Genomic DNA, 57671 nt, shown 5'->3' with positions numbered 1-57671 from the left:
GGCGCGGCCGGTCTTGCCCCGGGCCTGGGCCAGCACCTGGTCGGTGACCTTGTCGAAGCCGGTGGTCACGCGCAGGCGGAAGTCCGGATTGGCCGGCAGCTCCTGCGCGCGGTCGCCGGCGACGAAGCCGTGCTGGATCAGGTCGCGCTGCGGGTTGCTGTTGTACTGGATGACGCCGAAGGCCACGTGGTGGTTGGTCAGCACCAGGCCGTCGCCGCTGACGAAGGCGCCGGTGGCGCCGCCCACCTTGACCACCGCGCTGAGCGGCGGCCTGGTCAGGTCCGCCAGGTCGGCCGGGTTGCCCTGGAAGCCGGCGGCGCGCAGCTGCTTGCCGATCGAGGGCAGCTGCGAGGGCATCCACATGCCCTCGTCCGCCTGCGCGCCCGGGGCCAGGCCCATCGCCATGGCCGCGGCCAGGCCCATCGTCTTCTTACGCATCCGCTGTCCCTTCTGGGTGATCGCACAAACTTGCGACCTTAGACCGAAGCGGCCGGGCCGGCAACGCTGCACTGCACGAAGACGGCCCGCCGTGCCCGCACTTTATAATCGCCGCTTTCCCCGCCCGCCTTGCGGGCCAGCCGATGGATTCCCCATGCAGCAGACGATGAAAGCCCTGGTCAAGCGCTTGCCCGAGCAGGGCATCTGGATGGAAGAAGTGCCCGTGCCGGAGGTCGGCCCCAACGAGGTGCTGATCAAGATGGAAAAAACCGCCATCTGCGGCACCGACCTGCATATCTACAAGTGGGACGAGTGGAGCCAGCGCACCATCAAGCCGGGCCTGACCATCGGCCATGAATTCGTCGGCCGCATCGTCGAGATCGGCCCTGGCGTCACCGGCTACAAGATCGGCGACCGCGTCTCGGCCGAGGGCCATATCGTATGCGGCCACTGCCGCAACTGCCGCGCCGGCCGCCAGCACCTGTGCCCGAACACGGTGGGCATCGGCGTGAACCGCAACGGCGCCTTCGCCGAATACATGGCCATGCCGGCCTCCAACCTGTGGCCGATCCCGGACCAGATCCCCTCGGAGCTGGCCGCCTTCTTCGACCCCTACGGCAACGCCGCGCACTGCGCGCTGGAGTTCGACCTGATCGGCGAGGACGTGCTGATCACCGGCGCCGGCCCGATCGGCATCATCGCCGCCGGCATCGCCAAGCACGTGGGCGCGCGCAACGTGGTGGTCACCGACGTCAACGACTACCGCCTGAAGCTGGCCGCCGACATGGGCGCCACCCGCGTGGTGAACGTGGCCAACCAGTCGCTGCGCGACGTGGTGAAGGACCTGCACATCGAAGGCTTCGACGTGGGCCTGGAGATGAGCGGCAACCCGCGCGCCTTCAACGACATGCTCGACTGCATGTATCACGGCGGCAAGATCGCCATGCTCGGCATCATGCCGCGCGGCGCCGGCATCGACTGGGACAAGGTGATCTTCAAGGGCCTCACCCTGCAGGGCATCTACGGCCGCCGCATGTACGAGACCTGGTACAAGATGACCCAGATGGTGCTCACCGGCTTCCCGCTGCAGAAGGTGCTCACCCACCAGATCCATATCGACGACTTCCAGAAGGGCTTCGACCTGATGGATGCCGGCCATTGCGGCAAGGTCGTGTGTTCCTGGCTTTGATGCGGAGCCGGCTCTGATCGTGGCCTGAAGGCTCCCGCGCCGGGCGTGCGCGGGAGCCCACCGAAACGTCTCACGCACGGGTAAACTCCCCCCGCGACCGGCGCTTATGGGACTGGGTTAGGCAGTGCGCGGCCGGGGTAGGACCGCACGCCGTCGGGTCGCTTAACTGACGGAGCATCGCCCGCATGGCAGATCAGATTTCTTCCGGCAGTTCCCGGCTGGCGGCGGCGCGCACACGTGCGCTCACCGTCTACCGCTCGCGGCGCACGCGCAAGACCGCGCTGATCGCCGCCATCGTGCTGGTGCTGTTCGGCCTGTTCGGCTTTCTCGCCGCGCCGTCGATCATCCGCGGCCAGATCGAAAAGCACGCCAGCGCCGCGCTGGACCGGCCAGTGACGCTGGGCAAGGTGCACCTCAACCCCTACACCTTGCGGCTGCAGCTGGACCAGCTGCATATCGGCGAACGCGACGGCAAGGCCAGCTTCGTCGACGTCGACCAGATCGTCGCCAACACCTCGTGGACCTCGCTGTTCCGCCTGGCGCCGGTGCTGGACGAACTCTCGCTGCAGCGCCCGCGCATCCACATCGCGCGCACGGCCGACCAGCGCTTCAATTTCTCCGACATCATCGAGCGCTACGCATCGCAACCGGCCGCGCCCGACGCCAAGCCGGCGCGCTTCGCGCTGTCCAATATCAGCGTGCACGGCGGCGACATCGTGTTCGACGACCAGGCGGCGAAAGCCAGTCACCATGTCGAGCAACTGGAACTTGGCATTCCCTTCCTCGCCAACCTGCCCAGCAGCACCGACGTGTTCGTCAAACCGCTGCTGGCGCTGAAGGTGGACGGCAGCCCGCTGCGCATCGAAGGCCAGACCAAGCCGTTCGCCAGCAACCGCGAATCGGCGATCGGCTTCCAGCTCGACCGCCTCGACCTGCCCCGCTACCTCGGCTATGTGCCCAAGCCGCTGCCGATCGCGATTCCGAAGGGCCTGCTCAGCGGCAAGCTGGAACTCAATTTCGTGCAGACACCGGATGCGCCGCAGGTGCGCCTCACCGGCAACCTGCAGCTGGACGATTTCGCGCTGGACAGCAGCAAGGGCGAGCCGATCGCGCGCCTCGGCCATGGCACGGCGGAGTTGGCGGACGTGCAGCCGCTGGTGTCGCGCTACCGGCTTGGCGCGCTGAAGCTGGAGCAGGCCCAGGTCTACTACACGGCAAGCGAAGGCGGACACAGCAACTACGACACGTTGACGGCGCCGTCGGTGCCAGCCGATCCGGCGAAGAAAGCCGCGCCCACCGACCTGCGCATCGCCTCGATCGCGCTCACCGGCAGCGCCATCCACTACACCGACGCCACGCAGAACAAGCTCGATCTCGCCAACCTGCACGGCAGCCTGCTCGGCCTGAGCATGCTTGCCGCGCCGCCGGCGAAGCTCGATCTGGCCGGCCAGCTGTTCGGCGGCGACATCGGCGCCAAGGGCACGCTCGACCTGGCCGCGGCCACGCTGAAGGCGGCGCTGTCGCTCAAGCAAGTGGACATGGTGCCGCTGCAGGCGATGGCCGGCTCCGCCATGGCCGCGCGCGCCGCCAAGGGCAAGCTCGATGCCAATGGCCAGTTGCAGCTGGACTGGGGCAAGGCCGTCAATGTTCACCTGGCGCCGGCGCAGGCGACGGTGAGCGATTTCGCGCTGGAAGCCGGCGGCAAGGGCCAGGCCGCACCGGTGGCCTGGGGCAAGCTGCAGGCGGACATCGAACAGATCGACCTGGCGTCGCGCCAGGCGCGCCTGAAAAGCCTGGTCGGCACCGGCCTTAGCCTGGACGTGCAGCGCGCGGCCAACGGCACTATTTCGCTCACCGAATTGTTCGCGCCGCCCAAGACCGCCGCCAAGGCAGCGGCGCCACGCGGCAAGGCCAGGCCGGCCGACGCCGGACCGGCGTGGCAATGGAGCATCGCCCACCTCGGCGTGGACAACGGCGCCGTGCGCTTCGCCGACCACGCGGTGGGCAACGGCAAGCCCGCGGTGGTGGAAGTGACGGCGCTGAAGGGCGGCATCGACGAGCTCAGCGACACGTTCAACCAGCAGCGCGCGATGAAGCTGGACGGCTCCATCGGCAAGGGCACGTTCTCGCTCGCCGGCAAGGTGCAGCCCTCCCCTGCCCTGGCCGAACTGGACGTCACCACCCGCGGCCTGGACATCGCCACCTTCGCGCCGTACATCAGCGTGCCGCTGAACGTGACCATCTCCAGCGCGCGCCTGAGCGGCAAGGGCAAGCTGCATTACGACGGACGCAGCGCGGAACCGAAGTTCGGCTTCAAGGGCAATGCCGCGCTGGAACGCGTGCGCGTGCAGGACAAGGTCACCGGCGACGACTTCCTGCGCTGGAGCGCGCTCAACGCCGGCAACCTCGACGTGGCCTACGGCAGCGGCACGCCGCGCATGCACGTGGGCAGCCTGGTGCTGAGCGCGTTCTATGCGCGCATGATCGTCAATGCGAATGGACGGCTGAATCTGGCTGACGTGGTGGCGAAGCCGGAGCAGGAAGCGCCGGTCTCGGTGACGCGCGCCGAAACCAATGCGCCGGCGGCACCCAAGGTGTCGAAGACGACGACGGAAACCGAGAAGCCCACCGAATCGATCGCTCCGGCGGCGGATATCCAGCTCGGCCAGATCACCCTGCTCAACGGCCAGCTCAACTACACCGACAACTTCATCAAGCCCAACTACACCGCCAACCTCACCAAGGTCACCGGCAAGATCGGCGCGTTCGGCACCGCGGGCGGCCCGCCGGCCGAGGTGGCCGTGCAGGCGCAGCTGGACGACAACTCGCCGGTGGACATCAGCGGCAGCATGAATCCGCTGGCGCCGGTGGCCTTCCTGGATATCCAGGGCAAGGCCAACGAAGTGGAGCTGACGCGCCTCAGCGCCTACTCCAGCAAGTACACCGGCTATCCGATCACCGCGGGCAAGCTCACCGTCGACGTGAAGTACAACCTCGACCAGCGCAAGCTCAAGGCCGACAACCACATCTACATCACCCAGCTCACCTTCGGCGACCGCATCGAAGCGCCCGGCATTTCGCACCTGCCGGTGAAGCTGGCGGTGGCGCTGCTGAAGGACACGCAGGGCAATATCGACGTCAACGTGCCGGTGTCCGGCTCGCTGGACGATCCGCAGTTCAGCATGGGCGGCCTGATCTGGCGCGCCATCGGCAACCTGATCGTCAAGGCGGTGACCTCGCCGTTCCGCCTGCTCGGCTCGGCCTTCGGCGGCGGCGACCACGAAGACCTCGGCTACGTGGAATTCGAACCCGGCTCGGCCGTGCTCAACGGCGCCGCGCAGGAGCGCCTGGGCAAGGTGGTGGCGATGCTCAACCAGAAGACCTCGCTGACCCTGGATATCGTCGGCCGCGCCGATCCGGCGCAGGACCAGAACGGGCTGCGCAAGGTGACCGTGCAGGACATGATCCGCAAGGAGAAGCTGCTGGACGACGGCGGCAAGAACGCCGACACCTCGCCCGCCGCGCTCGCCGCGGTGGCGATCACGCCGGACCAGGAAGAGCGCTATCTGGCGCGTGCGTACAAGCACGCCGACGACATCGACAAGCCGCGCAATGCGCTGGGACTGAAGAAGTCGCTGGAGCCCGACGAAATGCGGGCCTTGCTGGAGACCAACGTCAAGACCGACGATGCGGCGATGCGCGACCTGGCCGAGCGCCGCGCCAACGCGGTGCGCGACTGGCTGAAGGGCAAGCTGCCGGACAACCGGTATGGGCTGAAGGATCCCAAGCTGACGCCGGAGGGGATCGACGACAAGGGCAAGACGACACGGGTGGATTTCGGCTTGCATTGACGCTTGCCGGCCTGCGCAGCCTGCGTAGGTTGGGGTGAGCCGCAGGCGAACCCCAACCGCGCCACGTCCAGACGCACCGCATCGTTGGGGTTCGCCTGCGGCTCACCCCAACCTGCGCGGGCTTTTCGATCAGGCTCGGGTTTTCCGGCGGGCCGCAAAGGCTCACAATCGGCATCTTTCCCCCCAAGGGCCGATCCCGATGAGCTACTCCGACACCACCCGCGCGCGCTACGCCGCCGAACTGGATTCCATCCGCGAGCAGGGCCTGTTCAAGGGCGAGCGCGTGATCGTCTCGCCGCAGTCGGCGCAGATCGAGCTGGAGGGCGGGCGCAAGGTGCTGAACTTCTGCGCCAACAACTACCTGGGCCTGGCCGATCATCCCGACGTGATCCAGGCCGCCAAGGAGGCGCTGGACAGCCACGGCTTCGGCATGGCCTCGGTGCGCTTCATCTGCGGCACGCAGGACCTGCACAAGCAGCTGGAAAAGAAGATCGCCGAGTTCTTCGGCACCGAGGACACCATCCTCTACGCCGCCTGCTTCGACGCCAACGGCGGCCTGTACGAGCCGCTGCTGGGCGAAGAGGACGCGATCATTTCCGATGCGCTCAACCACGCCTCGATCATCGACGGCATCCGCCTGTGCAAGGCCAAGCGCTTCCGCTACGCCAATTGCGACATGGCCGACCTGGAAAAGCAGCTGCAGGCGGCCGACGCCGCGGGCGCGCGCACCAAGCTGATCACCACCGACGGTGCGTTCTCGATGGACGGCTTTATCGCGCCGCTGGACAAGATCGCCGCGCTCGCCGCCAAGTACGACGCGATGGTGCATATCGACGAATGCCACTGCACCGGCTTCCTCGGCGACAGCGGCCGCGGCTCGGCTGAAGTCAACGGCGTGATGGACAAGATCGACATCTTCACCGGCACCCTGGGCAAGGCGCTCGGCGGCGCGCTGGGCGGCTTCACCACCGGCAGCGCCGAAGTGATCGAACTGCTGCGCCAGCGCTCGCGTCCTTATCTGTTTTCCAACTCGCTGCCGCCGCACGTGGTGGCCGCGGCGCTGAAGGTGTTCGACATGCTGTCCAGCGCGGGCGAGCTGCGCCAGCGCGTGCAGGAGAACACCCGCTACTTCCGCGAGCAGATGAGCCAGGCCGGCTTCGACATCAAGCCGGGCGTGCACCCGATCGTGCCGGTGATGATCTACGACGCCAAGAAGGCGCAGGCCATGGCGGCGAAGCTGCTGGAGGAAGGCATCTACGTCACCGGCTTCTTCTATCCGGTGGTGCCGCAGGGCCAGGCGCGCATCCGCACGCAGATGAGCGCGGCGCATACGCGCGAGCACCTGGACCGCGCGATCGCGGCGTTCACCAAGGTGGGCCGCGAGCTTGGGGTGATCGGCTGAGCATCGACGGGGGAGCGGTTGCGCTCCCCCGCTTCCGCTATTGCAGCGCGCTGAGTTCGGCGCGGTAGCGCCAGGTTTCGGTAGTGGCCGATTGCACGGCATCGCCGATGTCGCGCTGTGCAGCTTCGTCGTTCGCCAGCAGCGAACCGAGGCTGCGTTCGAAACCGTCATAGCTGGCCCAGCGATCGCGGGCCACCAGCAGCATGTATTGCGCCGAGTCGCCGCCGGTGACCAGGCGATACCAGGTATGGGCCGGGGCGCCGGGTTCCTTCTGCAAGGCCTGGCGTGCGACGGCCAGCGCGCGCTCGAAACGCGCCTCCATGCCAAGCCGCACGTGCACGTGCGTCACCTGCATGGTGGCGCTGGGCTTGCGGTTCTCCAGCGGCGTACCGGTGCTGGCTTCGCGCAGCAGCACATAGGTGGGCTGTCCCATCGGGATGGCATACGCAGACACGTTGGCGCGGAAATCGGCGCCGTCGCCCGCTACGTCCACCCGATGATCGAAGGCGGCGAACGGCTCGCCCACGCTGGCGTCGACGAACCAGCCGCTGCGCTCGCCGTCCTCGATGGTCCAGCCGTACCAGGACAGCGGATCGCGGTGGGCGCGATGCCATGCGAGGTGCTGGCGGTAGCCCTGCTCGAACTTATCGGCGGCGCCGGTTTGCATGCGGTAGAGGTAGAAATGTGCGGCATGGCCCGGGGCGGCCTGGCTTGGGGCAGCATGGGCGGGCAAGGCCAGGCACAGGGCTAGCAGAAACGGGTGGCAGCGGCTCATGGGGATTCCTGGCGGGTGGGCGGCTGCGATTCTCGGCTTGCCGCTGCCTTCGCGGCCATGCGAATCTTTTTGGGCTTGCGGCGAAAATTTTTCGCCCCTCATCCCCTCCTCGCCCAGGGTTCCGCGCATGAATGTGGAGTTGCGTTATCTGCACGCGTTCCGCGCCGTCTGCGAAGGCGGCAGCCTGCGCGCTGCCGCCGCGTCGCTGCACCGCACCGAGCAGGCGGTGAGCTACCAGCTGCGCAAGCTGGAGGAAGCGCTGGGCATGCCGCTGTTCCGCCGCGGACAGGGTCCGCTGGTGCCCAATGCCGCCGGCGAGCGGCTGCTGGCGTTCTGCCGCGATATGGGGCGCGACCTGGCCAAGGTGCACGAGGCGATGCGCGACGAGCCGGCGCAACCGCTGCGCATCGCGGCGGTGAGCGGCTTCGGGCGCTATGAACTGCTGCCGCTGTTCCGCGAAGGGCCGCTGGCGGATGTGCCGATCCGCATGAGCTTTCCCACCGCGGAAGAAGTGGTGCGGCAGGTGGAAACCGGCGCCAGCGATCTGGGCTTCGTGCATCTGATGCTGCCGCATGGCGCCTTGCGCCTGGTTGCGGTCGGCATGGAACAGGCGGCCTTGATCGCATCCGCACGGCAGAGTTTGCCAACGCTGGATATCGCCGCGCTGGCCCAGGCCGATTACGTGACCTATGACGAGAGCGACTACGTGTTCGCCACCTGGTTCACCCAGGTGCTGGGCGAGAAGCCCGCACGGCTGCGCAGCGTGGCGCATTTCGAGGAACTGGAAGAAGTGCTGGACTGGGTGGCGGCCGGCCGGGGGCTGTCGGTCGTGCCGTATGCGTGCGTGCGGGAGGCCGAGGCGCGCGGCGACGTCGTCACCGTGGGGCGCGAGAGCAAGCCTTGCCTCAATACGATCTATGCGGTGATGGATCCGGCGCGCACGCATCCGCTGCAGGAGCGCACGCTAGACGTGGTGCGGGAGCAGTTGCGCGGCTGATCAGCGCGATAGCGCGGCGACTTCCTCGGGGCGCAGGTGGCGCCACCGGCCCTTGGCGAGTTCGCCCAAAGGCAGCGTGCCGATGGCCACGCGGATCAGCCGCAGCACGCCGATGCCATGCGCTTCGAGCAGGCGGCGGATATGGCGGTTGCGGCCTTCGTCGAGGACGATCTCCAGCCAGGCGTTCTTTTCGCCCGCGCGCAGCAGCGTGGCCTGCTTCGCGGCAAGGCGTTCGCCTTCGTCCACTACGCCTTCGGCGAGGCGCTCCAGCAGCGCGGCGTCCGGCACGGCGTCGATCTGCACGTGGTAGGTCTTGTCGACGTGGTGGCGCGGCTCGGTGAGGCGAGCGGCCCAGGCGCTGTCGTTGCTCAGCAGCAGCAGGCCTTCGCTGGCCTTGTCCAGGCGGCCGACCGGGCCGAGCCAGGGCAGGCCGGCGTCCTTCAGCAGGTCGTAGACGGTGTCGCGGCCGCGCTCGTCGGCGGCGCTGACCACGATGCCGCGGGGTTTGTTGAGGACGATGTAGACGCGCTGCGCCTCGCTGACCGGGGCGCCGTCGAGCAGGATGCGTTGGCGGGCTGCGTCGGCGGGGCGTTCCGGGTCGAGCACCACGCGGCCGTCCACGCTGACGCGGCCTTCGCGTATGGCCTTCTCCGCCTGGCTGCGCGAGCACACGCCAAGCTTGCTGAGCACGCGGGCCAGGCCGTGCTTCGGCGCGGCTGCGGCACCGCGGCCCGGCGTGATTCGCCTGCCCTGCCCTTGCTTTCGGTCCATGCCGGTCATCGTGCCCCAGTCCGCCCAAAAGAAAAGCCCGGCTTGCGCCGGGCTTTTCCACGCGACCTTGCGGTCGTGATTACTGCTGGACCTGCAGCTCGGTGCGACGGTTACGGGCGCGGCCCGAATCCGTGTCGTTGCTGTCGATCGGGTCGTTCTTGCCGTGACCGATCGGGCCCTGCAGGCGGCTGGCGTCGACGCCGTGGCCGGTCAGGTAGTCGAACACGATCTGCGCGCGACGCTCCGACAGGCTCTGGTTGTAGGCGTCCTTACCGACCGAGTCGGTGTAGCCGGCAACCGTCACCTTCACCTGCGGGTAGCGCTGCAGGGTGTCGATGGCCTGGTCGAGGATGGCGATCGAGTCGGCGCTGGGCTCAGCCAGGGCCTTCTTGATGTCCTTCTCGCCCTTCTTCGGACGGTCGAACTTGAAGTTCACGCCGCGCAGGTCGATGACGACCTGCTTCGGGCAGCCGTCCGGACCGACGATGGTACCGGCGGGCGTACCCGGGCACTTGTCGTCGCAGTCGTTCACGCCGTCACCGTCGCTGTCCAGCTTGGAGCAGTCCGGAGCCGGCGGCGGCGGCGGGGTGGCGGCCACCGGGGCAGCCGGCGGAGCGCCGAAGCGCGACACCACGCTGAAGCCCAGGAACCAGTCGCCGTAGCCGTTCTTCTCCGGCTGGGTCTTGTCGTCCCAGTCGTAGCGGTAGCCGGCTTCCGCACGGATGTCGCTGCTGTCGGTGATCGACTTGGAGATACCGACGCCCAGCTCGGCGGCCGGCGACCAGGCCTTGTCGAAACGGCTGTGGTGGTAGCTGCCCATCACGCCGGCAAGCAGGTACGGACGCCATGCGTCGGCCGCGCCGAAGTAGTAGCGGGCGGTCACGCCGTAGTTGTTGTTGGACCAGTTGCCGCCACCGACCTTGGAGTCGATGTCGCGCTTGGTGCGATCGATGAACAGGTCGATCGAGGTGTTCGGCGCGATGAACTTGCCGACGCCCAGGCCGTAGTAAACCTGACGGCTGTTGGTGTTGCGGTCGGTGTCGTTGTAGTAGCCGCCGACGGTCGGGGCAATGTACCAACGGTCATCGAAACCGGCGGGTGCGCTGGAGCTGCTGTCCTGCGCGTGAACGGCACCCACGCCGCCCAGGGCCAGGGCAATCAGAAAATACAAGCCCTTACGATTCATCAGGTGTCTCCTCGTTTATTGGTTTTCGCGTCCGTTCCACCCCAGACGGAAATCGCGCGTCAGAACTTCAGGGTTCGACATTCGGGGGCCTCATGGCTCCCTGCTTGGCGTTCCTAACAGCAAGCGGCGCAGAGTGTAGCAAAACCGTTAAGAGATACACACGTCCCTTAACAGGTAAACGTGACAGCTTAAGCTTTTGGTGGGTTCTCGTTCAGGCAAATTCGCGTGAAAACGCGCCTCACCGAAAGTTCTTCGCACATGGCTGCGAGGCAAAAGAAAAGCCCGGCTCGCGCCGGGCTTTTCTGACGACCATGCGGTCGATTACTGCTGGACCTGCAGCTCGGTACGACGGTTGCGGGCGCGGCCGGCATCCGTGTCGTTGCTGTCGATCGGGTCGTTCTTGCCGTGACCGATCGGACCCTGCAGGCGGCTGGCGTCGATGCCGTGCGAGGTCAGGTAGTCGAACACGATCTGCGCGCGACGCTCCGACAGGCTCTGGTTGTAGTCGTCCTTGCCGACCGAGTCGGTATAGCCGGCGACCGTGACCTTCACGTTCGGATAGCGGCCCAGGGTGTCCACGGCCTGGTCCAGGATCGCGATCGAGTCGGCGGTCGGGGTGGCCAGGGCCTTGCCGATCTCGCCAGCCTTCACGTGGCCCTTCTTCGGATAGTCGAACTTGAAGTTCACGCCGCGCAGGTCGATCACGACCTTCTGCGGGCAACCATCCGGACCGACGATGGTGCCGGCCGGCGTACCCGGGCACTTGTCGTCGCAATCGTTCACGCCATCGCCGTCGCTGTCGAGCTTGGAGCAATCCGGCGGCGGCGGCGGGGGCGGCGTGGTGGTCGGGGCAGCCGGCGGAGCGCCGAAGCGCGACACCACGCTGAAGCCCAGGAACCAGTCGCCGTAGCCGTTCTTCTCCGGCTGGGTCTTGTCGTCCCAGTCGTAGCGGTAGCCGGCTTCCGCGCGGATGTCGCTGCTGTCGGTGATGGTCTTGGAGATACCGACGCCCAGCTCGGCGGCGGGCGACCACGCGTTGTCGAAGCGGCTGTGGTGGTAGCTGCCCATCACGCCGGCCAGCAGGTACGGACGCCATGCGTCCCACGCGCCGAAGTAGAAGCGCGCCGCGGCGCCGAAGTTGTTGTTGGACCAGTTGCCGCCACCGATCTTGGAATCGATGTCGCGCTTGGTGCGGTCGATGAACAGGTCGATCGAGGTGTTCGGCGCGATGAACTTGCCGACGCCCAGGCCGTAATAGACCTGGCGGCTGTTGGTATTGCGGTCGGTATCGTTGTAGTAGCCGCCCACGGTGGGGGCGATGTACCAGCGGCCGTCGTAAGTGGGCGTGGCGCTGGCAGTGTCCTGCGCGTGAGCGGCACCTACGCCGCCCAGGGCAAGCGCGATCACGAAGTACAAGCCCTTACGTTTCATCAGGTGTCTCCTCGTTTATTGGTTTTCGCGTCCGTTCCACCCCCAGGCGAACGACCCTGCGGGCCGTGCCGCCATGAGTCCCGGCCGATGCCGGCCTTGAAGCCAAACCACCCGAAACGGGCGCAGAGAGCTTAGCAAAAAACAAACAATTCTCCGAACGCCCGTTCAGTTTTTAGCTCACACCGTCTTTACAACGTGAAGAGTTCCAGGAATTCCTGAACAGGCATGGCGTCCAGCCTGCTCGGGTCTGCTATCGCGTGGAGGATCGCCCCGACCTTGTGCCCGGGCAAGTGCCCGCGCATCGCCGCCTCGAATTTGCCGAGCAGCACCGGGATGCCTTCCGCCCGGCGCCGGCGATGGCCGATCGGATAATCGACGGTGATCTTTTCCGTACTGCTGCCATCTTTAAAGAACACCTGCACCGAGTTGCCGATAAAGCGCTTGTCGGGGTCGTAGTAGTCGCGGGTGAAGCGCGGGTCCTCGCTGACCGCCATGCGGGCGCGCAAGGCATCGATGCGCGGGTCGGCGGCGACCTCGTCGCCGTAGTCCTCGGCGGTCAGGCGGCCGAAGATCAGCGGCACGGCCACCATGTACTGGATGCAGTGGTCGCGGTCCGCGTAGTTGGCCAGCGGGCCGGTCTTGTCGATGATGCGCGCGCCCGCCTCCTGGGTCTCGATCGCCACCTGGTCGATCTCGTCGAGGCGGCCGGCCACCTGAGGGTGCAGCCGCATGGCGCACTCCACTGCGGTCTGCGCGTGGAACTCGGCCGGGTAGCTGAGCTTGAACAGCACGTTCTCCATCACATAGCTGCCGAACGGCCGCTCGAAGCGGAAGGCGTTCCCCTTGAACGCCACGTCGTAATAGCCCCAGGTCGCCGCGCTCAGCGCGGATGGATAGCCCGCCACGCCGCGGTAGACCGCATGGATCGCATGGGTCACCGCGCGCCGGCAGGCGTCGCCCGCCGCCCAGCTCTTGCGCGGGCCGGTGTTCGGGGCGTGGCGGTAGGTGCGCAGGGCGCCGTTGTCGATCCAGCTGTGCGAGACGGCGGTGACGATCTGCTCCCTGCTGCCGCCCAGCATGGCGGCGGCCACCGCGGTGGAGGCCAGCCGGACCAGGATCACGTGGTCCTGCCCCACTCTATTGAAGCTGTTGAGCAGGGCGTAGCAGCCCTGGATCTCGTGCGCCTTGATCGCCCAGCCCAGCACCTCGCGCACGGTAAGCGCCGTGCCGCCCTCGCGCTGGGCCTTGCGGCCGAGATAGTCGGCCACGGCCAGGATCGCGCCGAGGTTGTCGGAGGGGTGGCCCCACTCGGCCGCCAGCCAGGTGTCGTTGAAGTCCAGCCAGCGGATCTGCGTACCGATGGCGAATGCCGCCTGCACCGGGTCCAGCTCGTAGCTGGTGCCCGGCACGCGCGCGCCGCCCGGCAGCACGGCGCCCGGCACCAGCGGGCCGAGGTGCTTGACGCATTCGGGAAACTTCATCGCCAGCATTGCCGCAGCCAGCGAATCCAGCAGCATGTAGCGCGCCGTGTCGTAGGCTTCGGCGGAATCGATGCGGTAGTCGAGGACGTAATCGGCGACGTCGACCATCGCCTGGTCGGGCGACGGCCGCTCGGCGGAGCGGATGTCATGCGAACTCATGAAGCCCCTCTCCTGGCAAGCCTGATCGAGACCACTAACCATGTCGCCGCATCCGGCGGCAGTCAACGCCCGCCCCCGCCGAATCAGACTGCAGGCAGGCGCACCCAGCCTTCCATCAGCACGCGCGCGCTGCGGCTCATCACCGCCTTGGTCACCGTCCACGCACCGCCGACCTGCGCCGCTTCGGCACCGACCCGCAGCGTTCCCGAGGGATGGCCGAAGCGCACCGCATAGCGCTCGCCGCCGCCGGCCGCCATGTTGACCAGGGTGCCGGGAATCGCCGCCGCCGTGCCGATCGCCACCGCCGCCGTACCCATCATGGCGTGGTGCAGCTTGCCCATCGACATGGCGCGCACCAGCAGATCGATGTCGCCCGCCTTCACCGCCTTGCCGCTGGAAGCGACGTAGTCCGCCGGCGCGGCGACGAACGCCACCTTCGGCGTGTGCTGGCGCGTGGCGATCTCCTCCAGCGAACCGATCAACCCCATGCGCAACGCGCCATGCGCGCGGATGGTCTCGAACATCGCCAGCGCCTTCGGATCGCCGTTGATCGCGTCCTGCAGCTCGGTGCCGGTGTAGCCGATCGCCGCGGCCTCGACAAAGATGGTGGGGATGCCGGCATTGATCATGGTCGCCTTGAGCGTGCCGACGCCCGGCACATCCAGGTCGTCCACCACGTGGCCAGTGGGGAACATCGCCCCGCCCGCGCCCTCTTCGTCCGCGGCCGGATCCATGAATTCCAGCTGTACTTCCGCCGCCGGGAACGTCACGCCGTCGAGTTCGAAATCGCCGGTTTCCTGCACCGCGCCGCCGGTCATCGGCACGTGGGCAATGATCGTCTTGCCGATATTGGCCTGCCAGATGCGCACCACGGCCACGCCGTCGCGCGGCACACGTGCGGGGTCGACCAGGCCGCCCGCGATAGCGAACGGACCGACCGCCGCCGACAGGTTGCCGCAGTTGCCGCTCCAGTCGACGAAGGCCTGGTCGATCGCCACCTGGCCGAACAGGTAGTCCACGTCATGGTCGGCGCGCGTGCTGCGCGACACGATCACCGTCTTGCTGGTGCTGGAGGTGGCGCCGCCCATGCCGTCGATCTGCTTGCCGTACGGGTCGGGGCTGCCGATCACCCGCTGCAGCAGCGCATCGCGCGCGGCGCCGGGCACCTGCGCGGCTTCGGGCAGGTCCTGCAGGCGGAAGAACACGCCTTTGCTGGTGCCGCCACGCAGATACGTGGCGGGAATGCGCAGCTGGGGAGCGTGGGCCATGGTCATGCCGCCTGCGAAGCTTCGAGGAAGTCCTGCGCGAAACGCTGCAGCACGCCGCCCGCTTCGTAGATCGACACTTCTTCGGCGGTGTCGAGGCGGCAGGTCACCAGCACGTCGACGCGTTCGCCGTTGCGGCGGTGGATCACCAGCGTAAGTTCCGCACGCGGCGTGCGCGCGCCGATCACGTCGAAGGTTTCGCTGCCGTCGATGCCCAGGGTCTTGCGGTCGGTGCCGGGCTTGAACTCCAGCGGCAGCACGCCCATGCCGATCAGGTTGGTGCGATGGATGCGCTCGAAGCCTTCCGCCGCGATCGCTTCCACGCCGGCCAGACGCACGCCTTTGGCAGCCCAGTCGCGCGACGAACCCTGGCCGTAGTCGGCGCCGGCGATCACGATCAGCGGCTGCTTGCGTTGCATATACGTCTCGATCGCTTCCCACATGCGCATGACCTTGCCTTCCGGCTCCACGCGCGCGAGCGAGCCCTTCTTCACCGCGCCGTCGACCACCGCCATCTCGTTGAGCAAGGTGGGATTGGCGAAGGTGGCGCGCTGCGCGGTGAGGTGGTCGCCGCGGTGGGTGGCGTAGGAATTGAAGTCTTCTTCCGGCAGGCCCATCTTCGCGAGGTATTCGCCCGCGGCGCTGTCCAGCAGGATCGCGTTGGACGGCGACAGATGGTCGGTGGTGATGTTGTCGCCCAGCACCGCCAGCGCGCGCATGCCCTTGAGCGTGCGCTCGCCGGCCAGGGCGCCCTCCCAGTACGGCGGACGGCGGATATACGTACTCTGCGCGCGCCAGTCGTACAGCGGCGCGGCCGTGGTGCCGCCCTGGCCGCTGCGCGCGAACATCGGCTCGTAGACTTTGCGGAACTGTTCCGGCTTCACGCTGGAGGACACGATCGCATCGATCTCCTCGTCGCTGGGCCAGATGTCCTTGAGCAGCACCGGCTGGCCGTTGGCGTCGACGCCGAGCACGTCCTTCTCGATATCGAAGCGGATAGTGCCGGCAATGGCGTACGCCACCACCAGCGGCGGCGAAGCGAGGAAAGCCTGCTTGGCGTACGGATGAATGCGGCCATCGAAGTTGCGGTTGCCGGAAAGCACCGCGGTGGCGTACAGGTCGCGCTCGATGATTTCCTGCTGGATCTTCGGATCCAACGCACCGGACATGCCGTTGCAGGTGGTACAGGCGAAGGCCACGATGCCGAAGCCGAGCTGTTCCAGTTCCGGCAGCAGGTTCGCTTCCTTCAGGTACAGCTCCACCGCCTTGGAACCGGGCGCCAGCGAACTCTTCACCCACGGCTTGCGGGTAAGGCCGCGCGCATTGGCATTGCGCGCGAGCAGCGCCGCGGCGATCACGTTGCGCGGATTGCTGGTGTTGGTGCAGCTGGTGATGGCCGCGATGATCACCGCGCCATCGGGCATCTGGCCCGGCTGTTCCTGCCACTCGCCGGCGATGCCGCGCGCGGCGAGATCGGCCGTCGGCAGGCGCTTGTGCGGGTTGGACGGGCCCGCCATGTTGCGCACCACCGAGGACAGATCGAAGCTCAGCGTGCGTTCGTACTGCGCGGCGGCCAGCGTATCGGCCCACAGCCCGGCGGCCTTGGCATAGGTTTCCACCAGCTTGACCTGCTCGTCGCTGCGGCCGGTCAGGCGCAGGTAGTCGAGGGTCTGGCCGTCGATAAAGAACATCGCGGCGGTGGCGCCGTATTCGGGCGCCATGTTGGAGATGGTGGCGCGATCGCCCAGCGTCAGGCTGGCCGCGCCTTCGCCGCGGAATTCCAGGTAGGCGCCGACCACTTTCTCCTTGCGCAGGAATTCCGTCAGCGCCAGCACGATGTCGGTGGCGGTGATGCCGGGCTGGCGCTTGCCGGTCAGTTCCACGCCGACGATGTCCGGCAGGCGCATCCACGAGGCGCGGCCGAGCATCACGTTCTCTGCTTCCAGGCCGCCCACGCCGATGGCGATCACGCCCAGTGCGTCCACGTGCGGCGTGTGGCTGTCGGTGCCGACGCAGGTGTCGGGGTAAGCCACTCCCTCCTGCACCTGGATCACCGGCGACATCTTCTCCAGATTGATCTGGTGCATGATGCCGTTGCCCGGCGGAATCACGTCGACGTTCTCGAACGCCTTCTTGGTCCACTCGATGAAGTGGAAGCGGTCCTCGTTGCGGCGATCCTCGATCGCGCGGTTCTTGGCAAAGGCCTGCGGATCGAAGCCGCCGCATTCCACCGCCAGCGAGTGATCGACGATCAGCTGCACCGGCACCACCGGATTGACCTTGGCCGGATCGCCACCGCGCTCGGCGATCGCATCGCGCAGGCCGGCGAGGTCGACCAGGGCGGTCTGGCCGAGGATGTCGTGGCAGACCACGCGCGCCGGGAACCACGGGAAGTCGCGCTCGCGCTTGCGCTCGATCAGCTGCCGCAGCGAATCGGCCAGGATCGCCGGATCGCAGCGGCGCACCAGGTTCTCGGCCAGCACGCGCGAGGTGTACGGCAGCGTGTCGTAGGCGCCCGGCTGCAGCGCCTCCACGGCGGCGCGCGCATCGAAGTAATCCAGCGAGGTGCCGGGAAGGGGTTTGCGGTAGTCGCTATTCATATGTGTCGAGAACCCAGGAAGAGATTGCCCGGCCCGCGTCCGCCGGGCGGCGGCCGCTCGCGTCGATGCAAAACCGCCACATTGTAGCGAGGGAAAGCCTTTTGCTTAAGGGTGTTGGCTTGACTGGTATGCACGGCGCCACCGACAATGGCGGGCACTAATCCCAAAGGGGAGTAGTTCCGGACGCGCCGCAGCGCGCGTCCGTGCAGTGGTCGTCATCACGGGCGGAGCACCGCCCCGGTCACTGCAGCGGTTCTGCCGGGAACGAGACTTTTGCGGTAATCACGAGGCTGCGTGCGCTCGTGGTTGCTGCATTCGTCCCGCGCGCAGGAACATGAACCGCCATGGATTTCCTCACCCCCGAATTCTTCTCCGGCCTGCTGGCCATCGTCCTGCTCGACCTCGTGCTGGCGGGCGATAACGCCATCGTCATCGCCATGGCCGCGCGCAACCTGCCCAAGCAGCTGCAGAAGAAGGCGGTGTTCTGGGGCAGCTTCGGCGCGGTGGCGGTGCGCGTGGCGCTGACCGCCGTGGTGGTCTACCTGCTCAAGCTGCCCGGCCTGATGCTGGTCGGCGGCCTGCTGCTGCTGCCCATCGCCTGGAAGCTGCTGCGCTCGGACGAGGGCGACGGACACCAGGTGAGCGCCGCGGCGGGATTCTGGACGGCGATCCGCACCATCGTGGTGGCCGACGCACTGATGGGCCTGGACAACGTGCTGGCGATCGCCGGCGCCTCCGGCGGCCACATGGTGCTGGTGATCATCGGCCTGGCCATCAGCGTGCCGCTGGTGGTGTGGGGCTCCACCCTGATCCTGAAGCTGATCGAACGCTTCCCCGTCATCGTCTACATCGGCGCCGGCGCGATCGCCTGGACCGCCGCGCGCATGATCGCGCACGACCACCTGCTGCACGACTGGTTCGATGCGCACGGCTGGGCGCGCTACGCGCTGGACGTGCTGCTGGTGGCCGCGGTGTGCGGCGGCGGGTGGTATGTGCAGAAGCGGCGCGCGAAGCTTGCGTGAGTCGAAAACGGGCGGCCACGGGTGTGCCGCCCACTCCAAACCCCGTCATTCCGGCGCAGGCCGGAATCCAGTGACGACGGCGCTGGCTTGAGCGACTACGCCACAAGCATCGCTTGAGCGGCGACACGACAACCGAATGTTGCCGCTACTGGATTCCGGCCTGCGCCGGAATGACGAACTTGTAGCACCGCCGCGGCGCGCTCAATACATCATCGGCACCCGCACCGTCACCGTCGCGTCCGGCGTATCGCGCGTCACGCCCACGCCCAGGGTGAAGTTGAGCGTGCGCTTGTCGCTGAAGCGGTACGAGCCGCCGATCAGCAAGGTGCCCAGCACCGTCTTCACCGAACCGGCCACCCGACGGTTGTTCTGCTTGGTCACGCCTACCCAGCTCTGGTCGTAGCCGATGCTGAAGGAGGCCTTCTCGTTGAGCGCCAGGCCCATGCCCACGCTGACGTCGGCCACGTCGCCGACCTGGATCTTGCCGAGGTTCTCCTTGCCCGCCAGCACCAGGGTGCGGCTGACGTTGTTGCGCGCGAAGTTGTGCAGGTAGCTGACGTTGCCGAAGAACACCACCGGGTCGGACGGATACAGCCAGGTCACGCCCGGCTGCAGCGAGTAGAAGCCGCTGCCGGTAGGCAATTGCAATGGCAGGCCGGTGCCGGTGGCGTTCTGCACGCAGCGCTGCACGCAGTCGGTGGTGACCTCGAACGGATCGCGGCCGGTGCGCGATTTCGCGCGCAGCCAGGCCACGTAATAAGCCTTGTCGGCGCCGCCGTCGTTGAGCTGGTAGCGCAGCGTCGCCTCGATGTCGCCCAGGCCGCTGCCGCTGGCGCCGAAGGCGCGGTCGGTGGCGCTGCCGGTGAAAATCTCGCGGCTGATGGTGTCGGTGTGCCCATGCACGAAGGGAATGCGCACCTCCGCTTCCATCCGGTTGGTGATGCCGTAGCGCAGCGCGATCGCGCCGGTCTGCGTGGTGGTCTTCACCTGGCGCACGTCGACCAGGCCGATCAGGATCGCCGGAATGATGGTGTAGCCCACCAGCGCCACGCGGTCCGCCGAGGAATAACCGAACTGGTACGAGGGTTCGACGATCAGCTTGCCGGGCGGCGTCAGCACGCCGGGCTGGTCGAAGATCGGCGCCACTTCGGGCGGGCGCGAGTCGCGCTGCGGCGCCTGGCCGACGGGCTGCGTGTCTTCCGGGCCCGCAGCGGCCACCGCATCGGCCGGCATCGGCAAGGCCGTGGCCGAACTGCCGGCCGCGCGGATATTGCCGGCACGCTGACGGTCCAGCACATCCAGGCCCACTGCCTGGCGCAGCTCGCGGTATTGGGCTTCCTGCGCGGCGAGCGTGCGCCTCATGGTTTCCAGCTGTTCCATCTGCGCGGCGATCTGGCTGCGCATGGCATCCAGGCGCTCGCCTTGCGCTTTCACCTGCTGGTGCAGTTCATCGGATTCCACTGCGGGCGCTTGCTGCGCGGCGACTGTGCTGGCCATGAGCGCCAAGCCCACGGCTGCGGCGACGCTATGCCTTACCCCACGATTCCCGATCATCACCCTCTCCCCGGTTCCTTGATTGGCACCTTCTTCTCTCACTCTCCAAGAGCAAACCCTTCTCCCTTCGGGTCGCCGATGGGAGAGGGGCTCACCCTCAGCGGCCGAGCGGATTGGCCAGCGCCGATTGCAGGCTCTGGCCCAGGTTCAAGTTGCGGAACGCGCCGAGCGTGTTCACCGAAACATTGAGCGTGGTCATCGCCGCGATGCGCTGGTTGTCGAGCGTGTTCTGCACCACGGTGGTCGCGGCGTTCTGGCCGAGCGCAGCCGGGTCGACCGCGTTGCCGGGACCCACCTGCACCACGGCGGCCGTATTGATGGCTGCCGATAGCGCGCTGGCCTGCGCCGGCGTGAGATGCGCGACGTCGGGGATCTGGATATGGGTGGACGCGACCAGGTTGCCGTCGACGTACACCACGCGGTCCAGCCCCAGCGACGCCACCAGGCCCGTGCCGAGATCGAAGCCGCCGCGCGCCGCATCGAGGCGCGCCTCGCTTACGGGCGTCCACTGCGCAACGGCCTGCTCGTCCGCGTAAGCGCGCGGCGCCGCCAGCGCCGTCGCGACCAGCAGCGCCAGCCCCAGGCCGGCGCGATGCGTGCGCGTGCTCATATGTCCCCCGGCCCCCGCTTGGGGAGGGTGATGCCGTCCAGGCCGCGGCGGTCGATGCTGGTACCGAGCGGCGCCAGCGGCGCGGCGCGCCAGTCGGACGGGCTGTTGAAGACCGCCAGCGTGCGGCGGTTGTGGATGACGAAGACCAGGCGGTTCTTCCACATCGCCTCGAAGCGCGCCCGCGGCAGCGAGCGCGTGCCCAGCGCGGGATCGCCGATCAGCACGCGGTCGTAGAGCAGGCCTTTCACCACCACGAAATGGTGATAGCCGCGCTCGTCGATCAGCACGATCGCCGGCAGGCGTTCCTGCTGCAGCTTGTCCAGCGGCACTTCGAAACCATCGGCGTCGAAGCCGTTGGCGGCCAGATAGCGCTTGATGTCCAGCAGCGAGAAGCCTTCGCGGCCGATCTTGGCGCGGTCGCCGTGCGCATACATCTGCGCGAACGCGGCTTGCTCGTCGACCGGATAGCCGTATTGATAGGTAAGCAGCGTCGCCACCGCCGCCGAGCCGCAGCTGAAGTCGTACTTCTGCCGGATGGTGTTGCGGAAGCGCGCTTCCTTCAGGCTGGTGAGCCTGAGGCTGAGGCTCTGCCCCTGCGCGCCCGGCACCGTGATCGACGCAGCCGGCGCCGCGCCGTGCCAGCACAGCGCGGACAGCAGCAGCACCGGCAGCCATGGCCTCATGGCGCTACTGCCGGAACTGCACGTTGATGATGGTGGCGTTCTGGATCAGCACATTGTTGCCGGTGTTCTGGATCACCATCGGCACGCCGGCGGCCCCCTGGAAGGAGCCTGCGCTGATCGAGTTGGTGCCGGTGACCACGTCGTCGGCCTGGTTGTTGCTCACCGTGCCGTCGAGGGTCATTTTCGCGCTGACGTCGGCGCCGCCGCTCAAGCTCGCGAGCACCTTGCTGTCGACGCGCGCGCCCAAGCCGTTCACTTCATCGGGATGCGCTGCCGCGGCCGCGCGATAGGCCGATGCGGGCGAGGCGGACAGATACGTGGGCGCCGCTTGCGCCTGCGCCAGCCCCCATGCACCCAGCGACAGGCACGCCATGCCGACGCCGCATGCAGCTGTGATCTTCCTCATGGCGGTTCTCCCTTGCGCGAACGTGGCGGGGCGTGGGCCCCGCCACGCGGTTGCACATCAATGGCCGACGTTGAGGTTGGCCTGCACGTTCACGCTCTGCTGCGTGAGCGCGGCCACGCCGCTGTTCTGCGCCATCACGGTCACGCCTGCCGCCGCTGCCGCGGCGCCTTCCATGTGGTTGGACATGTCGAAGGTGCCCGCCGTAGCCCACGACGCGCCGCCCGCCGCGCCCGCGCCGCCGGCGCCGCCGGCCGCACCGCCACCCGTGCCCACGCCGCCTTCGCCGCCCATGCCGCCCGCACCCGCGGTGGCATCGGCCGCGCCGCTCGCGCCGCCGGTGGCGGTGGCGCTGCCGCTGGTCGAAGTCGAGGTGCCGCCCGTCGCCGAGCCGCCGGCCCATGCGCCGCTGCCGCCGGTCGAGGTGCCGCCGGTGCTGTTGCGGCGCGCATCCGCGCTGGCGTTGCCGTAGTTGTCGCCGTCGCTGCCGCCGCCCCACGCGCCCGCGCCTGCCGCTGCGCCGCCGCTGGTGCCCGAGCTGTCGCCGACGCGGCCGCTGCGCGCATGCGCGTTGCCGCCGCTGCCGCCTGAGCCGCCGCCGCCGCCCGTGCCGTAGCCGCCATAGGCATCGCCGCCGGAACCGCCGCGTGCGCCATTGGCATTGCCCCAGTTCTGCGCGACGTTGCCGATGCCGCTGACCTGGATATCGGTCACCGTGCCGTCGAGCCGGCTGACCGCCACCGCCTTGCTGTTATTGAACGAGTTGGTGACCGCCGAAGTGGCCGTGCCGCCGTTGTTGGCGGACGCCGCGCCCACTGCCGATGCATTGGCATCGCCCATGTTGTTGCGGTCGTTGCCCTGGCTCGAATTGGTCCGGGTATGAGTGGAGCTGTTGTTGTGCGAGTTGGTCGAATTGTCGTCGTCTGCCATGGCGGGTAGCGTCAAGCCGATGCCAAGCAGAATTGCCGTGGCGATGAGTGTCTTGCGCATGGACTCTCTCCTGCGGAACAGTGGCCCCCTGGTACGCCGAGCTACGCGGCTTCCAGACGTGGCAACATGCATGCCACTGGCTTCCACCGTTTCGCATCGCGCGAAATCCTTGCGCGCAGTCAAGCACTTGCATGGCGCGAAACCGATCGCGCCGCTGAACGCCGGGAATGGCAGCGGGCCCGAGTGCATCAATCGTGTTACGCCGCGCAGACGCGCGCAGGCCCCAAAGGGCTGAAAACAAGGGCGGACGCAGCCCGCCACCACTCGGTGCAGGCCACGCTTCGCTACGCTGTAACAGCGGCGTTACGCCCTGTGCCTGCCGGTCAGCAACAAAGCATCTACGCGCCGCGAAGCGCGAAGGAAGCGGCGCTTTTCGCGCTGCCGGATAAAAACATCCGCGGGCGCCGCAACCGGCGCGCCCGCGGATGGCACGTCGGCTCAGTACACCAGCGTGGTGTTGGACGCCGTGGCGGTGATGCCGTAGTTGCACTGCGGGCTGGTCGAACCCACCGGGAAGTCCTTGGTCCACGGCGGATTGGCGATCTGCACCTGGTTCAGGTTATAGACCGCGATATTGGTGAAGGCGATCGAGCCGTTGCTCGGGTAATGACTGCAGCTGCTGACGCCATAGGCTTCCAGCACGCCGCCGAAGACCCAGTTCAGCGTGGCATACGGATTGGTGGTGAGCGTGGTGCTGGTGCCCTTGGTCACGTCCTTGGACACGATCTTCCAGGTCGAGCAGGTCACGCCGGGCGCGCAATTGGAAAAGGTGTCGCCGGTGATGCTGTCGCCCACCGACACGTTGATCGGCGAGCTGTGGTACGTGGTGCCGCTGACGCAGCAGTTCCAGCTGGCCATGGTCCACTTGTGGTCGTTGTAGCCGTTCCAGCCCAGCACCGGCTGCAGGATCGACTGCACGTTCGGCAGCTGCTCGAGTCCAGGGAAGAAATAGATCACCTGGCTGGCCGAGGTGGTCGGGTTGCTCGGCACCTTCCAGCTGGCCACGATGCGGCCGATCGCCACGCTGCTGGAATAATTGGTGTCGATCACCCAGCCGTTGATGGTCGGGTTGTGCGCGGCCGGGAAGCTCACCGCCCCGTTCGGCTCGATCCGCGTGCCGTTCAGCGCGAAGTGCGGCTGCGAGCACAGCGCGGGCTTGCGCAGCGAACCGTCGACGCGGCGGATATTGCCGTCCTTGTGCAGCTCCTCGCCTTCATGCACTTCCTGCACGCAGGCAGGATCGAAATAACCATTGGGTGTCACCACGAAATTGCTTGGCACGCCCTGCGGGCGCAGCTGCAGCTCCATCGCGCTCACCGAGGTGAGGGCCGCGTCGGGCTTCAACGCGGCCTGCTCGGCGGCTTGCGCGCCGACGGCGACGGCCAGCAAGGACAAGACGGCGATCAACGATGCGCCGAACCTGCTCCGGCGCGTTCTTCCGATGAATCTATTCATGGGTCGCACACTCCTGATGACGGTTGGGATAGCGCCCTCCTGGCGTGGTGCGCAACGTCTTCGCACGCGGCGTGCGGGTGCGAAGACAGGCCGCGCGTATGGCCGTCCAGATGGCCGGGGAAGTTGACACCGAATGCGGATTCCTTGCTGCGAAGCACGCGTACAACCGGTGTGAATGGAAGGCCGCCACTTCTTCACCGGCCGCAGACGATGCTGACGCAAACGCAAGAACATGCGAAATGCCATGCGGCGGAAACAAAAAAGGGAGCCCGCGGGCTCCCTTCTTTCCGTGCCGGACGGCTTGCGCTCAGCGCTTTTCGATCGGCACGTAAGCCTGGTCTTCCGGACCGGTGTAGTTCGCGCTCGGGCGGATGATCTTGCCGTCCTGGCGCTGCTCGATCACGTGCGCGCTCCAGCCGGAGGTGCGCGCGATAACGAACAGCGGCGTGAACATCGCGGTGGGCACGCCCATCATGTGGTACGCGCTGGCCGAGAACCAGTCGAGGTTGGGGAACATCTTCTTCAGTTCCCACATCAGCTTCTCGATGCGCTCGGACACCTCGAACAGGGTCGGGTTGCCGCCTTCGGTGCACAGCTTGCGCGAGACCTCCTTGATGATCTCGTTGCGCGGGTCGGACACGGTGTACACCGGATGGCCGAAGCCGATGATGATCTCCTTGCGCTCGACGCGGGCCCGGATGTCGGCTTCCGCCTCGGCCGCGTTGCGGTAGCGCGCGATGATCTCCATCGCCACTTCGTTGGCGCCGCCGTGCTTGGGACCGCGCAGCGCGCCGATCGCGCCGGTGATGGCGGAATACATGTCCGAACCGGTGCCGGCGATGACGCGCGCGGTAAAGGTGGACGCGTTGAACTCGTGCTCGGCGTACAGCACCAGCGACTTGTCCAGCGCGTGCGCGTGCAGCTCGCTAGGCTTCTTGTTGTGCAGCAGGTGCAGGAAGTGGCCGGCGATCGACTCGTCGTCGGTCTCGGTCTCGATGCGCTTGCCGTTGTGGCTGAAGTGGTACCAGTACAGCAGCATCGAGCCGAAGCTGGCCATCAGGCGGTCGGCGATGTCGCGCGCGCCGGTGAGGTTGTGGTCGTCCTTCTCCGGCAGCACGGTGCCCAGCACCGAGCAGCCGGTGCGCATCACGTCCATCGGATGGGTGGCGGCCGGCAGCAGTTCCAGCGCGCTCTTCACCGGCGCGGGCAGTCCGCGCAGGCGCTTGAGCTTGGCGCGGTAGGCGTTGAGTTCGGCCCAGTTCGGCAGCACGCCGTGCACCAGCAGATAGGCGACCTCCTCGAAGCAGCCCTTGGCGGCCAGGTCGTGGATGTCATAGCCGCGGTAATGCAGGTCGTTGCCGCTGCGGCCAACCGTGCACAGCGCGGTATTGCCCGCGGCCACGCCCGACAGGGCGACGGATTTCTTGGCCTTGGGGAGGACTTGCTCGCTCATCGATGGTTCTCCTGCACGCATGAATCTCTATGGACGAAGGCGGCGCGCGCCTCCGTGGGGAAAGCGGCGCTCAGCCCTTCTTGGCGAAGAGCTCGTCCAGGCGGCGCTCGAAATCGTGATAGCCGATGCGGTCGTACAGCTCCTCGCGCGTCTGCATGGTGTCGATCACGTTGCGCTGGTGGCCGTCGCGGCGGATCGCCTGGTAGACGTTCTCAGCGGCCCTGTTCATGGCGCGGAACGCGGACAGCGGATACAGCACGATGCCGACGCCGGCTTCGCGCAGTTCGTCGACGCTGAACAGCGGCGTCTTGCCGAACTCGGTGATATTGGCCAGCACCGGCACCTTCACCGCATCGGCGAAACGGCGGTAAGTCGGCAGGTCGTAGACGGCCTCGGCGAAGATGCCGTCGGCGCCGGCTTCGACGCAGGCGATGGCGCGCTCGATCGCCGCATCCACGCCTTCGGTCTGGATGGCGTCGGTGCGTGCGATCAGGAAGAAGTCCGCATCGGTCTTGGCGTCCGCCGCCGCCTTCACGCGGTCGGCCATCTCGCCGGAAGAAACGATTTCCTTGCCCGGGCGGTGGCCGCAGCGCTTGGCGCCGACCTGGTCCTCGATATGGCAGGCGGCCGCACCGAACTTGATCAGGCTCTTCACCGTGCGGGCGATATTGAACGCGCTGGGGCCGAAGCCGGTGTCGATGTCCACCAGCAGCGGCAGGTCGCACACGTCGGTGATGCGGCGCACGTCGGTGAGCACGTCGTCCAGCGTATTGATGCCCAAGTCCGGCAGGCCCAGCGAGCCGGCTGCGACACCGCCGCCGGAGAGATAGATCGAACGGTAGCCGGCGCGCCTGGCGAGCAGAGCGTGGTTGGCATTGATGGCACCGATGACCTGCAGCGGCTGCTCTTCGGCCAGTGCGGCGCGGAAGCGTGCGCCGGGGGATGCGTTGTGGGTCATGGAACCTCCGCGTAAAGCGGCGATTTTAGCGCGCGGAGCGGGTCCAACCCGTGCTGCGGCGCGTCAAAGATCGCACCAATCGCGTACCACAAGCGTCGATATGCGTATCGCCGGGCGCCGTATCGCTACCTACATTCGCTTGCATGAGTACACCCACCCGACTTGCCACACGCATTCTCCAGGGCCTGCTGATCGGCATTGCCGCCGCGGTGCTCACCCTCGCCATCGGCCGCTTTTATCCGGGTGCGCTGAAGGCCATGCAGGCCTTCGCCGCCACCGTGCTCGATCCGCTCGGCCAGGTGTTCCTGCGCCTGCTGTTCTTCGTAGTGATCCCGCTGGTATTCGCCTCGCTCGCTTCCGGCGTGGCGCAGCTGGGCCGGCTCGGCCGCCTCGGGCCGCTGGCCGGGCGCACCTTTGCGCTGTTCGCGGCCAACATGCTGATCGCGGTGGCGCTGGGCCTGCTGATGATGAACCTGCTGCAGCCGGGCCATCAGCTGGAACCGGGTTCGCGCGAGCGGCTGATGCAGGAATACGGCGGCAGCGCGCACCTGGCGGTGGAGCGCCAGCAGCAGCGGCCGGCGCTGACGCCGGCCGCGGTGGTGGACATGTTCATGCCGCGCAATCTGTTCGGCGCCTTCGTCGGTAACGATCGCGGCATGCTCGGCGACGTGCTGCCGCTGATCCTGTTCGCCATCCTGGTCGGTGCGGCGGCCACCCTGCTGGACGATGAAAAACGCCGCCGGCTGCAGGCGGGGCTGGATCTGGTGAGCGAGCTGATGACCGGCATCGTCGGCTTCGCGCTGCGGCTGGCGCCGGTGGCGGTGCCGGCGATGATCTACAGCGTGATCGTGAAGATCGGCACCGATGCGCTGCTCACCCTGGCCGTGTTCGCCGCCGGTTGCGCCTTCGCGCTGGCGCTGCATCTGTTCGGCACCATGTCGCTGTGGCTGCGCCTGCTGGCCGGGCGCTCGCCGCTGGCCTGGTTCCGGCAGGTGCGGCCGGTGCTGATCACCGCCTTCTCCACCAGTTCCAGCAGCGCCACCCTGCCCGCCTCGCTCGCACTGGCCCGCGATCAGCTCAAGCTCTCGCCCAGCACCGCCGGCTTCGTGCTGCCGCTGGGCGCCACCATGAACATGAGCGGCACCGCCCTGTTCGAAGGCTGCGTGGTGCTGTTCGTGGCCCAGGCCTTCGGCGTGGAACTGGCGCTGGGCCAGCAGTGCGTGCTGATGCTGCTGGCCGTGCTCAGCGCGGTGGCGGTGGCCGGCATCCCCGGCGGCTCCATGCCGTTGATCGCCGGCCTGCTTGCCACTTTCGGGGTGCCGCCGGACGGCATCGGCCTGGTGCTGGGGGTGGACCGCATCCTGGACATGCTGCGCACCACGGTGAACGTGGGCGGCGACCTGGTCGCCGCCACCGTGGTGGACGTCCAGGCCAGCCGCGCTGGCACCTGACCAGGCTCGCGTTCCTGTCACGATGGCGGGCGCAGACTCCAGGTCTTGCGCCGGGGCCGGCTATCGATAGTCGCCATCTATCACCACCATCCCGACAATCGATTAGATAAATCCCGTTGCCGGCGCTAATCTTTGCTGCTTCCAACCACCACAACACGGGAAAACAACCGATGTCGTTGATCAACACCGAAATCAAACCGTTCAAGGCGCAGGCTTACAAGGACGGCAAGTTCATCGAAGTGACGGACGCCAGCCTCAAGGGCAAGTGGTCGGTGGTGGTGTTCTATCCGGCGGACTTCACCTTCGTCTGCCCGACCGAGCTCGAGGACCTGGCCGACCATTACGCCGAATTCCAGAAGCTGGGCGTGGAGATCTACGGCGTGTCCACCGACACCCACTTCGCGCACAAGGCATGGCACGACACCTCCGACGCGATCAAGAAGGTGAAGTACACCCTGATCGGCGATCCGACCGGCACCATCACCCGCAACTTCGACGTGATGATCGAAGAGGAAGGCCTGGCGCTGCGCGGCACCTTCGTGATCAATCCGGAAGGCCAGATCAAGCTGTGCGAGATCCATGACAACGGCATCGGCCGCGACGCTTCCGAGCTGCTGCGCAAGGTGAAGGCCGCGCAGTACGTCGCCTCCCACCCGGGCGAGGTGTGCCCGGCCAAGTGGAAGGAAGGCGACAAGACCCTGAAGCCCTCGCTCGACCTGGTTGGCAAGATCTAAGCCACGCTTTTCCGCGATACGCGGCCCGCTGCATCGGGCCGCTCCGGACCCGGCGTCCTGCCGGGTCCGCTTTCCGAAGACGCAAGTTGCCCGCGACGCCTGGCTCTGGCCAGGTGCTCGCGGCGCTCACCCCGAATTCCCCGAAACAACGGAGCAACCACCATGTTGGACGCCGATCTGAAGACCCAATTGCAGGCCTACCTCGAAAAGGTCACGCACCCGATCGAGCTGGTGGCCTCCCTCGACGACAGCGCTGCCTCGCAGGAACTGGCCGGGCTGCTGGAAGACATCGCCTCGCTGTCCGACAAGGTCAGCCTGAGCCGCGCCGGCAAGGATGCGCGCAAGCCTTCGTTCGCGATCAGCCGCGTCGGCACCGACGTCGAAGTGCGCTTCGCCGGCATCCCGCTCGGCCACGAATTCACCTCCCTGGTGCTGGCCCTGCTGCAGGTCGGCGGCCATCCGTCCAAGGCCGCGCCGGAGCTGCTGGAGCAGGTGCGCAACCTCGAAGGCGAGTACCGCTTCGAGACCTTCATGTCGCTCTCCTGCCACAGCTGCCCGGACACCGTGCAGGCGCTGAACCTGATGAGCGTGGTCAACCCCAATATCAAGCACGTGGCCATCGACGGCGCGCTGTTCCAGGACGAGGTGAACGAGCGCCAGGTGATGGCCGTGCCCACCGTGTTCCTCAACGGCGAAACCTTCGACCAGGGCCGCATGACGATCGAGCAGATCGTCGCCCGCCTCGACACCGGCGCCGCCCAGCGCGACGCCAGGAAGATCGACGCCAAAAAGCCATTTGACGTGCTGGTGGTCGGCGGCGGCCCGGCCGGCGCCGCGGCGGCGATCTACGCCGCGCGCAAGGGCATCCGCACCGGCGTGGCAGCGGAGCGTTTCGGCGGCCAGGTGCTGGACACCATGGCGATCGAGAACTTCATCTCGGTCACCTATACCGAAGGCCCCAAGCTGGCCGCCTCGCTGGAGCAGCACGTGCACGAGTACGACGTGGACGTGATGAACATGCAGCGCGCCGAGAAGCTGGTCGCGCCGGCCGATCCGAACGGCCTGTTCGAAGTGAAGCTGGCCAACGGCGCCACGCTGAAGTCCAAGACGGTGATCCTTTCCACCGGCGCGCGCTGGCGCAACATGAACGTGCCGGGCGAGCAGGAATACCGCAACAAGGGCGTGACGTATTGCCCGCACTGCGACGGCCCGCTGTTCAAGGGCAAGCGCGTGGCGGTGATCGGCGGCGGCAACTCCGGCGTGGAAGCGGCGATCGACCTGGCCGGCATCGTCGGCCACGTCACCCTGCTGGAATTCGACGGCAAGCTGCGCGCCGACGAAGTCCTGCAGCGCAAGCTGCGCAGCCTGCCCAACGTAAGGATCATCGTGAACGCGCAGACCACCGAAGTGCTGGGCGACGGCCAGAAAGTCACCGGCCTGGCGTACACCGACCGCCAGAGCGGCGCCGGCGAGCGCGTGGAACTGGAAGGCGTGTTCGTGCAGATCGGACTGCTGCCGAATACCGAATGGCTGAAGGGCACGCTGAAGCTGTCCCCGCGCGGCGAGATCGAAGTGGATGCGCGCGGCGAGACCTCGATCCCCGGCGTGTTCGCCGCGGGCGACGTCACCACCGTGCCGTACAAGCAGATCGTGATCGCCATGGGCGAAGGCGCCAAGGCCTCGCTCAGCGCCTTCGATCATCTGATCCGCATGCCGGTGATCGAAGCGGAAGCTGTCGCGGCCTGATCGTTGCTTAGAACTCGCCCGCCCGCAGCCCCCGGTACGCCAACAGGCGGGGGTTTGTCGGGCGGGCGATTTTTTTATGCCCGTCAGCCCTGATCCGGCCCACGCTCCAGCGCACGCCGGATCTCTTCCAGCGCGCCCGGATCGTCCAGCGTCGACAGATCCCCCGGATCCCGCTGCTCCGCCAGCGCCTGCAGCGAGCGCCGCAGCAATTTCCCCGAGCGCGTCTTCGGCAGCGCATTCACCACGTACACGCGCGACGGCTTGGCGATGCCGCCGAGCTGGTCGACCACGCGCTGCTGCATGGCATGCGCCACCTGCCCCGCCTGCGCGCCCGCGTCCTGCTTGAGCGTGGCGAACACCACCGGCACCTGGCCTTTCAGTTCATCGCGCACGCCGATCACTGCCGCCTCGGCCACCGCCGGATGGGTGGCGACGGATTCCTCGATCTCGCGCGTACCCAGGCGATGGCCCGCCACATTGATCACGTCGTCGGTGCGGCCGAGGATGGTGGTGTAGCCGTCGGCATCGCGGATCGCCCAATCCAGCGAGCTGTACAGCAGCTCGTTGAAGTGAGCGAAGTAGCTGCTCAGGTAACGCTCGTCGTCGCCCCATACCGTGGTGAGGCAGCCCGGCGGCAGCGGTGGCTCGAACACCAGCACGCCCTTGCTGCCCGCCGCGGCTTCCGCGCCGCTGGCTTCGTCGATCACCTTCATGCGGTAGCCCGGCGCGGGCAGGCCCGGCGAACCGAACTTCACCGGCTTCAGATCCAGGCCCGGCATCAGGGTGATCGCGGGCCAGCCGGTTTCGGTCTGCCAGTAGTTGTCGATCACCGGCACGCCCAGGCCTTCGGTGATCCAGTGCGCGGTCGGCTCGTCCAGCGGCTCGCCGGCGAGGAACAGCCACTTGAGCGCGGACAGGTCGTACTTGCGCAGCCACTCCGGGTCCTGCTTTTTCAAGACGCGGATGCCGGTGGGCGAGGAGAACATGGTGCGCACCGCATAGCGCTCGCACAGATACCACCAGATGCCCGGGTCCGGCCGCGTCGGCAGTCCTTCGTACAACAATGAAGTGGCGCCGCCGATCAGCGGACCGTAGACGTTGTACGAATGCCCCACCGCCCAGCCCACGTCGGAGGTGGAGAACATCACCTGCCCCGGCGCGATATCGAAGATGCAACGCACCGACATCGCCATGGCCACCGCATAGCCGCCGACGTCGCGCTGGATGCCCTTGGGCTTGCCCGTGGTGCCCGAGGTGTAGAGCAGATAGCTCGGCTCGTTCGATTCCAGCCAGGCCACCGGCACCTCGGCCTGCTCGTACACCTTGCGCAGTTCGGCGTAGTCCAGATCGCGGCCAGCCACGCGGGTCATCTGGGGATCGAGTCCGCGGTCGACGATCAGCACGTGCGGCGGCGGCGACGACGCTTCTTCCAGCGCGGCATCCACCAGCGGCTTGTACGGAATCACCTTGCCGCCACGCATGCCGGCGTCGGCGGCGATCAGCAAGCGGGGCTGTGCATCGTCGATGCGCAATGCAAGGTTGTGCGCCGCAAAGCCGCCGAACACCACCGAGTGGATCGCACCCAGGCGCGCGCAGGCCAGCATCGCAAAGACCGCCTCGGCCATATTGGGCAGGTAGATCACCACGCGGTCGCCGCGCTGCACGCCCAATGCGGCCAGCACCGCGGCGAACACATTCACTTCGCGATGCAGCTGGCGATAGGTCAGCTCGCGGGTAATGCCGGTCTCGGTGGAAATCGCCACCAGCGCCAGCTGTTCGCCGCGCTCGGCCAGGTGCCGGTCCACCGCGTTGTAGCAGAGGTTGGTGGTGCCGCCGACGAACCAGCGGCGGAACGGCGGGCGCGAATAATCGAGCACCTGCTGCGGCGGGGTCTGCCAATGGATCAGTCGCGCCTGCTCGGCCCAGAAGATCTCGGGCTCTTCGATCGAGCGCCGGTAAAAAGCCTCGTAATCCATGTCCGCATCCGCCCGCCGGGTATGGACGGCAAGACTCGCCCAAGCCGCGCGGAGGGTTGCACTAGACCTTGGTCGTACCGAATGAAGGGATTAATGGACTTGGCGGGTATTAGGCCAAAAGGCTTATTAGAACGATGCAATAAGCATAGGCATTAAAATCCATAAAGCATGGAAAATGCCAAATACCCGTCCTTCACAAATGTGTTTCCGGCACTGAGAAACAAATCATGCGAATATCAAAAATAATCCGGAATTAACACGCTATTTTCACATTTCTTCACAGAGTATCGGCCTCGCCCAGCAACGCGCGTTGAGGTGCTCGGATGGGCATGGGGAAACGACGCGCACATGCCACTGGGACAGGGGAGTGGCTAATCCGGAAACGACACACGCGGCATTAATCATCTGCCTGGATCCAGGACGGAATCGGGCGGCGCGCGTGCCCCTTCGGAAGCCCTATTACCAGCGACTCGGTTGCGTTTCTCGGAGGAAATGGCGATGAGTAAGCGACATGTGAGCACCGTGTTGAAGCAGACCCTATTGATTACCTGCATGCTGGCCGCCGGCATTTCGCTGACGGCCTGCTCGGGTCACAGTTCCTATAAATCCGGAGGCGGCGGCGGCGTCGTGAATCCCGGCGGCGCCGGTGGCGGCGATGGCGGTGGTTCCGGCGGTGGCGGCGATGGTTCTGGCGGCGGCGGTGGCGGCACCGGCGGCGGTGGTGGTGGCACTGGCGGCGACGGTGGTGGCACCGGTGGCGGCGGTGGCGGCACCGGCGGCGGTGGTGGTGGCACCGGCGGCGGCGGTGGTGGCACCGGCGGCGGCGGTGGTGGCACCGGCGGTGGTGGCACCGGCGGCGGCGGTGGCGGCACCGGCGGTGGCGGTGGAGATGGCGGCGGCGGCGGCACCGGAGGCGGTGGCGGCGGTACCGGCACACCTGCACCCACGGGTGTCGTCGGCGCGGTGGCGACCGGCGGTGGCGGCATCGTCACGGCGGTAGGCAACACCGTCGTCGGCATCGGCCAGCAGATTCCCAACACCACCATCCTCGGCAATACGCCGGTGACGCAGGGCCTGGCGGGCGTGGTGACCAACACCGGCGAAGCCGTGGTCGACGTCGGCAACGGCCTGAAGAGCGGCCTCGGCCAGATCGGCAACACCAGCGATCCCGTCGGTACCACGGTGCTCGGCACCAGCAGCGCTGTCGGCGATCTTGGCCAGGCGGTGACCAGCCTCGGCGGCACCGTGAAGGCAGCCGGCGCGTTCCAGGGCTCGCCGATCACGCCGATCACTTCGCTGGTCGGCAACGTGGTGTCCACCGTCGGCACCGACGTCAGCAAGCTCGACACCGGCCTCAACGGCCAGCTCGCCAGCGGCCTGCCGAAGCAGTTGACGCAGACGCTGAGCAATACGCTGACGCCGATCGCCCTGGTCGGCCAGAACGGCAGCGCGACGGGCAATCCGACCAACCTCGTCGCCGCCGTGTCGACGGCGGGCGGCGGCGCTGCCACGGGCCTGGGCAACGGGCTCAGCGGCATCGGCGCTTCGCTCGGCACCTCCCTGCCGGGCGGCCTGAGCAATCCGACCACCGTCGCGCTGGGCAATACCGTCAGCGACGTCGGCGGCACGGTCAGCGCGCTCGGCGGCGGCCTCAGCAACGGCCTGGGCAAGGCGGGCAGCATCGCCAACCCGGTCGGCGTGACGCTGGCCAGCACCGGCGGTGTGGTCTCCGGCGTGGGTGCCGCCACCAGCGGCGTGGCCGGCGTGGTAGGCAGCCTCGGCAGCGGCCAGCTGTCGGGCCTGAACCCGCTGACCAGCACGCTCGCTTCGGCGGTCAATCAGGTGGGCGGCGGCGTGACCAATCTGGGCGGCGCGGTGACCAATACGGTCAACGGTCCGCTGCAGCCGGTCACGCAGGGCCTGAGCAACGTGGTCAACACGGTCGCCAGCGCCACCACCGTGCCACTGGGCACCAACGCCACGGCCGGCACCGGCAGCCTGGGCGGACTGGGCAGCCTGGTGAATACGGTGACGGCGCCGATCACCGGAGCCGTATCCGGCGGCACGTCGGGCACCGGCAGCAACCCGGTCAGCGGCCTGGTCGGCTCGCTCACCAGCACGGTGGGCAGCGTGACCTCCGGCGTCGGCAGCACCGGCGGCAGCACCTCGAACAACAACGGGGGCCTGCTGGGCGGATTGCTGAAGAAGTAAGCGGCAACGGAGAGGCGGCCGCAGGGCCGCCTCTTCGCATGAGGCATCGCTTCGCTGCACACTGGCCGTGTGCAGTGAAGATCCAGCGACACGAAGGAGCGTCATCGCATGAGGAGATGGTTGGTGTTCGCCACCGCCGCCGCAGCCTCGACCACGGGCTGGGCGCAGAGTCGTCCTCCGGTTCCCAATCCCCTGCAGACCCTGCCGCGCGTGGAAGCGCCCACGCGGCAACCGAGCGTCACGCTCAACGTGGAGCAGCAGCGCAACGACCAGCTCGCCGCGCTGATGGCGCTCACCCTCGCGCCGACGCGCATCGACATCGACGGCGTGCACTCCGTGCCGTTCGACCAGGTGGCCGCGCTGTTCAAGCCGCTCACCGGCAAGACCGTGCGCATCGCCGACCTGGTCGCCGCGGCCAATGCCTGCACCAAGCTCTATCAGGATCGCGACTACGCGCTGTCGTTCTGCTTCATTCCCGCGCAGAACTTCCAGGACGGCGTGGTCAAGGTCAGCGTGGTGGAAGGCTATGTGGCCGAAGTGGACGTCGGCGGCGTCCCCGGCAACATGGAGCGGAAGATCCGCGCCATCGCCAGCCACATCACCGCCGACCGCCCCCTGCGCCGCAGCACCTTCGAGCGCTATATCCAGACGCTGGGCATGCTGCCCGGCGCCAAGATCGACGCCGACATCCCCGCGCCCACCACCACCGACGGCGCCACGCGCCTGAAGCTGAAGGTGAAGCGCCAGCGCTACGACATGAGCACCGGCATCGACACCAACCACCCCGGCGTGCAGGGCATCTTCGCCGGTACGCTCAACGGCATGACGCCCCTGGCCGAACAGCTCACCGGCTCGGTGCTCTACCCGCCTGGCCGCGGCAAGCAGCAGTTCTACAGCGCCGGCTATGCGCAGATGCTCGGCTCCAGCGGCCTGATGGGCCGGCTCAACGCCTCGAGCTACTACGGCAACCCGGATATCGACAACCAGCTGCCGTCGTACCTGCGCCATCGCCTTTCACAGAACCGCCTCGACTTCAGCCTCAGCTACCCGCTGCTGCTGAGCAATACGCGCAGCCTGATGCTGGGCGCCGGCCTGTACGGTTCCAACCAGAACGACAAGTACCGCAACCTGATCAACGGCGCGCAACTGGAACTGAAGAACGACGTGCGCGTGCTGCACAGCGAACTGGACTTCACCCAGGCCGGCGAAAAACGCACGCGCAAGCTCGGCATCGGCATCGCCCAGGGCTTCGACATGCTCGGCGCCGGCAGCCGCGGCCTTACCAATATCCCCGGCGCGCTGGTGGCCAATCCCACCGACGTGCGCTTCACCCGCTACAACCTCAACGCGATGCAGAGCGATACCTGGCCGGCTCACCTGGTGACAGTGGCCAGCGTGGTGGGCCAGTACAGCCACTATCGCCTGCCGTCGACCGAGCAGATCAGCTTCGGCGGACCGCGCTTCGCGCTGGGCTACGACCCGGGCTCGGTATCGGGCGACAGCGGCTGGGGCGCCTCGCTGGAACTCAACCGGCCGTTCAAGGTGAACGCCAAATGGGTGAAGGTGCTCACTCCGTACGTGCTGGGCCAGATGGCGCGCGTGTATCTCAACGGCGCGCGCCCGGCCGCCGACAAGCTGCAGACGGCCGCGCTGGGCCTGCGCCTGACCGACGGCAAGCACTACACGGTGGACGTCTCCGCCGCGCAGCCGGTGGGCGACAAGACGCAGGACAACCTGGCGCGGCATACGCGGTATGACCTGACGTTCTCGTATCAATTGTTCCCGTAACGCATGCCGATGCACGCTTCTCCCCTCCGGGGAGAAGATGCCGGCAGGCAGATGAGGGGCGGGTGCTCGCGGTGGCGCTGGTACGAAGAGAAGAAAAGCTTTTGAGCTTTCTCGGCCTTCCGCTCACCGCTCCGCCCGCCCCCTCACCCCAACCCTCTCCCCGGAGGGGAGAGGGGGCAAAGAGCCGGGCCTAGTAGGTATGTGTTATTTGCCCCCCGCCCCCCGCCTGACAAGCTCCCGGACACCCTCCACCGGGATGCCGTCATGCCTGCGTTTTTCCGCCGCTTCTACTTCTGGGTGCTGGCCGCGATCGTCGCGGGCGGGCTGATCGGCCATTACGCGCCGGAGACCGGCGTGGCGATGAAACCGCTCGGCGACGGCTTTATCTCGCTGGTGAAGATGCTGATCGGGCCGATCATCTTCCTCACCGTGGTGCTGGGCATCGCCGGCGTCTCCGACGTGAAGAAAGTCGGCCGCGTCGGCGCCAAGGCCATCCTGTATTTCGAAGTGGTGTCGAGCTTCGCGCTGGTGATCGGCCTGGTGGTGGTCAATACGCTCAAGCCCGGCGCCGGCTTCAACGCCACGCCCGCCTCGCTCGATGCCGCCGCGGTGGCCAAGTACGCCAATGCCGCGCACGAGCAAGGCACCGTCGCCTTCCTGCTGCACCTGATCCCCAAGACCTTCACCGACGCCTTCAGCGGCGACGGCGACCTGCTGCAGGTACTGCTGCTCGCGCTGCTGTTCGGCTTCGCCATGATCCACCTGGGCGAACGCGCCAAGCCGGTGATGAACCTGCTGGAAGCGCTGTCGAAGGTGTTCTTCCGCATCATGGGCATGATCATGCGCCTGGCGCCGCTGGGTGCGATGGGCGCCATGGCCTTCACCATCGGCAAGTACGGCGTGCACAGCCTGGGGCCGCTGCTGAAGCTGATGAGCAGCTTCTACCTGGCCTGCATCCTGTTCGTGGTGGTGGTGCTGGGCGCCATCGCGCGCGCCACCGGCTTCAGCATCTTCAAATTCCTGCGCTATATCCGCGACGAGCTGCTGCTGGTGCTGGGCACCTCCTCGTCGGAGTCGGCGCTGGTGCCGCTGATGCAGAAGCTCGAGCGCCTGGGCTGTTCCAAGTCGGTGGTCGGCCTGGTGGTGCCGAGCGGTTATTCGTTCAACCTGGACGGCACCAATATCTACCTGACCATGGCCGCGATCTTCGTGGCGCAGGCGCTGGGCGTGGAACTCACGCTGACGCAGGAGCTGACCCTGCTCGCGGTTGCCATGCTCACCTCCAAGGGCGCCTCCGGCGTCACCGGCGCGGGCTTCATCACGCTGGCCGCCACCCTTGCCGTGGTGCCATCGGTGCCGGTCGCGGGCCTCTCGCTGATCCTCGGCATCGACCGCTTCATGAGCGAAGCGCGCGCGATCACCAACATCATCGGCAACGGCGTGGCCACCGTGGTGGTCTCGCACTGGGAGAAGGAACTCGACCACGCCAGCCTGCAGGCCGCGCTCGACGGCCGCCCGCCCTCGCCCGCCGCGGACGAGGCTCCCCTGCTTACCGATGCCGGCTGAGCCGGCCCTACCCGCCATCCACGAGGCTGCGATGAACACCTTCCCGATCAAGTCCCTGAGTGCCGTCATGCTGTGCGCGCTGGGCCTGGTGCCGGCGGCGCGGGCGGCCGACATCAACAACTGGCCGATCAAGTACACCACCGGCGACGGCACCGAGTGGGCGCTGTACGGCAACTACCAGTACGACTGGATGGACGTGCGCCACAGCGACACCATCGAGGACTCGCACACCAACCGCCGCAAGGAACTCGGCTTCACCGCCAAGAAAAAGGGCGAGTGGGATGCGCTGGTCTATTTCGATTTCCAGTCCAAGCAATGGCTGGACGTGTACTGGCGCATGGAAACCAAATGGCTGTTCGGCCAGGACTACGGCAAGCTGCGCTTCGGCTACAGCAAGCTGCCGGTGGGCTTCGAAGGCGTCACCAGCGCGCGCAATGACAGCTTCGTGGAGATCGCGCTGCCGCTGCAGGCCTTCTACGAGACACGCCGCACCGGCGTCGACTGGGCCTATGAGCGCCCCACTTATCTGGTCAATGTCGGCTACTACTTCGGCGAAGACCTGCAAGGCGACAACGACGGCACCACCGTCGCCGCGCGCGCCGCGTGGACGCCGCTCAAGCAGGAAGGCGACGTGGTGCATCTTGGCCTGTCCGCATCGATCGAAAATCCCGACGGCACCACCGACGGGCGCGGCGTCTACCACTCGCCCTCGGCACGCTGGCGTTCGCGCCCCGAAGTAGGCCTCACCACCGTGCGCCTGATCGACTCCGGCTCGCTCACCCACGTCGACAGCAATCGCCGCCTCGGCTTCGAAGGCCTGTGGATCCACGGCCCGCTGTCGTTCCAGGGCGAATACCTGCAGGCGCAGACCAAGCGCACCGACGGCCTGGCCGACTACACGGCGGACGGCTACTACGTGTTCGGCAGCTACGTGCTCACCGGCGAGTCGCGCCCCTACACCGCCGGCAACGTCGCCAACATCAAGCCGCGCAGCCCCTGGGGCGCGGTGGAACTGCTGCTGCGCTACAGCGCGCTGGACCTGGACGACGGCAAGGTGCGCGGCGGCCGCGAACACGACCTCACCTTCGGCGCCAACTGGTATCTGACCCAGCATTTCAAGTTCCAGGCGAACTACGTCAAGGCGCACTCCACCCACCTGGGCAAACGCCAGGATCCGGACGTGCTCGAGCTGCGCGCCCAGGTGTATTTCTGAGCAACGGGAGCCGCAGCATGAGCAGCACCACCGCCGGACTGATCGCACGCGCGCCCGCCATGACGGCCGGGAAGCGCCTGCGTTCGATCTTCAGCGGCTCGATCGGCAACCTGGTCGAGTGGTACGACTGGTACGTGTATTCGGCCTTCTCGCTGTACTTCGCCCAGGTGTTCTTTCCGGCCAGCGACCAGACCACGCAGCTGCTCAATACGTCCGGCATCTTCGCCGTCGGTTTCCTGATGCGTCCGCTCGGCGGCTGGCTGCTCGGCACGTTCGCCGACCGTCGCGGGCGCAAGGCGGCGCTGCTGCTGTCGGTGTTCATGATGAGCCTGGGCTCGCTGATCATCGGCCTGTCGCCCGGCTATGCGCAGATCGGCGTGGCCGCGCCGATCCTGCTGGTGCTGGCGCGCCTGCTGCAGGGCTTGTCGATCGGCGGCGAATACGGCACCTCGGCCACCTATCTGAGCGAAATGGCGCCGCGCGAAAGCCGCGGTTTCTGGTCGAGCATCCAGTACGTGACCCTGGTGGCGGGACAGCTGATCGCGCTGGCGCTGCTGGTGGTGCTGCAGCAGTTCGTGCTGTCCACCCAGCAACTGCACGACTGGGGCTGGCGCATTCCCTTCCTGATCGGCGCGCTGCTGGCGGTGATCGCCGTGATCATCCGCCGCAACATGGACGAGACGTCCTCGTTCAAGCGGGCGAAGCACGCGGAAAGCCCGCTGCGCACCCTGATGCGCCATCCGCGCGAAGTGCTGACGGTGATCGGCCTGACCATGGGCGGCACGCTGGCCTTCTACACCTACACCACCTACATGCAGAAATTCCTGGTGAACTCGGCCGGGATGAGCAAGGCCGACGCCACGTCGATCTCCACCGCGGCGCTGTTCGTCTACGCGCTGCTGCAGCCGGCCTTCGGCGCGCTGTCGGACCGCATCGGCCGGCGCCCGCTGCTGATCGGCTTCGGCGTGCTGGGCGCGCTGCTCACCTACCCCATCCTGTCCACGCTCAAGGAAGCGCACGACTGGTGGCAGGCGTTCGGCCTGATCATGGCCGCGCTGATCATCGTCAGCGGCTATACCTCGATCAATGCGGTGGTGAAGGCGGAACTGTTTCCCACCGAGATCCGCGCCATCGGCGTGGGCCTGCCTTATGCGCTGGCGCTGTCGGTGTTCGGCGGCACCGCGGAATACGTGGCGCTGTGGTTCAAGAAGATCGGCCACGAGGATTATTTCTACTGGTACGTCACCGCCTGCATCGCCTGTTCCCTGCTGGTATACATAGGCATGCGCGACACCCGGCGGCATTCGCGCATTGTCGAGGACTGACCCTCAGCGCAGCCAGGAAGGCCGCCGCGACCAAGGCGCTCCTTTACCTTCCATGGCCATCCGTTTCCGCCACGGCAAGACCCTCGCCATCGCCGCGCTGCTGGCCGCCGGCATGGCGCTGTCCGCCCTGCTCACCTATCGCATCGCGCTGCGCCAGAGCCTGGGCCGCATGGCCGAGGACAGCGCGCAGCAGCTGCAGCTGCAATCGCTGGCCCTGCAGCGCCTGATCGACCGCTACCGCGTACTGCCCGGCACCCTGGCGCTGGACCCGGAACTGCGCGCCGCCCTGCTGGCGCCGCCCGACGCCACCATGCAGCACTATCTCAACCTGAAGCTGGAACACGCCAACGGCGTGACGCATGCGTCCACGCTCACCCTGCTCGATCGCGACGGCCTGGCGCTGGCTGCCAACAACTGGCGCGAGCCCAGCAGCAATGTCGGCCACCGCTACGATTTCCGGCCGTATTTCCAGGGTGCGGTAGCCCACGGCGTCGGCACCTTCTATGCGGTGGGCATCTCGACCCACGTGCCCGGCTACTTCATCGCCGAAGCGGTGAAAGGCAACCGCGGCGAAGTGATCGGCGTGATCTCGGTGAAAGTGCCGCTGGGCGAGCTGGAACGCGAATGGCTGCACGGCGAAGGCACCTTGCTGCTGAGCGACAAGGCCGGCGTGGTGTTCCTCACCAACCAGCGCGAATGGGAATTCCGCGAACTGGCCGCGCTCAAGCCCGATGAAGCCGCGCGCATGGAAGCGACCCGCCAATACGAAAACCAGCCGCTGCGTCCGGCCGTCTATCGCGTGCTGGACGAACTGGGCGACGGCAGCCGCCTGGTGCGCATCGTCGAGCCGGAAGACCGCGGCACGCGGCTGTGGACCTCGCTGAACCTGCCGCTGGAAGGCTGGACCCTGCACCTGCTGCGCAGCGCCGCCGGCAGCCTCGCCACCGCGCGCCTGGCCGCTGCGGTGGCCGCGGGCGCCTGGGCGCCGCTGATCCTGCTGGGCCTGTTCCTGCAGCAGCGCCGCCGTTTGATCCAGCACCGCCTGCAGAGCCGCGCCGAACTGGAACGCCTGGTCACCCACTACACCGGCGAGCTGCGCTCGGCGCAGGACAGCGTGGTGCATGCGGCGGAAGCCGCGGCCAGCCGCAACGCCAGCCTGGAACACCTGCCGCAGGGCGTGAGCGTGGTGGACAAGGATCTGCGCCTGGTGGCGTGGAACACCCGCTACCAGGAAATCTTCAAGTTCCCGCCCGGCCTGCTGCGCGCCGGCATGCCGATCGAAGAGGTACTGCGCCACAACGCGCGGCTGGGCCGGCTCGGGCCGGGTTCGGTGGAAGAAGCAATCCAGCGCCGCCTGGATCACATGCGCAGCGGCTCGGCGCACATGTTCGAGCGCGAACGCCCGGACGGCAGCGTGCTGGAAATCCGCGGCAATCCCCTGCCCGGCGGCGGCTTCGTCACCAGCTTCGCCGACATCACCGCGTACAAGGCGGCGGCGCGCGACCTGCGCAACCTCGCCACCACGCTGGAGCAGCGCATCGAGGAGCGCACGCACGACCTCGAGGCGGCCAAGGCCGAAGCCGAGCGCGCCAACCGCAGCAAGACGCGCTTCGTGGCCGCGGCCGTGCACGATCTGCTGCAGCCGCTGAATGCGGCGCGCATGTACGTGGGCGTGCTGCGCGGCCGCCTGCCCGGCGGCGACGATCGCGGCCTGGCCGACCGCGTGGAGAGCGCGCTGGAAGCCCAGGACCAGCTGCTGGCGAGCCTGCTCGATATCGCGCGCCTGGAAGCCGGCGCGCTGACCGCGAAGCCCGTGGACGTACCGCTGGAGCCACTGCTTACCGGCCTGGCGCGCCAGTTCGGCATCCTGGCGCAGTCGCGCGGCCTGGTGCTGCACTACGTGCCCTGCCATGCCACGGTGCACAGCGATCCGCTGCTGCTGCGGCGCGTGCTGCAGAACTTCCTGTCGAACGCGATCCATTACACGCCGCGCGGTCGCGTGCTGCTCGGTTGCCGCCGCGCGCATGACGGCTTGCGCATCGAGGTGTGGGATACCGGCGTGGGTATTCCCGAGGCGAAGCGGCAGGCGATCTTCGAGGAGTTCCGCCGGCTCGATACCGGTATCGATCGCGATGGGCGCAGCGCGGGATTGGGTTTGTCGATCGTGGATCGCATTGCGCGATTGCTCGATCACCGCGTCGGGTTGCGCTCGTGGCCGGAGCGCGGCAGCGTGTTTTCGGTGACGGTGCCGTTTGGCGATCCGGCGGGGGTGGCGGCGGCTCCTGCCGCGATGGCGGTCGCTGGCGATGAGGATTCGCCGCTGCGCGGTTGCCGGGTGTGGTGCGTGGATGACGCGCCACGCGTGCGCGAGGCTACCGGCGCGCTGTTGCGGCACTGGGGGTGCGAGGCCACGCTGATCGACAGCGCGGAGGGGGCGATGGCGCTGGCGCGCGCTGGCGGGGCGCCGGATCTGCTGTTGCTCGACTATCAGCTGGGTGACGATGTCACTGGGTTGGATTTGCTGCCGCGGCTGGTTGAGTGCTGGGGGGCGCGGCCGCCGACTATTGTGCTTTCCGCGCAGAAGGATGCGCAGACGCGCATGCGGGTGCAGGAGGCGGGCTTACGGTTCCTGCCCAAGCCGGCGGCGCCGGCGGCGCTGCGGGCGTTGATGTCGCAAGTGTTGCTTGCTGGTGGCGCGTTTTAGTTCGTCATACCGGTGTGGGCCGGGATTCAGGTTCTTTGCCGCGTTATCGCGACTTGGCCGCTTATGCAGCGGGCATTTCGGACGCCTGCCGGCGCCCGAGTCACTTTCTCTTTGCTGGCCCAAAGAGAAAGTAACCAAAGAGAGAATGGCCTGAGAGCAAAGGCTCGCGACGCGACTAGAAGGAGCAGTGAGCGGCTGCGGTAGCCTGATTAACCTGGGTCTACACGAAACCACAGTGCGTTTACGTAGCGGCTTCTTCAACGTGCCGTTGCCGAGAGGATGTTCAAGAACTGAGGCCAGCTTGAGCGGTGCGTTTTGCCTCAGCCTCTCAGGTCAAATCCTTCTCCCTCCGGGAGAAGGTGCCGGCAGGCGGATGAGGGTTCGGGCGGAGCGCGGCGTTACACCCCGCCACGCCCGCGTAGGTTGGGGTGAGCGTAGCGAACCCCAACGTGGCGAGGCGCGTGAAGGTGCGGGTGTTGGGGTTCGCCTGCGGCTCACCCCAACCTACGCCACGGCAAGATTTAACGTTGCGCTCCGCCCGGCCCCTCACCCTGCCCTCTCCCCGGAGGGGAGAGGGGTGGAATCGTGAGGTAGGCAGGAACCAAGACCCAAAGCTGGCCTCGGTCATTGAAAGTCCTCTCGGCCACGGCACGTTGAAGAAGCCGCTACGTAAACGCACTGTGGTTTCGTGTAGACCCAGGTTAATCAGGTTACCGCAGCCGCCCACCGCTCCTTCTAGTCGCGTCGCGAGCCTTGGCTCTCAGGCCATTCTCTCTTTGGTTACTTTCTCTTTGGGCCAGCAAAGAGAAAGTGACCCGGGCGCCGGCAGGCGTCCGGAATGCCCGCTGCATAAGCGGCCAAATCGCGATAACGCGACAACCAGGCGATACCACAAAAAGATCCCAGCCCACACCGGAATAACGAACTAAGGCGACTCATCAAGATCGAGCGACTTCGCCAAAACAGCAGCCTGCGTCCGCGACCGACAATCCAATTTCTTCAACACCGCAGTCACGTGAATCTTCACCGTGTTCTCAGCCAACCCAAGCTGATCCGCAATCTGCTTGTTAAGCAGGCCCTCGGCCAACAACATCAACACCCGCAACTGTTGCGGCGTCAACTGCGCCAACCGCGCCGCCAGCGCCGCATCGTCCTCGCTGCGCTCCGCCTTTCCGGCGGGAAACCAGCTCCCGCCCGCCAGCACCTCATGCACCGCGCTGCCCAGCGCCCCGACAGGCGCGGACTTCGACACGAAGCCGGCCGCGCCGAACTGCTGCGCCCGCCGCACCGTCCGCGGATGATCGTTGGACGAAATCACGATCACCGGCACTTCGGGCCGCTCGCCGCGCAACAGCACCAGTGAGGAAAAGCCCATCGCACCGGGCATCGCCAGATCCAGCAGCACCAGGTCGATCACCGGCTCCTCGGCCAGCGCCGCCTCGACGGCGCTCTGGCTCGCCACCTCCAGCATCCGGCCGTCGGGCAGCGCCTCGCGCAGCGCGTGCAGCACCGCGGCGCGGAACATCGGGTGATCGTCGGCGACAAGAATGGTTTGCACGGTGAGCCCCGTCGGATCGGCCGCGCCCGGCCGGGCGCAACCGGGAAGTGTTTTAGCAGAGGCCCGCCGCCACGGCTATCGGAACGCTTGACCCTTACGTAACGTAAGGCCCCAGTGTGCGGCCCGCACCGAAGGAGAACTCCATGCTGCTGACCGTTGGCGAACTTGCGCGGCGTTGCGGGCTTACCGTCCGCACCCTGCACCACTACGACGCCATCGGCCTGCTCAAGCCTTCGGTGCGTTCCGCTGCCGGTTATCGACTCTACGATCGGGCCAATATCGAACGCCTGCACCGTATCCGCGCCCTGCACCAGCTGGGCCTGTCGCTGACCGCCATCGGAGACGCCCTGTCCGGGCCGCAGGCGCCGCTGCCGGAGGTGATCGATCGCCAGATCGCCGCCCTCGACCGCGAGCTGGCCAAGGCCGCGCTGCTGCGCGGGCGGCTGTTGCGGCTGCGCACGCAGCTGGACGCCGGACAGCCCCCCGACCTGGCCGACTGGCTGGACACGCTCGAGACCATGACCATGTACGAAAAATACTTTTCCGCCGACGAACTGAAGACCCTGCCGCTGCATACCGACCCCGACGTGCTGCCCGAATGGAAAGCCCTGGTGATGGCGATACAGGCGGCGATGGACCGCGGCGCCAGCGTGCACGACGCCGACGCGCAGCTGCTGGCATTGCGCTGGATGAACATGATCGGGCGCGGCACCGGCAACAACCCGTCCTTCCTGCTGCGCCTGCTGGCCATCAACGAACAGGAACCGGGTATCCGCGAGCGCAGCGGCATCACGCCAGCGCTGGAGCGCTTCGTGGAACAGGCGCTGGTCGCCGCGCGGCTGGCCATCTTCGCGCGCTACCTGGATGCGCGCGAGATGGAGCGCATCCAGGAAAACTACGGCCGGCAGATGCACGCCTGGCCGGTGCTGATCGCCGAACTGCGCAGCGCGCTGGAAGACGCCCTGCCGCCGGAGCATCCGCACGTGCAGGCCAAGGCGCGGCGCTGGATGGAGCTGTTCCGCGCCTATGCCGGCGACGACCCCGCCACGCATGCGCGCATCCGCGAGGCCTATGCGCAGGAGCCGGACCTGCGCAGCGGCAGCTCGGTGGACGAAGCGCTGCTGGCATACGTGCGCAGCGCCTGGCAAAGCGCGCAGCAGACCAGCCACCAGCAATAAAAAAGGGCGGCCGAGGCCGCCCTTTTCTGCTTCGCTGCCGAAGCGGCTTACTTCTTGGCGAACAGATGCTCGACCGCGGCGCGCTCTTCGCGCAGTTCCTTGTCGGTCGCTTCCATGCGGGCGCGCGAGAAGTCGTTGATCGCCAGGCCCTGCACGATCTCGTACTTGCCGTTCTTCACCGTCACCGGGTAGCCGTAGATCACGCCCGGGGCGATGCCGTACGAGCCATCCGACGGGATGCCCATCGAGACCCAGTCGCCGTCCACGGTGCCCAGCGCCCAGTCGCGCATGTGGTCGATCGCGGCCGAGGCGGCCGAGGCGGCGGACGAAGCGCCGCGCGCCTTGATGATCGCCGCGCCGCGCTGCTGCACGGTCGGGATGAAGTCGGTCTCGTACCAGCTCTGGTCGACCTGCTCGAGCGCCGCCTTGCCCTTCACCGAAGCCTGGTGCAGGTCCGGGTACTGGGTGGAGCTGTGGTTGCCCCAGATGGTGACCTTCTTGATGTCGGTGGTGTGCGCGCCGGTCTTCTCGGCCAGCTGCGACAGGGCGCGGTTGTGGTCCAGGCGCACCATCGCGGTGAAGCACTTCGGATCGAGGTCCGGGGCGTTCTGCTGGGCGATCAGCGCATTGGTGTTGGCCGGGTTGCCGACCACCAGCACGCGCACGTCGCGCTTGGCGTGGTCGTTCAGGGCCTTGCCCTGCGGGCCGAAGATGGCGCCGTTGGCTTCCAGCAGGTCCTTGCGCTCCATGCCCGGGCCGCGCGGGCGGGCGCCGACCAGCAGGGCGTAGTCCACGTCCTTGAAGGCCACGTTGACGTCGTCGGTGGCGACGATGCCGGCCAGGGTCGGGAAGGCGCAGTCGTTCAGTTCCATCACCACGCCCTGCAGCGACGGCAGCGCCGGGGTGATTTCCAGCAGATGCAGGATCACCGGCTGGTCCTTGCCGAGCATGTCGCCGGCGGCGATGCGGAACAGCAGGGCATAGCCGATCTGGCCGGCAGCGCCGGTAACGGCAACGCGAACGGGGGCTTTCATCACTTGCACTCCTTCATGGTCGGGTGGGCCTTGCCCACCGAATGGTGTTGGCGGGCCCTTACGACCCACCGATACGGATGGATCAGCTCAGCTGCGCGAAGAAGGCCTGGATGCGTTCGAGGCCCGGCTTCAGCTGCGCCGTGGGACAGGTGTAGGAGATGCGCATCGCGCGCGGCTCGCCGAAGGCCGAGCCCGGCACGCAAGCCACGCCGGTGGCTTCCAGCAGCACGGCGCAGAACTCCACGTCGTTGGTGATCTTCGTGCCCTGGTAGCTCTTGCCGAAAGCCACCGAGATATCCGGGAACGCATAGAACGCACCCTGCGGGCGCGGGCACACCACGCCGGGGATGGCGCTCAGCGCCTCGACCACCACGTCGCGCTTGCCGGCGAATTCCTCGCACTTGGCGCGCGGCACGTCCTGCGGGCCGGCGAAGGCCGCCACGGCCGCGGCGGTGATCACTTCCGGCACGCTGGTGATGTGGTTGGAGTTGAGCGTGGTCACCGCCTTGGCCACCGACTCGGGGCCGGCGATCAGGCCGACGCGCCAGCCCGGCATGCCGTAGGTCTTGGACACCGAGTCGACGAACACCAGGCGGTCGCGCAGCTCCGGGCGCGCGAACACGAAGTTGTTGTAGCCCAACCCGTCGAACACCATCGAGTTGTAGATGTCGTCGGTGATGATCCAGGTGTCCGGATACTTCGCCAGCACGTCGGCCAGCGCGGCGATTTCCTCGCGCGTGTAGACCATGCCGGTGGGGTTGGACGGGTTGTTGAACAGGAACACCTTCGGCTTGCGCTGCAGCGCGGCCTCGAGCTGCGCCGGCACCAGCTTGTAGTTCTGTTCCGCGCCGCAGTGCAGGACGTTGGCCTTGGCGCCGACGATGTCGGCGATGTCGTGGTAGGTGGTCCAGTACGGCGCGGCGAAGCAGATCTCCTCGCCCTCGTTCAACATCGCCTCGGCCAGGTTGTACAGCACCTGCTTGGCGCCGATGCCGATGGAGAGGTTGCTGCGGCCGTAGCCGCTGAAGCCCAGCGCCTCGATGTGCTGCAGGAAGGCATCCAGCAGCGCGTCGGCGCCGCGGTTGCTGCCGTACTGGCCGGAGTCGTGCTTGAGCGCCTCGCGCGCCGCCTCGTACACGTGCTCGCCGGGCAGGAAATTCGGCACGCCGATGGAGAAGCTGATGATGTCGCGGCCGGCAGCCTTGAGCTGCCTGGCCTTCTCGGCGATGACCATGATCGCGCTGGGCTTGGCGCGGCCGACACGCTGGGCTAGCTGAGGCATGACTTCCTCTGGTTCGGGGGGACGGAGGCAGCAAACCGGTGGATTTTAGCATGCGGCGCTGCCGCATCCGGTGTTGCCGCAAGTCCTTGCCGGCGCAGGAACTACCCGGTGCATTCGTCCACGGGGCGGGGCATGATGCGCACGCTACCGGCCGCTACGGCGCCGCCGGGACCGGGGCAGCGGGCCAACAGGAAGCGCCCGCCAGCGGTACTCAGGGGACGTTGCCAACCATGACGGAGGAACGGGTATGCATTGGCTTTGGGTAATCATCGTCGGTCTGGTCGTCGGCCTGCTCGCCAAGGCCATCATGCCGGGCAAGGACCCGGGCGGCTTCATCATCACGGCCCTGCTGGGCATCGCCGGCTCGTTCATCTCCACCTGGGCGGGCGAGCAGCTCGGCTGGTGGCCGGCATCGGGCTTCATGCATTTCATCGGTTCGATCATCGGCGCCGTGGTGCTGCTGGCGATTTACCACTTCGTGTTCAACCGCAACCGCACGGCCTGAGCATGAAAAAAAGCCGCCGGCGGGTCGCCCCGCCGGCGGCTTTTTCGTATCCGGCCTTGACTTAAGCCTGGGCCTTGTTGCCGCCGAACAGCGAGCCGGCCAGCGAGGCCAGCGAACCCAGGTCGATGCCGCTGCCGCCCTGCGGCACCTGGCCGTCGGGGGTGAGGTGATCCACCGCATGCGGCAGCACCTGCGACAGCTGGCCCAGCAGGTCGCCCGGATTGACGCCGAGCTTGCCGGCCGCCTCCTGCACGATCGAGCCCAGGCCGCCGTTCTGCAGCGCCTGGCCGAGCTGGTCGCCCGATACCGGCTGGTTGGCGCCGGTGCCGACCCACGACTGCGCCGCTTCGCCCAGGCCATGCTGCTGCAGGATGTTCAGCAGCCCCTGCAGGCCGCCGGCCTTGTCGATCAGCTGGCCGGCCACCGAAATCAGCGAGCCGCCCTGCCCCTCCTGGCCGCCCTGCCCCAGCAGACTACCCAGGCCGCCAAGCAGATCATTGAGTGATGCCATGTTTGCTCTCCCTAAGATTGAAGGACCTACCCCGGTAGCGCACGTCTGGCGCGTCCGCCGATTCTACGTAGGCATCGGCTAGCCGCATGTGACGGCACCGTTAACGGACGAAGGCCGCAGTCGTCGCCGACTGCGGCCTTCGTGTGTTCGCAGGAAAGCGAGGCTCAGCCGCGCTGGTCGAGGATCGCGTTCCATTCCTTGACGCGGTCGGCCTGGGCGGCCAGCAGCGCGTCCACGTCGCCTTCGACGGTGGCCTTCTCGATCACGTCGTCCTGGCGGATGGCGTCGACCACCTTCTGGTCTTCGGCGCTGACGATTTCACCGAACACGCTGTGCTTGCCGTCCAGCCACGGCGTGGCGCCATGGGTGATGAAGAACTGGCTGCCATTGGTGCGCGGACCGGCATTGGCCATCGACAGCACGCCCGGCTTGTCATGGCGCAGGGCCGGATTGAACTCGTCCTCGAACTTGTAGCCGGGGCCGCCGCGGCCGCTGCCCTCGGGGCAGCCGCCCTGGATCATGAAGTCGTTGATGACGCGGTGGAAACTCAGGCCATCGTAGTAACCGCGGCGCACCAGGTTGACGAAGCTGGCCACGGTCACCGGCGTCTTGTCGTCGTGCAGGCGCAGGTGGATGGGGCCGCGATTGGTGGTGAGGGTCACGTTGATGGTCATCGGTATTCCTTGGACTGGCGGAGGTCGGCAAGGATACCCCAGCCGGCCGCCGCTGGCTCGGCGAGGGCCGGCTCAGGGCAGGCCCAGCGCCGCCCGCTCCAGCGCCGCGGCGCCGCGCGGCCGGGCCGCCGGCGGGGCCGGCGCCTGCAGCGGCCACGGCGCGTCCTCGTACAGGTGGCTCCACAGCCGGTCCAGCGCCAGGTAGCCGTACGGCAGCAGCGGCACGTGGCGGTCGCCGAAGCCCGGCAGCGGCAGGAAGGCGTCGAAGTGCTGCGCGTACGGCACCTTCCAGTACAGCGGATGCAGGCCGTGCACGCGCAGCCAGTCCACATAGGGCTCCGAGGTGAAGGCAGTGGGCAGCAGGCCGTCCTCGGCGCCGTGCAGCACCCACAGCGGCAGCCCGGGACGCGGCAGCCGCGCCGAGGCGGCGGCGACGCTGGCGTGCAGAGCGGCAACATCGGCGCCGTTGCCGTCCCACAGCGCGCGCAGGCAGCGGATGCCGGGCAATGCGGGATCCGCGGACGCATCGGTGCCGCCGAGCAGTGCGATGCCATTGCCCGGCGGAATGCCGGCGCCATCGGCCCACCACGAGGCACGCACGGCCGGCGTCGCTTCCGCCGTGGTGGCGTAATGGAAACCGCAGGGCATGTCCGCCGCGCCGCGGCGCAGATACGACGACGCATAACCCGCCGCGATCGCGCGCCATAGATCGAACGCCTGCGTGCTCGCCGCCACGTTCAGCGCGGCATCCGTCCAGCCGCCCGCGCGCAGATGCTCATAAGCCTGCGCGGCCTGCGCCTGCGCCGTGGCGCCGCTCACCAGGCCCTGCTCGCGCAGGCTGGCGCAGCGGGCGAGCCAGGCGGCCGGCGGCTTGCCGTCCTTGCCGCGCGCCAGCGGCGTGTTGCCGAAGCGTGCGTCGCTCAGCGCGCAGGGCAGCCACAGCGCGGCGTCGGTGGCGTAGTCGTAGAGCGCGCGGCCATAGCCTTCGACGTGCACGTTCGGTTCCAGCGCCACCACGCCGGCCAGCACGCCTTCGCTGTCGAGACCGGCGGCCTGCAATACCGCGCCGCCGCCGTTGGAAAGGCCGGTGGCGATGATGCGCGTGTTCCGCGGCGTGAACGGCGCCTGGTCCGGATAGGCGCGATCGAGCATGGCCAGGCCGAAGCGCGCGGCCTGCAGCACGTGGCGGCCCCAATCGGCTTCCGGGTTGTCGCCGGAGTGCAGATGCTTGATGGCGACGCCGGCATCGGCGGAAGCCTTCGCCGGCTCGAATTCCAGCGGCGCCGCACCGCGCTGCGCGCGCGTGCCGTCGAGCTGCACGCCGGTGTCGTCGGCGTAGTCGAAATAGCCCGCGCCCGTGCCTTTGTCGGTGTAAGCCACCGCGCAGCCGCGCGGCAGACCCCAGGCGCCGGCCAGCGCGATCGCGCCATAGATGCCGCGCGAACCGGACGAGGCCGTGACCACCAGGCAGCGCTTGCGCGTATCGAAACCATCCGGCACCTGCAGCAGCACGCGATGCGGCGCATGCGCGCCGGGAATGCGCGCGAAGGCCTGGTACTCGCGGCCCGGCACTCCGGGTACGGCGCCGTAGACACGCCCATAGCCGCCGAGCGGGCCGAGATCGGCGATGCCCTTCCAGCTGTTCTGGATCGCCCGCCGGCGCAGTTCCTGCGGCGTGGGATGCAAGGCATCGGCATACGGCGCGGGCAGGCCCGCCAGGCCGGCCAGGCCCAGCCCCGCGCTCAGCAGGTCGTCGCCGTTGCGGTGCTCGGTGACGCGGACCTCGCCTTCGATGAACTGCGGTGACTGCATGAAACCCTGTCCCGATCGATGAGAGGAAGGCGGCTGCGCCGCGCAAGCGGCGAGCAGCGGCACCAGCAACAGCCAGGAGCGATGGAGGATGGTCATCGCGCCACCATAGCAACCGGCGGTTGGCGCGCTATCGTACGAAGGTACAGCGGGTTTGTTTCGTGCGCCCCTCAGTTTCCAACCTGGAATCCTTCTCCCGCTGGGAGAAGGTGGCGGCAGCCGGATGAGGGTACGGCCGGAGCGATGCACATCACTCTTGCGCTCCGCCCGTACCCTCACCCCAACCCCTCTCCCAAGGGGAGAGGGGCTTTGCGTCGCGCTCCGGCCAAGCTAACGTCACAAGTCATGCCCACACTCCTGATCGCCGACGACCACCCGCTGTTCCGCACGGCCCTGCGCCAGGCCGTCACCGAAAGCGTCGCCGACTGCCGCATCCACGAAGCCACCGACCTGCCCGGCGCCCTCGCCGCGCTGGCGGCCGAACCCGACACCGACCTGGTGCTGCTCGATCTCAACATGCCCGGCAGCCAGGGACTCTCGGGCCTGGCCGCGCTGCGCGGGCAGCATCCGGGCGTGGCCGTGCTGGTGGTGTCCGCGCACGACGAAGCGCGCACCGTGCGCCGCGTGCTCGACCACGGCGCCGCGGGCTTCATCGCCAAGAGCGCCTCGCCCGCCGATATCGGCGACGCCGTGCGCACCGTGCTCGCCTGCGGCACGTGGCTGCCGCCGGCCCTGGCGCAGGCGGTGGCGGCGCTGCCGGCCGATCCGGCCGATGCGGATCTGGCCGCGCGCCTGGCGCGGCTCACCGAACAGCAATACCGCGTGCTCACCCTGCTCGGCGAAGGCCTGCTCAACAAGCAGATCGCCGACCGCCTGTCGATCCAGGAGCGCACGGTGAAGGCGCACGTCACCGCCATCTTCGAAAAGCTCGGCGTGCGCAACCGCACCCAGGCCAGCGTGCTGCTGAATTCCTTGGCGCTGAGCGAACCGGCGCTGTGATCAGACCATCGCCGTGGCGAGCCGCTGCAGCACCTGCTGCATGGCCAGCGGCTTGAGCGGCTTGTAGAGCACCATCGCGCCGGCGTCGAGAATGCGCTGGCGCAGTTCGCCGTCGCGATCGGCGGTGAGGATCACAGCCGGCACGGCGGGACGTTCGCGGCGCAATGCGCGCAGCACGTCCAGCCCGGTGACGCCGTGGTCGAGGTGATAGTCGAGCACGAACAGATCCGGCGGCCATGGCGCATCCATCGCCTGGCGCGGCTGCGCGGCAACGTGCACCTGCCAGCCCCAGCCCTGCAGCAGCGTGGCCAGCGCGGTGCGCGCGGCGGGTTCGTTGTCCAGCACCACGGCGCGGCCGGCCGCCACGCCTTGCGCGATGTCCGCCGCAGCCGCCGGCGCGGACACCGGCTGCGCACGCGGCACGTCGAGATGGAACACGCTGCCGCGCCCCGGCCACGAGCGCAGGCCCAGCGGATGTTCGAGCAATGCGGCCATGCGCTGCGCGATCGACAAACCCAGGCCCAGCCCCTGCCCACCCGCGTGGTTCAAGCGGTGAAACGCCTGGAAAATGCGCTCGCGCTCTTCCGGCGCAATGCCCGGCCCCGTATCCCACACTTCCAGCCGCAGGTATTCGCCGTGCCGGCGCAGGCCCAGCAGCACGCGTCCGCGTTCCGAATAGCGCAGCGCGTTCGACAGGAAATTCTGCAGCACCCGGCGCAGCAGCAACGGATCCGAGCGCACCCAGGCCGCGCTGTCCACCACGCCCAGCCGCATGCCGCGATCGAGCGCCATGGCCTGGAATTCCGCCGCCAGCGGCCCGAGCACTTCGCTCAGCGCGAACTCGCGCGGCTGCGCGCGCAGACGGCCGCCTTCGAGGCGCGCGATATCCAGCAGGCCCGCCAGCAAGCCTTCCGTCGCCGCGAGCGCACCTTGCAGATGGCGCACCGTGGCCGCTTCGCCGCCGCGCTCGGCCAGCGCATGCGCGAACAGTTGCGCGGCATGCAGCGGTTGCATCAGGTCGTGGCTGACGGCGGCGAGGAAGCGGCTTTTCGCGGCGTTCGCGCGCTGCGCCTCGGCGGTGGCATCGGCCAATGCACGCGTGCGTTCTTCCACGCGCAGCTCCAGTGTCTCGTTCGCGCCGCGCAGCGCATCCTCGGCATGGCGGAACGCGGTGACGTCGGTAAAGGTGGCGACGAAGCCGCCGCCCGGCATGGGATTGCCGCGGATCTCCACCACCGTGCCATCGGGAAAACTGCGTTCGGACAGATGCCGCGTGCCGGCGCGCATATGGGTAAGGCGCCGCTGCACGCGCGCTTCGACGTCGCCCGCGCCGATCATGCCGCGCGCCACGTTGTAGCGCGTCAGGTCCGCTACCGGCCGCCCCACCTGCAGCAGTCCGTCGGGATAGCCGAACAGGCTGGCATAGCGGCGGTTCCACGCCACCAGGCGCAGTTCCGCGTCGACCACGCAGATGCCCTGGCTCATGTTTTCCAGCGCCGCTTCCAGCACGCGCTGGTTGAAGCGCAGATCCTGCGCGGCCTCGCCGACGATGGCGGCGACGGTGTCGAGCTCGTCGCGGCGCTGCTGCCGCACCACTTCCAGCAGCAGGCGCGCGGAGGCGGCGCCGATCACCGCGGCCAGCTCGTGCTCCACCTCGGCCACGCGCGCCGCGCTGGCGCTGCCGTGCGACGGTGCGTCTTCGAACAGATGCGCCACACGCTCGGCCGGCAGGAAGCGCGAAGCCAGCGCGTGCAGTTCGGCGACACCGATGCTGCCCACCGCCGCGGGCTTGCGTGCGCGGCCGAAGCGCGAACCGGCTACCGCGAATATCACCGCCACGTTGGCGGCCAGACCCGCCGCCACCGCACGCCCGAGGCGGCTCCATTCGCCCAATCCCAGCAAGCCGTCCGGCGCCAGCCAATGCAGACCGTACGGCCAGCCGCTCCACCACGTCGCCGCCGCGGGAAACATCGCCGGCAACAGCACGTACAACCACACCAGCGTGCCCGCGGCCAGGCCCGCCGCCACCGCGCGCGGCCCCAGCTGCGGCCGGTACACCGCGGCGAGCAGCGCCGGCGCCAATCCCGCCAGTGCCGAAAACGAAATCGCGCCGATATCCGCCAGCACGTCGTTGCGCGCCAGCACGCGGCTGTAGGCCCAGGCCAGCAGGATCACCGCCAGGATCGCCACGCGGCGCTGGTTGATCACCTGCCCGCGCAGATCGCCATGCTCGCCGCGCCCCCAACCCGCCTGCACGCGCAGCGGCGCGATCAGGTGATTGACCACCATCAGGCTCAGCGCCAGCGTCGCCACCACCACCATGCTGGTCGCCGCGCTGAGGCCGCCGAGAAAAGCCAACAGCGCAAGGCCGTGCTGGCCGCGCGCCATCGGCAAGGCCAGCACATAGAGATCGGACGGCACGCCGCTGGACGCCAGCCAGGCATCGCCCAGCCGCGCCAGCGGCAGGATCGGCAGCGCGATCAGCAGCATGTACAGCGGAAACAGCCAGCGCGCGGTGCGCAGGTGCGCGCCATCGCGGCATTCCACCACGCCGGCATGGAACTGATGCGGCAAGGTGAACATGGCCAGCGCGCCGAGCAGGATCATGGCCGGAAAACCCGCGCTGTCGTGCGGCGGCGGCGCGGCAGCCGCCACACCCGCCGGCGATGGCGCGAACAGCAAGCTGCCCAGCGCCAGCATCGCCGCCAGCTTGAACAGCGATTCGAACGCCATCGCCAGCACCAGTCCGCGGTTGTGCGCCATGGTGGAGGCGCGGCGGGTGCCGAACAGCATGGCGAACAAGGCCATCAGCAGCGCGACGTAGAGCGCGCTGTCCTGCCACGGCGGCGACTCGGCCACCTGGCCGCGGCCGAGCATGGCGAAACTCATCGCCACCGCTTTCAGCTGCAAGGCGATATACGGAACGATGCCGATCAGCACCACCACGGTCACCAGCGCGGCAAGGCCGGAATGGCGGCCGAGGCGCACCGCGATCAGGTCGGCCAGCGAACCGGCGTTGTAGTCGCGCGCCAGCTGCACCAGCCGCCGCAGCACGGCGATGCCGAACAGGTACATCAGGATGGCGCCGACGAAGGTCGGCGGCAGCCACCAGCCGGAGCGGCTGGCCTGGGTGACGGTGCCGTAGAAGGTCCATGAGGTGCAGTGGATCGCCAGCGACAGGGCGTAGACGATGGACCAGCGTTTTTCGAAGAGTGCGGGGCGGCGTTCGCCGAGCAGCGCGACGCCGAAGAGCAGGCCGAGCCAGATCAGGGCGGCGGTGGCGATGATGGTGGGGGTCAGCATGGACGTGGCTTGCCCGACCGTTCCCGCAAGCCCCGCCCCTCACCCCAACCCTCTCCCCGGCGGGGAGAGGGGGATGGAGGGTGGGGCGACAATCGAGCGAAGAGCGTTCGGCTTGCGCGCTTTTGCTCTTGATCTTCAGGGTCCCCTTGGCGCCGGCGGTGAGGGCTGGACGAAAAGGCCCCCGCAGGGGGGCGAGGACAGGAGTCCTCGCCTTTTTGATCAGGGCATGGATGCCCTGTCAAAAAGCCCGGCCAGCCCTCACGGACCCTCAGCAGCTGCGCTGCTGAGGGCGCCAAGCAGGGTGCCCTTTCTTCTTGGTTACTTCTTCTTTGGGCACGCAAAGAAGAAGTAACTCGCCCCGCGGCAGCGGGGCGAAACACTCGCCAACGGCGAGACAAGCAAGCGACAGCGCTCACTTCGCTGACGGCAACCCGAGCGCCTCCACGGCACGCACCAGCCAGCGCAGCTGCACCCCCTGCCGCGTGTCGTAATTCGCGCCCGAATACCCCCACCAATCCCAGCATGCCTGCGGATTCAAAGGCGCCATGCTGGCGCGCGTCTGAGGATACAGGACCGCCACGCCGTACACGTCGGCCCAGCGATTGAACCCGGCATCCTTGACGAAAGCCTCGCCCACCGCGGTGGCGTTCTGCTTGCAGCCATGGAAGGCCACCAGCAGACCGCACGGCTTGCCGGTGAGACACGACGGCGGCACGTAGACGTAACCCTCGTCGGCGAGGAAGGCATCCGCGCCATCCGGCTTGTACGCATTCTGGTCGAAGCGGCGCAGCTCGCCCTTCGCCTCGCCCGCCGCATGCGCCGGCTTGCCGAACAACTCGGCGAAAATCTCGCCCGCCGCATCGAAGCCACAATGCCCGAGATACGGCGACACCGACTTGTCGCAATCGTCGCCCTTTGCCGCGATCGGCAGGTTGTGCGCGAAATCGCGCCCGCCATCGTCATGCACCTTGAAGTTCTTCAGCGCCGGATCGGCCGCGCGCAACTTCTCGTAGAAGCTCGCCGCGGCCTCCGCCACCGAGGGCGCCACCAGCGCATCGCCCTTGCCATGCAGCAGATACACCTTGCCCTTGGCCAGCGCGGCCAGCGAACCGATCTCGCCTGACTTGGCGCGCTGGCGCGCCTTCTCCACCAGCGCCGGCACATCCGCCGGCGGCGCACCCTTCATGCAGGTACTGAGCGCCACGTCGAGCTTGCCATCCGCGCAACCGTACGGCCCGCCCGCCACCAGCGCGGCGGCGGGAAAGCGCTCCGGATACGCCAGCTGCACCTGGGTCGCCATATAGGCGCCCGAGGACAGGCCGGCCACCGCGACGCGCGATGCGTCCAGCTTCAACGACGGCAGCGCCGCCACGTCCGCGGCCTGCGCCGCGCCTGCCGCGGCCAGCAGCGCGCACGCCGCCAGCCAGGTTC

At 67.7% G+C, this 57671-nt stretch carries 42 protein-coding genes (2 of these 42 running past the window's edge); 17 read left to right on the top strand and 25 right to left on the bottom strand.

The window, feature by feature from the left end:
• Positions 1–438, bottom strand: partial view of a S46 family peptidase gene (locus tag ISN75_RS06460; protein WP_168648521.1) — the start only. It extends 1722 nt beyond the left edge of the window; the window shows 438 of its 2160 coding nt (coding positions 1–438); the start codon lies at positions 436–438; its stop codon lies off the left edge, out of view.
• Between the two features lie 154 nt (positions 439–592).
• On the opposite strand from ISN75_RS06460, the gene tdh reads away from it, so the two are divergent.
• From tdh to kbl, 3 genes are all read left to right on the top strand, one after another.
• On the top strand, positions 593–1627 hold the full coding sequence (gene tdh, locus ISN75_RS06455; RefSeq protein WP_210427788.1) for an L-threonine 3-dehydrogenase: 1035 nt from the start codon (positions 593–595) through the stop codon (positions 1625–1627).
• A gap of 185 nt (positions 1628–1812) precedes the next feature.
• Positions 1813–5478 (top strand): DUF748 domain-containing protein, encoded by a 3666-nt coding sequence (locus tag ISN75_RS06450; RefSeq protein ID WP_343819696.1) that lies wholly within the window; start codon positions 1813–1815, stop codon positions 5476–5478.
• Positions 5479–5677: 199 nt separating this feature from the next.
• Positions 5678–6880, top strand: a complete 1203-nt coding sequence (gene kbl, locus ISN75_RS06445) for a glycine C-acetyltransferase (protein ID WP_167258430.1) — start codon at positions 5678–5680, stop codon at positions 6878–6880.
• Positions 6881–6917: 37 nt separating this feature from the next.
• On the opposite strand, the gene ISN75_RS06440 is transcribed toward kbl, so the two are convergent.
• Positions 6918–7655, bottom strand: coding sequence for a hypothetical protein (locus ISN75_RS06440; RefSeq protein WP_343819694.1), 738 nt, complete (start codon positions 7653–7655; stop codon positions 6918–6920).
• A gap of 127 nt (positions 7656–7782) precedes the next feature.
• On the opposite strand from ISN75_RS06440, the gene ISN75_RS06435 reads away from it, so the two are divergent.
• Positions 7783–8652, top strand: a complete 870-nt coding sequence (locus tag ISN75_RS06435) for a LysR family transcriptional regulator (protein ID WP_343819693.1) — start codon at positions 7783–7785, stop codon at positions 8650–8652.
• On the opposite strand, the gene ISN75_RS06430 is transcribed toward ISN75_RS06435, so the two are convergent.
• From ISN75_RS06430 to acnD, 6 genes are all read right to left on the bottom strand, one after another.
• Entirely contained in the window at positions 8653–9423 is a 771-nt protein-coding gene (locus ISN75_RS06430; protein ID WP_343819691.1) for a pseudouridine synthase, read from the bottom strand.
• Positions 9424–9502: 79 nt separating this feature from the next.
• On the bottom strand, positions 9503–10609 hold the full coding sequence (locus ISN75_RS06425) for an OmpA family protein (RefSeq protein WP_167258437.1): 1107 nt from the start codon (positions 10607–10609) through the stop codon (positions 9503–9505).
• Between the two features lie 321 nt (positions 10610–10930).
• Positions 10931–12040 carry an OmpA family protein gene (locus tag ISN75_RS06420; RefSeq protein WP_167258439.1) on the bottom strand — a complete coding sequence of 370 codons (1110 nt, stop codon included), beginning with the start codon at positions 12038–12040 and terminating at the stop codon, positions 10931–10933.
• Positions 12041–12228: 188 nt separating this feature from the next.
• Positions 12229–13680, bottom strand: a complete 1452-nt coding sequence (locus ISN75_RS06415) for a bifunctional 2-methylcitrate dehydratase/aconitate hydratase (protein ID WP_343819689.1) — start codon at positions 13678–13680, stop codon at positions 12229–12231.
• 83 nt (positions 13681–13763) lie between these two features.
• Complete coding sequence (prpF, locus tag ISN75_RS06410) at positions 13764–14948, bottom strand: 2-methylaconitate cis-trans isomerase PrpF (protein WP_168648515.1); 1185 nt, start codon at positions 14946–14948, stop codon at positions 13764–13766.
• 2 nt (positions 14949–14950) lie between these two features.
• Positions 14951–17545, bottom strand: coding sequence for a Fe/S-dependent 2-methylisocitrate dehydratase AcnD (gene acnD / locus ISN75_RS06405; protein ID WP_168648514.1), 2595 nt, complete (start codon positions 17543–17545; stop codon positions 14951–14953).
• 344 nt (positions 17546–17889) lie between these two features.
• Here acnD and ISN75_RS06400 point away from each other — a divergent pair, with 344 nt between their 5' ends.
• Positions 17890–18567, top strand: coding sequence for a TerC family protein (locus tag ISN75_RS06400; protein ID WP_167258448.1), 678 nt, complete (start codon positions 17890–17892; stop codon positions 18565–18567).
• 201 nt (positions 18568–18768) lie between these two features.
• On the opposite strand, the gene ISN75_RS06395 is transcribed toward ISN75_RS06400, so the two are convergent.
• The 8 genes from ISN75_RS06395 to prpB all read right to left on the bottom strand — a co-directional run bounded on the left by ISN75_RS06395 (position 18769) and on the right by prpB (position 26673).
• On the bottom strand, positions 18769–20064 hold the full coding sequence (locus ISN75_RS06395; protein WP_343819687.1) for an acetate kinase: 1296 nt from the start codon (positions 20062–20064) through the stop codon (positions 18769–18771).
• Between the two features lie 154 nt (positions 20065–20218).
• Positions 20219–20731 (bottom strand): hypothetical protein, encoded by a 513-nt coding sequence (locus tag ISN75_RS06390; RefSeq protein ID WP_343819685.1) that lies wholly within the window; start codon positions 20729–20731, stop codon positions 20219–20221.
• The gene (locus ISN75_RS06385; RefSeq protein ID WP_167258453.1) at positions 20728–21414 is read right to left on the bottom strand and encodes a C39 family peptidase; all 687 of its coding nucleotides are present in this window, start codon (positions 21412–21414) and stop codon (positions 20728–20730) included. Before ISN75_RS06385 ends, ISN75_RS06390 begins: the two co-directional genes overlap by 4 nt.
• A gap of 4 nt (positions 21415–21418) precedes the next feature.
• Positions 21419–21820, bottom strand: a complete 402-nt coding sequence (locus tag ISN75_RS06380; RefSeq protein ID WP_246866749.1) for a hypothetical protein — start codon at positions 21818–21820, stop codon at positions 21419–21421.
• A gap of 57 nt (positions 21821–21877) precedes the next feature.
• Positions 21878–22807 carry a hypothetical protein gene (locus ISN75_RS06375; protein WP_168648512.1) on the bottom strand — a complete coding sequence of 310 codons (930 nt, stop codon included), beginning with the start codon at positions 22805–22807 and terminating at the stop codon, positions 21878–21880.
• Between the two features lie 438 nt (positions 22808–23245).
• Positions 23246–24214 carry a hypothetical protein gene (locus ISN75_RS06370; RefSeq protein ID WP_423385140.1) on the bottom strand — a complete coding sequence of 323 codons (969 nt, stop codon included), beginning with the start codon at positions 24212–24214 and terminating at the stop codon, positions 23246–23248.
• A gap of 355 nt (positions 24215–24569) precedes the next feature.
• The gene (gene prpC, locus ISN75_RS06365; RefSeq protein WP_168648510.1) at positions 24570–25715 is read right to left on the bottom strand and encodes a bifunctional 2-methylcitrate synthase/citrate synthase; all 1146 of its coding nucleotides are present in this window, start codon (positions 25713–25715) and stop codon (positions 24570–24572) included.
• A 70-nt stretch (positions 25716–25785) separates the two neighbouring features.
• Entirely contained in the window at positions 25786–26673 is an 888-nt protein-coding gene (gene prpB / locus ISN75_RS06360; RefSeq protein WP_168648509.1) for a methylisocitrate lyase, read from the bottom strand.
• Positions 26674–26816: 143 nt separating this feature from the next.
• Between prpB and ISN75_RS06355 the strand changes: the two genes are divergently transcribed.
• From ISN75_RS06355 to ahpF, 3 genes are all read left to right on the top strand, one after another.
• A complete protein-coding gene (locus tag ISN75_RS06355; RefSeq protein ID WP_167258463.1) occupies positions 26817–28124 on the top strand; it encodes a dicarboxylate/amino acid:cation symporter in 1308 nt (435 codons plus the stop codon).
• Between the two features lie 170 nt (positions 28125–28294).
• The gene (ahpC, locus tag ISN75_RS06350) at positions 28295–28858 is read left to right on the top strand and encodes an alkyl hydroperoxide reductase subunit C (RefSeq protein WP_167258465.1); all 564 of its coding nucleotides are present in this window, start codon (positions 28295–28297) and stop codon (positions 28856–28858) included.
• Positions 28859–29020: 162 nt separating this feature from the next.
• Entirely contained in the window at positions 29021–30604 is a 1584-nt protein-coding gene (gene ahpF / locus ISN75_RS06345) for an alkyl hydroperoxide reductase subunit F (protein ID WP_168648508.1), read from the top strand.
• Positions 30605–30687: 83 nt separating this feature from the next.
• Here ahpF and prpE read toward each other — a convergent pair whose 3' ends face one another.
• On the bottom strand, positions 30688–32580 hold the full coding sequence (gene prpE / locus ISN75_RS06340; RefSeq protein ID WP_168648507.1) for a propionate--CoA ligase: 1893 nt from the start codon (positions 32578–32580) through the stop codon (positions 30688–30690).
• Between the two features lie 498 nt (positions 32581–33078).
• On the opposite strand from prpE, the gene ISN75_RS06335 reads away from it, so the two are divergent.
• The 6 genes from ISN75_RS06335 to ISN75_RS06310 all read left to right on the top strand — a co-directional run bounded on the left by ISN75_RS06335 (position 33079) and on the right by ISN75_RS06310 (position 43387).
• The gene (locus ISN75_RS06335) at positions 33079–34791 is read left to right on the top strand and encodes a collagen-like triple helix repeat-containing protein (RefSeq protein ID WP_343819679.1); all 1713 of its coding nucleotides are present in this window, start codon (positions 33079–33081) and stop codon (positions 34789–34791) included.
• Positions 34792–34899: 108 nt separating this feature from the next.
• Complete coding sequence (locus ISN75_RS06330; RefSeq protein WP_343819677.1) at positions 34900–36579, top strand: ShlB/FhaC/HecB family hemolysin secretion/activation protein; 1680 nt, start codon at positions 34900–34902, stop codon at positions 36577–36579.
• A 264-nt stretch (positions 36580–36843) separates the two neighbouring features.
• A complete protein-coding gene (locus ISN75_RS06325; protein WP_343819675.1) occupies positions 36844–38145 on the top strand; it encodes a dicarboxylate/amino acid:cation symporter in 1302 nt (433 codons plus the stop codon).
• 31 nt (positions 38146–38176) lie between these two features.
• The gene (locus tag ISN75_RS06320; RefSeq protein WP_423385139.1) at positions 38177–39358 is read left to right on the top strand and encodes an OprO/OprP family phosphate-selective porin; all 1182 of its coding nucleotides are present in this window, start codon (positions 38177–38179) and stop codon (positions 39356–39358) included.
• A gap of 17 nt (positions 39359–39375) precedes the next feature.
• Positions 39376–40683, top strand: coding sequence for an MFS transporter (locus ISN75_RS06315; RefSeq protein WP_167258475.1), 1308 nt, complete (start codon positions 39376–39378; stop codon positions 40681–40683).
• A 52-nt stretch (positions 40684–40735) separates the two neighbouring features.
• Entirely contained in the window at positions 40736–43387 is a 2652-nt protein-coding gene (locus ISN75_RS06310) for a hybrid sensor histidine kinase/response regulator (protein ID WP_343819673.1), read from the top strand.
• Positions 43388–44312: 925 nt separating this feature from the next.
• On the opposite strand, the gene ISN75_RS06305 is transcribed toward ISN75_RS06310, so the two are convergent.
• The gene (locus ISN75_RS06305; RefSeq protein WP_343203641.1) at positions 44313–44945 is read right to left on the bottom strand and encodes a response regulator transcription factor; all 633 of its coding nucleotides are present in this window, start codon (positions 44943–44945) and stop codon (positions 44313–44315) included.
• A 143-nt stretch (positions 44946–45088) separates the two neighbouring features.
• Between ISN75_RS06305 and ISN75_RS06300 the strand changes: the two genes are divergently transcribed.
• Positions 45089–46123 carry a MerR family transcriptional regulator gene (locus ISN75_RS06300; protein ID WP_343819671.1) on the top strand — a complete coding sequence of 345 codons (1035 nt, stop codon included), beginning with the start codon at positions 45089–45091 and terminating at the stop codon, positions 46121–46123.
• Positions 46124–46170: 47 nt separating this feature from the next.
• Here the strand turns inward: ISN75_RS06300 and ISN75_RS06295 are convergent, their stop codons facing one another.
• Both ISN75_RS06295 and ISN75_RS06290 read right to left on the bottom strand, forming a co-directional pair.
• Complete coding sequence (locus ISN75_RS06295) at positions 46171–47157, bottom strand: malate dehydrogenase (protein ID WP_167258814.1); 987 nt, start codon at positions 47155–47157, stop codon at positions 46171–46173.
• A gap of 82 nt (positions 47158–47239) precedes the next feature.
• Positions 47240–48439, bottom strand: a complete 1200-nt coding sequence (locus ISN75_RS06290; protein WP_168648501.1) for an aminotransferase class I/II-fold pyridoxal phosphate-dependent enzyme — start codon at positions 48437–48439, stop codon at positions 47240–47242.
• Positions 48440–48686: 247 nt separating this feature from the next.
• Here ISN75_RS06290 and ISN75_RS06285 point away from each other — a divergent pair, with 247 nt between their 5' ends.
• Positions 48687–48944 (top strand): GlsB/YeaQ/YmgE family stress response membrane protein, encoded by a 258-nt coding sequence (locus tag ISN75_RS06285; protein ID WP_167258810.1) that lies wholly within the window; start codon positions 48687–48689, stop codon positions 48942–48944.
• A gap of 61 nt (positions 48945–49005) precedes the next feature.
• On the opposite strand, the gene ISN75_RS06280 is transcribed toward ISN75_RS06285, so the two are convergent.
• The 3 genes from ISN75_RS06280 to ISN75_RS06270 all read right to left on the bottom strand — a co-directional run bounded on the left by ISN75_RS06280 (position 49006) and on the right by ISN75_RS06270 (position 52037).
• Positions 49006–49455 carry a YidB family protein gene (locus tag ISN75_RS06280; RefSeq protein ID WP_167258808.1) on the bottom strand — a complete coding sequence of 150 codons (450 nt, stop codon included), beginning with the start codon at positions 49453–49455 and terminating at the stop codon, positions 49006–49008.
• A gap of 164 nt (positions 49456–49619) precedes the next feature.
• A complete protein-coding gene (locus tag ISN75_RS06275; RefSeq protein ID WP_167258806.1) occupies positions 49620–50129 on the bottom strand; it encodes a peptidylprolyl isomerase in 510 nt (169 codons plus the stop codon).
• A gap of 72 nt (positions 50130–50201) precedes the next feature.
• The gene (locus ISN75_RS06270; protein WP_423385138.1) at positions 50202–52037 is read right to left on the bottom strand and encodes a 3-hydroxybutyrate oligomer hydrolase family protein; all 1836 of its coding nucleotides are present in this window, start codon (positions 52035–52037) and stop codon (positions 50202–50204) included.
• 246 nt (positions 52038–52283) lie between these two features.
• Between ISN75_RS06270 and ISN75_RS06265 the strand changes: the two genes are divergently transcribed.
• The gene (locus tag ISN75_RS06265) at positions 52284–52937 is read left to right on the top strand and encodes a response regulator (RefSeq protein ID WP_167258802.1); all 654 of its coding nucleotides are present in this window, start codon (positions 52284–52286) and stop codon (positions 52935–52937) included.
• On the opposite strand, the gene ISN75_RS06260 is transcribed toward ISN75_RS06265, so the two are convergent.
• Entirely contained in the window at positions 52938–56240 is a 3303-nt protein-coding gene (locus tag ISN75_RS06260; RefSeq protein ID WP_343819667.1) for a hybrid sensor histidine kinase/response regulator, read from the bottom strand.
• A 412-nt stretch (positions 56241–56652) separates the two neighbouring features.
• Positions 56653–57671, bottom strand: the 3' portion of a protein-coding gene (locus tag ISN75_RS06255) for a PHB depolymerase family esterase (RefSeq protein WP_343819665.1). It continues 16 nt past the right edge of the window; the window shows 1019 of its 1035 coding nt (coding positions 17–1035); its start codon lies beyond the right edge, outside the window; the stop codon is at positions 56653–56655.

Origin of the sequence: Dyella marensis, assembly GCF_049532885.1 — a bacterium.
Classification (GTDB): Bacteria; Pseudomonadota; Gammaproteobacteria; order Xanthomonadales; family Rhodanobacteraceae; genus Dyella_D; species Dyella_D marensis.
This window is presented reverse-complemented; position numbering and strand designations above follow the sequence as displayed.

Excerpts from the sequence above, each read along its gene's own strand:
- prpC (WP_168648510.1), bottom strand. The coding sequence starts at position 25,715 with ATGAGCGAGCAAGTCCTCCCCAAGGCCAAGAAATCCGTCGCCCTGTCG.
- ISN75_RS06400 (WP_167258448.1), top strand. The coding sequence starts at position 17,890 with ATGGATTTCCTCACCCCCGAATTCTTCTCCGGCCTGCTGGCCATCGTC.
- ISN75_RS06435 (WP_343819693.1), top strand. The coding sequence starts at position 7,783 with ATGAATGTGGAGTTGCGTTATCTGCACGCGTTCCGCGCCGTCTGCGAA.
- ahpF (WP_168648508.1), top strand. The coding sequence starts at position 29,021 with ATGTTGGACGCCGATCTGAAGACCCAATTGCAGGCCTACCTCGAAAAG.
- ISN75_RS06420 (WP_167258439.1), bottom strand. The coding sequence starts at position 12,040 with ATGAAACGTAAGGGCTTGTACTTCGTGATCGCGCTTGCCCTGGGCGGC.
- acnD (WP_168648514.1), bottom strand. The coding sequence starts at position 17,545 with ATGAATAGCGACTACCGCAAACCCCTTCCCGGCACCTCGCTGGATTAC.
- ISN75_RS06270 (WP_423385138.1), bottom strand. The coding sequence starts at position 52,037 with ATGACCATCCTCCATCGCTCCTGGCTGTTGCTGGTGCCGCTGCTCGCC.
- ISN75_RS06260 (WP_343819667.1), bottom strand. The coding sequence starts at position 56,240 with ATGCTGACCCCCACCATCATCGCCACCGCCGCCCTGATCTGGCTCGGC.
- ISN75_RS06375 (WP_168648512.1), bottom strand. The coding sequence starts at position 22,807 with ATGCGCAAGACACTCATCGCCACGGCAATTCTGCTTGGCATCGGCTTG.
- ISN75_RS06425 (WP_167258437.1), bottom strand. The coding sequence starts at position 10,609 with ATGAATCGTAAGGGCTTGTATTTTCTGATTGCCCTGGCCCTGGGCGGC.
- ahpC (WP_167258465.1), top strand. The coding sequence starts at position 28,295 with ATGTCGTTGATCAACACCGAAATCAAACCGTTCAAGGCGCAGGCTTAC.
- ISN75_RS06355 (WP_167258463.1), top strand. The coding sequence starts at position 26,817 with ATGAGTACACCCACCCGACTTGCCACACGCATTCTCCAGGGCCTGCTG.
- ISN75_RS06335 (WP_343819679.1), top strand. The coding sequence starts at position 33,079 with ATGAGTAAGCGACATGTGAGCACCGTGTTGAAGCAGACCCTATTGATT.
- ISN75_RS06415 (WP_343819689.1), bottom strand. The coding sequence starts at position 13,680 with ATGAGTTCGCATGACATCCGCTCCGCCGAGCGGCCGTCGCCCGACCAG.
- prpB (WP_168648509.1), bottom strand. The coding sequence starts at position 26,673 with ATGACCCACAACGCATCCCCCGGCGCACGCTTCCGCGCCGCACTGGCC.
- ISN75_RS06300 (WP_343819671.1), top strand. The coding sequence starts at position 45,089 with ATGCTGCTGACCGTTGGCGAACTTGCGCGGCGTTGCGGGCTTACCGTC.
- ISN75_RS06320 (WP_423385139.1), top strand. The coding sequence starts at position 38,177 with ATGAACACCTTCCCGATCAAGTCCCTGAGTGCCGTCATGCTGTGCGCG.
- ISN75_RS06430 (WP_343819691.1), bottom strand. The coding sequence starts at position 9,423 with ATGGACCGAAAGCAAGGGCAGGGCAGGCGAATCACGCCGGGCCGCGGT.
- ISN75_RS06280 (WP_167258808.1), bottom strand. The coding sequence starts at position 49,455 with ATGGCATCACTCAATGATCTGCTTGGCGGCCTGGGTAGTCTGCTGGGG.
- ISN75_RS06285 (WP_167258810.1), top strand. The coding sequence starts at position 48,687 with ATGCATTGGCTTTGGGTAATCATCGTCGGTCTGGTCGTCGGCCTGCTC.
- kbl (WP_167258430.1), top strand. The coding sequence starts at position 5,678 with ATGAGCTACTCCGACACCACCCGCGCGCGCTACGCCGCCGAACTGGAT.
- ISN75_RS06310 (WP_343819673.1), top strand. The coding sequence starts at position 40,736 with ATGGCCATCCGTTTCCGCCACGGCAAGACCCTCGCCATCGCCGCGCTG.
- ISN75_RS06440 (WP_343819694.1), bottom strand. The coding sequence starts at position 7,655 with ATGAGCCGCTGCCACCCGTTTCTGCTAGCCCTGTGCCTGGCCTTGCCC.
- ISN75_RS06380 (WP_246866749.1), bottom strand. The coding sequence starts at position 21,820 with ATGAGGAAGATCACAGCTGCATGCGGCGTCGGCATGGCGTGCCTGTCG.
- ISN75_RS06330 (WP_343819677.1), top strand. The coding sequence starts at position 34,900 with ATGAGGAGATGGTTGGTGTTCGCCACCGCCGCCGCAGCCTCGACCACG.
- ISN75_RS06315 (WP_167258475.1), top strand. The coding sequence starts at position 39,376 with ATGAGCAGCACCACCGCCGGACTGATCGCACGCGCGCCCGCCATGACG.
- ISN75_RS06390 (WP_343819685.1), bottom strand. The coding sequence starts at position 20,731 with ATGAGCACGCGCACGCATCGCGCCGGCCTGGGGCTGGCGCTGCTGGTC.
- ISN75_RS06325 (WP_343819675.1), top strand. The coding sequence starts at position 36,844 with ATGCCTGCGTTTTTCCGCCGCTTCTACTTCTGGGTGCTGGCCGCGATC.
- ISN75_RS06385 (WP_167258453.1), bottom strand. The coding sequence starts at position 21,414 with ATGAGGCCATGGCTGCCGGTGCTGCTGCTGTCCGCGCTGTGCTGGCAC.
- prpE (WP_168648507.1), bottom strand. The coding sequence starts at position 32,580 with ATGGATTACGAGGCTTTTTACCGGCGCTCGATCGAAGAGCCCGAGATC.
- prpF (WP_168648515.1), bottom strand. The coding sequence starts at position 14,948 with ATGGCCCACGCTCCCCAGCTGCGCATTCCCGCCACGTATCTGCGTGGC.
- ISN75_RS06395 (WP_343819687.1), bottom strand. The coding sequence starts at position 20,064 with ATGGCCAGCACAGTCGCCGCGCAGCAAGCGCCCGCAGTGGAATCCGAT.
- ISN75_RS06295 (WP_167258814.1), bottom strand. The coding sequence starts at position 47,157 with ATGAAAGCCCCCGTTCGCGTTGCCGTTACCGGCGCTGCCGGCCAGATC.
- ISN75_RS06275 (WP_167258806.1), bottom strand. The coding sequence starts at position 50,129 with ATGACCATCAACGTGACCCTCACCACCAATCGCGGCCCCATCCACCTG.
- ISN75_RS06290 (WP_168648501.1), bottom strand. The coding sequence starts at position 48,439 with ATGCCTCAGCTAGCCCAGCGTGTCGGCCGCGCCAAGCCCAGCGCGATC.
- tdh (WP_210427788.1), top strand. The coding sequence starts at position 593 with ATGCAGCAGACGATGAAAGCCCTGGTCAAGCGCTTGCCCGAGCAGGGC.
- ISN75_RS06450 (WP_343819696.1), top strand. The coding sequence starts at position 1,813 with ATGGCAGATCAGATTTCTTCCGGCAGTTCCCGGCTGGCGGCGGCGCGC.
- ISN75_RS06265 (WP_167258802.1), top strand. The coding sequence starts at position 52,284 with ATGCCCACACTCCTGATCGCCGACGACCACCCGCTGTTCCGCACGGCC.